At 69.6% G+C, this 55,574-nt stretch carries 51 protein-coding genes and 1 pseudogene (1 of these 52 cut by a window edge); 31 read left to right on the top strand and 21 right to left on the bottom strand.

Annotation, left to right across the window (positions count from 1 at the left end; all coding sequences use genetic code 11):
* On the bottom strand, window positions 1-1,329 hold the 5' portion of the coding sequence (locus AC1RRS_RS02260; RefSeq protein WP_492853760.1) for a membrane-bound PQQ-dependent dehydrogenase, glucose/quinate/shikimate family. Its footprint begins 1,101 nt before the window's first position; only the first 1,329 of its 2,430 coding nucleotides appear in the window; it begins with the start codon at window positions 1,327-1,329; its stop codon lies beyond the left edge, outside the window.
* 227 nt (window positions 1,330-1,556) lie between these two features.
* Between AC1RRS_RS02260 and AC1RRS_RS02255 the strand changes: the two genes are divergently transcribed.
* Together AC1RRS_RS02255 and AC1RRS_RS02250 are read left to right on the top strand one after the other, a co-directional pair.
* Window positions 1,557-3,062, top strand: coding sequence for a hypothetical protein (locus AC1RRS_RS02255; RefSeq protein ID WP_492853759.1), 1,506 nt, complete (start codon window positions 1,557-1,559; stop codon window positions 3,060-3,062).
* Window positions 3,059-3,976, top strand: a complete 918-nt coding sequence (locus tag AC1RRS_RS02250; protein ID WP_492853758.1) for a site-specific tyrosine recombinase XerD — start codon at window positions 3,059-3,061, stop codon at window positions 3,974-3,976. The genes AC1RRS_RS02255 and AC1RRS_RS02250 overlap by 4 nt, the downstream gene beginning before the upstream one ends.
* Window positions 3,977-4,633: 657 nt before the next feature.
* On the opposite strand, the gene AC1RRS_RS02245 is transcribed toward AC1RRS_RS02250, so the two are convergent.
* Both AC1RRS_RS02245 and AC1RRS_RS02240 read right to left on the bottom strand, forming a co-directional pair.
* Window positions 4,634-5,554 carry a hypothetical protein gene (locus tag AC1RRS_RS02245; RefSeq protein ID WP_492853757.1) on the bottom strand — a complete coding sequence of 307 codons (921 nt, stop codon included), beginning with the start codon at window positions 5,552-5,554 and terminating at the stop codon, window positions 4,634-4,636.
* Between the two features lie 136 nt (window positions 5,555-5,690).
* On the bottom strand, window positions 5,691-6,962 hold the full coding sequence (locus tag AC1RRS_RS02240) for a cytochrome P450 (protein WP_487288043.1): 1,272 nt from the start codon (window positions 6,960-6,962) through the stop codon (window positions 5,691-5,693).
* Window positions 6,963-7,122: 160 nt separating this feature from the next.
* Between AC1RRS_RS02240 and AC1RRS_RS02235 the strand changes: the two genes are divergently transcribed.
* Window positions 7,123-9,144, top strand: a complete 2,022-nt coding sequence (locus AC1RRS_RS02235) for a di-heme-cytochrome C peroxidase (protein ID WP_492853756.1) — start codon at window positions 7,123-7,125, stop codon at window positions 9,142-9,144.
* 125 nt (window positions 9,145-9,269) lie between these two features.
* A complete protein-coding gene (locus tag AC1RRS_RS02230) occupies window positions 9,270-9,491 on the top strand; it encodes an alkylphosphonate utilization protein (protein WP_492853755.1) in 222 nt (73 codons plus the stop codon).
* An 8-nt stretch (window positions 9,492-9,499) separates the two neighbouring features.
* Here AC1RRS_RS02230 and AC1RRS_RS02225 read toward each other — a convergent pair whose 3' ends face one another.
* The 5 genes from AC1RRS_RS02225 to AC1RRS_RS02205 form a co-directional block, all read right to left on the bottom strand.
* The gene (locus AC1RRS_RS02225) at window positions 9,500-10,645 is read right to left on the bottom strand and encodes a hypothetical protein (protein WP_492853754.1); all 1,146 of its coding nucleotides are present in this window, start codon (window positions 10,643-10,645) and stop codon (window positions 9,500-9,502) included.
* A gap of 122 nt (window positions 10,646-10,767) precedes the next feature.
* Window positions 10,768-11,253: a VOC family protein gene (locus AC1RRS_RS02220; RefSeq protein ID WP_492853753.1), complete on the bottom strand. Its 486-nt coding sequence runs from the start codon at window positions 11,251-11,253 to the stop codon at window positions 10,768-10,770.
* 101 nt (window positions 11,254-11,354) lie between these two features.
* Entirely contained in the window at window positions 11,355-12,392 is a 1,038-nt protein-coding gene (locus AC1RRS_RS02215; protein WP_492853752.1) for a hypothetical protein, read from the bottom strand.
* Window positions 12,393-12,503: 111 nt separating this feature from the next.
* Window positions 12,504-13,511, bottom strand: a complete 1,008-nt coding sequence (locus AC1RRS_RS02210; protein WP_492853751.1) for a hypothetical protein — start codon at window positions 13,509-13,511, stop codon at window positions 12,504-12,506.
* Window positions 13,512-13,516: 5 nt separating this feature from the next.
* Entirely contained in the window at window positions 13,517-14,404 is an 888-nt protein-coding gene (locus tag AC1RRS_RS02205; RefSeq protein WP_110120680.1) for a LysR family transcriptional regulator, read from the bottom strand.
* A gap of 120 nt (window positions 14,405-14,524) precedes the next feature.
* Between AC1RRS_RS02205 and AC1RRS_RS02200 the strand changes: the two genes are divergently transcribed.
* From AC1RRS_RS02200 to AC1RRS_RS02170, 7 genes are all read left to right on the top strand, one after another.
* On the top strand, window positions 14,525-15,523 hold the full coding sequence (locus AC1RRS_RS02200) for an aldo/keto reductase (RefSeq protein ID WP_492853750.1): 999 nt from the start codon (window positions 14,525-14,527) through the stop codon (window positions 15,521-15,523).
* Between the two features lie 174 nt (window positions 15,524-15,697).
* Window positions 15,698-16,717 (top strand): mechanosensitive ion channel family protein, encoded by a 1,020-nt coding sequence (locus AC1RRS_RS02195; protein ID WP_492853749.1) that lies wholly within the window; start codon window positions 15,698-15,700, stop codon window positions 16,715-16,717.
* Between the two features lie 119 nt (window positions 16,718-16,836).
* Window positions 16,837-17,088 (top strand): hypothetical protein, encoded by a 252-nt coding sequence (locus AC1RRS_RS02190; protein ID WP_492853748.1) that lies wholly within the window; start codon window positions 16,837-16,839, stop codon window positions 17,086-17,088.
* Between the two features lie 95 nt (window positions 17,089-17,183).
* A complete protein-coding gene (locus AC1RRS_RS02185) occupies window positions 17,184-18,233 on the top strand; it encodes an HpcH/HpaI aldolase/citrate lyase family protein (protein WP_492853747.1) in 1,050 nt (349 codons plus the stop codon).
* 398 nt (window positions 18,234-18,631) lie between these two features.
* Window positions 18,632-19,672: a bifunctional nicotinamide-nucleotide adenylyltransferase/Nudix hydroxylase gene (locus AC1RRS_RS02180; protein WP_492853746.1), complete on the top strand. Its 1,041-nt coding sequence runs from the start codon at window positions 18,632-18,634 to the stop codon at window positions 19,670-19,672.
* A 76-nt stretch (window positions 19,673-19,748) separates the two neighbouring features.
* Entirely contained in the window at window positions 19,749-21,140 is a 1,392-nt protein-coding gene (locus tag AC1RRS_RS02175; protein ID WP_492853745.1) for a nicotinate phosphoribosyltransferase, read from the top strand.
* 62 nt (window positions 21,141-21,202) lie between these two features.
* Window positions 21,203-22,213, top strand: a complete 1,011-nt coding sequence (locus AC1RRS_RS02170) for a radical SAM protein (RefSeq protein ID WP_492853744.1) — start codon at window positions 21,203-21,205, stop codon at window positions 22,211-22,213.
* 81 nt (window positions 22,214-22,294) lie between these two features.
* Here AC1RRS_RS02170 and AC1RRS_RS02165 read toward each other — a convergent pair whose 3' ends face one another.
* From AC1RRS_RS02165 to AC1RRS_RS02155, 3 genes are all read right to left on the bottom strand, one after another.
* A complete protein-coding gene (locus AC1RRS_RS02165; RefSeq protein WP_492853743.1) occupies window positions 22,295-22,981 on the bottom strand; it encodes a type 1 glutamine amidotransferase domain-containing protein in 687 nt (228 codons plus the stop codon).
* A gap of 255 nt (window positions 22,982-23,236) precedes the next feature.
* A complete protein-coding gene (gene argJ, locus AC1RRS_RS02160) occupies window positions 23,237-24,727 on the bottom strand; it encodes a bifunctional glutamate N-acetyltransferase/amino-acid acetyltransferase ArgJ (protein ID WP_492853742.1) in 1,491 nt (496 codons plus the stop codon).
* Complete coding sequence (locus tag AC1RRS_RS02155; protein ID WP_492853741.1) at window positions 24,724-25,713, bottom strand: peptidylprolyl isomerase; 990 nt, start codon at window positions 25,711-25,713, stop codon at window positions 24,724-24,726. The genes argJ and AC1RRS_RS02155 overlap by 4 nt, the downstream gene beginning before the upstream one ends.
* Window positions 25,714-26,106: 393 nt before the next feature.
* On the opposite strand from AC1RRS_RS02155, the gene secA reads away from it, so the two are divergent.
* Together secA and AC1RRS_RS02145 are read left to right on the top strand one after the other, a co-directional pair.
* Window positions 26,107-28,872, top strand: a complete 2,766-nt coding sequence (gene secA, locus AC1RRS_RS02150) for a preprotein translocase subunit SecA (RefSeq protein ID WP_492853740.1) — start codon at window positions 26,107-26,109, stop codon at window positions 28,870-28,872.
* Between the two features lie 147 nt (window positions 28,873-29,019).
* Window positions 29,020-29,826, top strand: a complete 807-nt coding sequence (locus tag AC1RRS_RS02145) for a hypothetical protein (protein WP_492853739.1) — start codon at window positions 29,020-29,022, stop codon at window positions 29,824-29,826.
* 16 nt (window positions 29,827-29,842) lie between these two features.
* Here the strand turns inward: AC1RRS_RS02145 and AC1RRS_RS02140 are convergent, their stop codons facing one another.
* Both AC1RRS_RS02140 and AC1RRS_RS02135 read right to left on the bottom strand, forming a co-directional pair.
* Complete coding sequence (locus tag AC1RRS_RS02140; RefSeq protein ID WP_492853738.1) at window positions 29,843-30,064, bottom strand: hypothetical protein; 222 nt, start codon at window positions 30,062-30,064, stop codon at window positions 29,843-29,845.
* A 2-nt stretch (window positions 30,065-30,066) separates the two neighbouring features.
* The gene (locus AC1RRS_RS02135; protein WP_487288064.1) at window positions 30,067-31,029 is read right to left on the bottom strand and encodes an acetyl-CoA carboxylase carboxyltransferase subunit alpha; all 963 of its coding nucleotides are present in this window, start codon (window positions 31,027-31,029) and stop codon (window positions 30,067-30,069) included.
* A 284-nt stretch (window positions 31,030-31,313) separates the two neighbouring features.
* On the opposite strand from AC1RRS_RS02135, the gene AC1RRS_RS02130 reads away from it, so the two are divergent.
* From AC1RRS_RS02130 to AC1RRS_RS02110, 5 genes are all read left to right on the top strand, one after another.
* Window positions 31,314-31,508, top strand: a complete 195-nt coding sequence (locus tag AC1RRS_RS02130; protein ID WP_110121916.1) for a hypothetical protein — start codon at window positions 31,314-31,316, stop codon at window positions 31,506-31,508.
* Window positions 31,509-31,602: 94 nt separating this feature from the next.
* The gene (locus AC1RRS_RS02125; protein WP_492853737.1) at window positions 31,603-32,016 is read left to right on the top strand and encodes an OsmC family protein; all 414 of its coding nucleotides are present in this window, start codon (window positions 31,603-31,605) and stop codon (window positions 32,014-32,016) included.
* Between the two features lie 162 nt (window positions 32,017-32,178).
* Window positions 32,179-32,952 carry an ABC transporter ATP-binding protein gene (locus AC1RRS_RS02120; RefSeq protein WP_492853996.1) on the top strand — a complete coding sequence of 258 codons (774 nt, stop codon included), beginning with the start codon at window positions 32,179-32,181 and terminating at the stop codon, window positions 32,950-32,952.
* Window positions 32,949-34,499 (top strand): putative ABC transporter permease subunit, encoded by a 1,551-nt coding sequence (locus AC1RRS_RS02115; protein WP_492853736.1) that lies wholly within the window; start codon window positions 32,949-32,951, stop codon window positions 34,497-34,499. The genes AC1RRS_RS02120 and AC1RRS_RS02115 overlap by 4 nt, the downstream gene beginning before the upstream one ends.
* A gap of 114 nt (window positions 34,500-34,613) precedes the next feature.
* On the top strand, window positions 34,614-34,820 hold the full coding sequence (locus tag AC1RRS_RS02110; protein WP_492853735.1) for a hypothetical protein: 207 nt from the start codon (window positions 34,614-34,616) through the stop codon (window positions 34,818-34,820).
* On the opposite strand, the gene AC1RRS_RS02105 is transcribed toward AC1RRS_RS02110, so the two are convergent.
* The 3 genes from AC1RRS_RS02105 to AC1RRS_RS02095 form a co-directional block, all read right to left on the bottom strand.
* Window positions 34,798-37,005: a PAS domain-containing sensor histidine kinase gene (locus AC1RRS_RS02105; protein WP_492853734.1), complete on the bottom strand. Its 2,208-nt coding sequence runs from the start codon at window positions 37,003-37,005 to the stop codon at window positions 34,798-34,800. The two genes, AC1RRS_RS02110 and AC1RRS_RS02105, sit on opposite strands and share 23 nt — an antisense overlap.
* A 309-nt stretch (window positions 37,006-37,314) precedes the next feature.
* Window positions 37,315-38,823 carry a DEAD/DEAH box helicase gene (locus tag AC1RRS_RS02100; RefSeq protein ID WP_492853733.1) on the bottom strand — a complete coding sequence of 503 codons (1,509 nt, stop codon included), beginning with the start codon at window positions 38,821-38,823 and terminating at the stop codon, window positions 37,315-37,317.
* A gap of 417 nt (window positions 38,824-39,240) precedes the next feature.
* Complete coding sequence (locus AC1RRS_RS02095; RefSeq protein ID WP_492853732.1) at window positions 39,241-41,433, bottom strand: putative bifunctional diguanylate cyclase/phosphodiesterase; 2,193 nt, start codon at window positions 41,431-41,433, stop codon at window positions 39,241-39,243.
* 419 nt (window positions 41,434-41,852) lie between these two features.
* On the opposite strand from AC1RRS_RS02095, the gene AC1RRS_RS02090 reads away from it, so the two are divergent.
* From AC1RRS_RS02090 to AC1RRS_RS02060, 7 genes are all read left to right on the top strand, one after another.
* Window positions 41,853-42,749 (top strand): EamA family transporter, encoded by an 897-nt coding sequence (locus AC1RRS_RS02090; RefSeq protein ID WP_492853731.1) that lies wholly within the window; start codon window positions 41,853-41,855, stop codon window positions 42,747-42,749.
* Between the two features lie 35 nt (window positions 42,750-42,784).
* Window positions 42,785-43,192 carry an OmpA family protein gene (locus AC1RRS_RS02085; protein WP_492853730.1) on the top strand — a complete coding sequence of 136 codons (408 nt, stop codon included), beginning with the start codon at window positions 42,785-42,787 and terminating at the stop codon, window positions 43,190-43,192.
* A gap of 62 nt (window positions 43,193-43,254) precedes the next feature.
* A complete protein-coding gene (locus AC1RRS_RS02080; protein WP_492853729.1) occupies window positions 43,255-43,671 on the top strand; it encodes a hypothetical protein in 417 nt (138 codons plus the stop codon).
* A 69-nt stretch (window positions 43,672-43,740) separates the two neighbouring features.
* Window positions 43,741-44,781, top strand: a complete 1,041-nt coding sequence (locus AC1RRS_RS02075; RefSeq protein WP_492853728.1) for a beta-eliminating lyase-related protein — start codon at window positions 43,741-43,743, stop codon at window positions 44,779-44,781.
* Between the two features lie 66 nt (window positions 44,782-44,847).
* A complete protein-coding gene (locus tag AC1RRS_RS02070; protein WP_492853727.1) occupies window positions 44,848-45,537 on the top strand; it encodes a hypothetical protein in 690 nt (229 codons plus the stop codon).
* The gene (locus AC1RRS_RS02065; protein WP_492853726.1) at window positions 45,537-46,790 is read left to right on the top strand and encodes a M48 family metalloprotease; all 1,254 of its coding nucleotides are present in this window, start codon (window positions 45,537-45,539) and stop codon (window positions 46,788-46,790) included. Before AC1RRS_RS02070 ends, AC1RRS_RS02065 begins: the two co-directional genes overlap by 1 nt.
* Window positions 46,787-47,377, top strand: coding sequence for a hypothetical protein (locus AC1RRS_RS02060; protein WP_492853725.1), 591 nt, complete (start codon window positions 46,787-46,789; stop codon window positions 47,375-47,377). The genes AC1RRS_RS02065 and AC1RRS_RS02060 overlap by 4 nt, the downstream gene beginning before the upstream one ends.
* A gap of 181 nt (window positions 47,378-47,558) precedes the next feature.
* On the opposite strand, the gene AC1RRS_RS02055 is transcribed toward AC1RRS_RS02060, so the two are convergent.
* Window positions 47,559-47,894: a PRC-barrel domain-containing protein gene (locus AC1RRS_RS02055; RefSeq protein WP_492853724.1), complete on the bottom strand. Its 336-nt coding sequence runs from the start codon at window positions 47,892-47,894 to the stop codon at window positions 47,559-47,561.
* Window positions 47,895-47,980: 86 nt separating this feature from the next.
* Here AC1RRS_RS02055 and mutT point away from each other — a divergent pair, with 86 nt between their 5' ends.
* On the top strand, window positions 47,981-48,409 hold the full coding sequence (gene mutT, locus AC1RRS_RS02050) for an 8-oxo-dGTP diphosphatase MutT (protein ID WP_492853723.1): 429 nt from the start codon (window positions 47,981-47,983) through the stop codon (window positions 48,407-48,409).
* Window positions 48,410-48,455: 46 nt separating this feature from the next.
* Complete coding sequence (locus tag AC1RRS_RS02045; protein WP_492853722.1) at window positions 48,456-49,862, top strand: family 43 glycosylhydrolase; 1,407 nt, start codon at window positions 48,456-48,458, stop codon at window positions 49,860-49,862.
* Window positions 49,863-50,029: 167 nt separating this feature from the next.
* Here AC1RRS_RS02045 and AC1RRS_RS02040 read toward each other — a convergent pair whose 3' ends face one another.
* Entirely contained in the window at window positions 50,030-50,941 is a 912-nt protein-coding gene (locus AC1RRS_RS02040; RefSeq protein WP_110120189.1) for a methyltransferase domain-containing protein, read from the bottom strand.
* Between AC1RRS_RS02040 and AC1RRS_RS02035 the strand changes: the two genes are divergently transcribed.
* Genes AC1RRS_RS02035 through AC1RRS_RS02020 form a run of 4 tightly spaced genes read left to right on the top strand, consistent with a single transcriptional unit; the run spans window position 50,940 to window position 53,271 of the window.
* A complete protein-coding gene (locus AC1RRS_RS02035; protein ID WP_492853721.1) occupies window positions 50,940-51,719 on the top strand; it encodes a ComF family protein in 780 nt (259 codons plus the stop codon). The genes AC1RRS_RS02040 and AC1RRS_RS02035 overlap by 2 nt on opposite strands.
* A gap of 29 nt (window positions 51,720-51,748) precedes the next feature.
* Window positions 51,749-52,003, top strand: coding sequence for a glutaredoxin 3 (grxC, locus tag AC1RRS_RS02030; protein ID WP_110120192.1), 255 nt, complete (start codon window positions 51,749-51,751; stop codon window positions 52,001-52,003).
* On the top strand, window positions 52,000-52,821 hold the full coding sequence (locus tag AC1RRS_RS02025; RefSeq protein ID WP_492853720.1) for a carbon-nitrogen hydrolase family protein: 822 nt from the start codon (window positions 52,000-52,002) through the stop codon (window positions 52,819-52,821). Before grxC ends, AC1RRS_RS02025 begins: the two co-directional genes overlap by 4 nt.
* A 15-nt stretch (window positions 52,822-52,836) precedes the next feature.
* Entirely contained in the window at window positions 52,837-53,271 is a 435-nt protein-coding gene (locus AC1RRS_RS02020) for a DUF1178 family protein (RefSeq protein WP_110120194.1), read from the top strand.
* On the opposite strand, the gene AC1RRS_RS02015 is transcribed toward AC1RRS_RS02020, so the two are convergent.
* From AC1RRS_RS02015 to AC1RRS_RS02005, 3 genes and pseudogenes are all read right to left on the bottom strand, one after another.
* Window positions 53,264-54,538, bottom strand: a complete 1,275-nt coding sequence (locus AC1RRS_RS02015; protein ID WP_492853719.1) for a cation:proton antiporter — start codon at window positions 54,536-54,538, stop codon at window positions 53,264-53,266. The two genes, AC1RRS_RS02020 and AC1RRS_RS02015, sit on opposite strands and share 8 nt — an antisense overlap.
* A gap of 106 nt (window positions 54,539-54,644) precedes the next feature.
* On the bottom strand, window positions 54,645-54,956 hold the full coding sequence (locus tag AC1RRS_RS02010) for a glycine zipper 2TM domain-containing protein (RefSeq protein WP_487288085.1): 312 nt from the start codon (window positions 54,954-54,956) through the stop codon (window positions 54,645-54,647).
* Between the two features lie 105 nt (window positions 54,957-55,061).
* Window positions 55,062-55,439 (bottom strand): annotated as a pseudogene (locus AC1RRS_RS02005) (glycine zipper 2TM domain-containing protein); the annotation flags it as partial.
* Between the last annotated feature and the right edge of the window lie 135 nt (window positions 55,440-55,574).

Raw genomic sequence — 55,574 nt, 5'->3', positions numbered from 1 at the left:
GAGGTCGACCGAGGCGCTGCCCACCGGCATGAACACGGTGTTGGAGGCGGCGTCGTACGACATCGACGACCAGACGTTGGGCGTCGAGCGGGCGTAGGTCTTGCCGGCCGGCGGGTCCTTGGTGACCGACGGATCGCCCGGATCGAAGGCCCAGCGCAGGGCGCCGGTGATGACGTCGAAGCCGCGCACCACGCCGCCGGGCATATCGACCTGGACGTTGTCGGCGATGCGGCCGCCGACCACGATCGTGGTCCCGGCCAGGGTGGGGGCGGCGGTCAGCTGATATTGCGGGTCGGGCGCATCGCCGAGGCCGGCCTTGAGGTCGACGCGGCCGCCGGTTCCGAAGCCTTCGCAGGCCTTGCCGGTGTCGGCGTCGAAGGCCATCAGCACGGCGTTGATGGTGTTCATCAGGATGCGGCGGCGGCAGGGCGCGCCTTCGGGCACGCTCGCGGCCAGGATCGGCGTGGCGCCGGAGACGGTGGGCTGGGCCAGCGGCGCGCCGGCGTCGAAATAGGCCAGGCCCCGGCAGCGCATCCACACCGAGGCGTGGGCGTCGACGATCGTCTTCCACTTCTCGCGGCCGGTGTCGGCGTCCAGCGCGATGACGTTGTTGTGCGGGGTGCAGATGTAGACGGTGTCGCCGACCTGCAGCGGGGTGTCCTGGTCCTCGGCGCCGTTGCCGTCGCTGACCGCCACATCGCCGGTGCGGTAGGTCCAGGCGACCTTCAGGTCCTTGACGTTGTCGCGGGTGATCTCGCCCAGGGCCACGAAGCGGCTGGCGCCGGGGGTGTTGCCGTAGGCCTCCCAGTTCTTCTGGGCCTTGGCCGGATCGACCGGGACGAGGCCGCCCGCCGCGCCGGCGAAGGCCACGGTGGGATGGGCGAAGAACATGCTGGCGAAGCCGGCGGCCGAGCCCACGGCCAGAACCGCGCCGAGCGCCAGGGCCGGAACCAGGGCCGGCGACTTGCCGCTGGCCCGCGCCATCAGCGGATAGGAGAAGGCCACCACGGCCGCGCCGACGCTGAGCGCCAGCAGGCGCGAGATCAGCGGCCAGAACGCAAAGCCCGACTCCCAGACCGCCCAGAGCACGGTCAGAACGAAAACCGCGCCGAACAGCAGGGCGCCGCTCGCCTTGGCCCGACAGATCTGCACGCCCGCCGCGACCAGCGCCAGGCCCGCGACCAGGAAGTAGGGACTGCCGCCCAGGCTCAGCAGCTTGCCGCCGCCGACCACGAAGAACAGTCCGGCGGCCAGGATGACCGCGCCCAGCAGCAGCAGCCACAGCCTGGCCACGGGCGCGAGGCGATTATCGGGGGGAGAAAGGGGCATTCGGCGGGATCTCCTGCGGATGATCGGCGCTGCTCGACCACTCCCGTCCGACCGGACGTTGGAGCCCCCCAAGGCTCAAGCTCACGCAACGTAAGCTGTACATTTCCGCAATTGGACCCAAATTCGGCGGCTCGCAAGCCTTTCTGGACGACCAAGGTTACGTCCGCGCCCCCTTCCAGCCGCCAGACCGTCTTCTGCCTGCCGTGCTTCCTTGCCATAGTGGGCGCATGGCTTTCTCCCCGCGTTCCTCGCTCCTGCTCGCCGCCGCCCTGTCGGTGATCGCCGCAGTTTCCGCCCAAGCCCAGGAGGCGCCGCCGGCTTCTGGGGCCGTGGCCGTGACCACCCTGGCGCCGCCGGACCTGTTCTCGACGCCGGCCGCCGAGACGGGGCTGCCGGGCGACCTGTGGAAGGACGCCTCGCCGGAGCTGATGCGCCAGATCCTGCCGACCCTCGCCGCCAAGCCGCTGTCGCCGGCCTTCGCCGAACTGGCCCGCCGGGTGCTGGCGACCGGGGCCCATGCGCCCAAGGGCGTGGGCGACGATCCGGCGATGGGCGGGGCGCGGGCTCTGGCTTTGGTCGCCCTGGGCGAGGCGGCCGGCGCCAAGCAGGTGCTGGACCGCACGCCGGGCCTCGACCAGAACGCCGCCCTGGCCATGGCCGCGGCCGAAGCCAACCTGATCCGCGGCGACGACGAGCGGGCCTGCGCCATCGCCGACGCTCTCAGCGTCGATCGCGGGGCGGGCTACTGGTTGCGCCTGCGGGCCTTCTGCCAGCAGCGCGCGGGCCAGCTCGACCAGGCCCAGCTGACCTTCAACCTCGCCCAGCAGCAGGGCAAGGATCCCGCCTACGCCCGGCTGATGACCGCCCTGCTGGCCAAGACGCCGGCGACGGGGGCGGGCGACCTGAGCAGCGGGATCAACTTCGCCCTGTCGACCACCCTGGCGCTGGAGATCCGCACGCCGGCGGCGGCCGCCACGGCCTCGCCCGCCCTGCGCCCGGTGATCGCGCCGGCCCCGACCGACGTGGCTGCCGCGCAGGCCTCGGACTGGGCGTTCCTGCGCACGGCCAGGCCGGGGGCCGACTACGCCGCCGCCGCCCGCGCCGCCGCGCCGCTGATCGCCGCTGCGGCTGGGGCCGGAGGACCGATCGACCAGGCGCTGTTCCTGCGCGCGGCCCTGGCGGCCGGCGACGTCAAGACCGCCCAGGCGATCCGCGGCGGCATGACCGCCGACGCCATCCCCAGCGTCGGGCCGCAGGACCTGGCCCTGTTCGACGCCGCCCTGGCCGCGGCCTCGGGCGGTTCGACCGACCAGGCGCTGGATCGGCTGGTGGAACTGGGCGCGGCGGGCGGGCCTAAGTCGCCGGCCCAGCCGGCCGCCGTGGTGCTGCAAGGCCTGGGCGGGGCGCTGAGCCCCGAGGACCGCGCGACCTTCGCCGGCTTCGAGGCCGGCAAATCCACCGCTTCGGCCGCGCGCCTGGCTTTGCTCGACGCCGCCGCCGCCGCCGGCCGCAAGGGCGAGGCCGCGCTGCTGGCCCTGTCGGTGGCGACGGAAGCCGGCGTGGCCGGACCGTCGGCGGGAGACCGCGCCCGCATCGTCTCGGCCCTGAACCGGGCGGGCCTTGCCGCCGACGCCCGGGCGATCGCCGTCGAGGGCCTGCTGCCCGCGCCGCCGGCCCCGCCGAAGGCGGCTGCGCCCAAGCCGGCCGCCAAGCCGGCGGCGAAGAAGAAGTGAGCGGCAAGGCAGAGGGTTGGATCGAGGCCTTCCTGGAGATGATGGCCGTCGAGCGCGCGGCCGCCGCCAACACCCTGCGCGCCTACGAGAAGGACCTGGCCGACGCCCGGGGCTTCCTGGGGCGAACGGACAACGACCTGGACGCCGCCGAGGCTGAGGCCATCGAGGCCTATTTCCAGGACCTCGGCGCGCGCGGACTTTCACCGGCTACCGCCGCCAGGCGGCGTTCGGCCGTGCGGCAGTTCTATCGCTTCGCCCTGGGCGAGGGCTGGCGGGCCGATGATCCCTCCCGCCGGGTGGTCGCGCCCAAGGCCGGCCGGCCGCTGCCCAAGGTGCTGTCGCGGGCCGAGATCGACGCCCTGCTGGCGGCCGCCTCGGCCAAGGACGGGCCCCAGGGCCTGCGCCTGACCTGCATCATCGAGCTGCTCTACGCCTCGGGTCTGCGGATATCGGAGCTGCTGGCCCTGCCGCTGTCGGCCCTGGCGCGGGACCCGGCCTTCCTGATGGTCAAGGGCAAGGGCGGCAAGGAACGGCTGGCCCCGCTGAACGACGCGGCCCGCACGGCGGTGAAGGCCTATTTGGAGGAAAGGCCGCAATTCCTGCCAAAGGGTGAGAAGGCCAGCGCCTGGCTCTTTCCCTCGCGCGGCAAGGGCGGACGGCTGACGGCGCGGCGGGTGTCGCAACTGCTGGAGGACGCCGCCATCGCCGCCGGCATCGACCGCGAGAAGGTCAGCCCGCACGTACTGCGCCACGCCTTCGCCACCCACCTGCTGGAAGGCGGCGCCGACCTGCGCGTCATCCAGACCCTGCTGGGCCACGCCGACATCGGCACCACCCAGATCTACACCCACGTCGCCGGCGAACACCTGGCCGAGGTGGTGCGGACGAAGCACCCGCTGGGGCGGAAGGGTTAGGATGGGCGCTGGGGCAAGGTTTCCATACGGCGGCTTTGGCCTATCCAAGCGTTGCAGATCTGCCTGGCTAGGTCGCCGCGGTTGGCCAGCGGCGGTTGGGATCTTGGGCGGTTGGGGTGCGGCCCTATTGGCAGGCCTCCCGCCACGAGGCTGGATGCGCTTTCCTTTTCACCGCGCAGTACAAGAGTGACGCAAGCATCCAATCCAACGACTTCCGAACTGTGGAAGCGCCCCTTGGGCACGTGATAGCTCGTCGGCGCGGAATGGATGTTTCTTGCAATAGGCCACAGCTCCCAAACGTCGGACCATTTTCCGGCTCTTCGGCCGTCTTCTTCTGACTCCACGCTGACAACTCGCCAAAGGGAGCTGGCCGAGCTCGTTTCCACTTGCCAAATTTGGTCAGCGAGTGATCCGGCTAATACCAGGGACCATAGATCGCTGCTATGTGTATGAGGCACGGGTTGCTTCGGGGCATTACCCTGTGGGGGCCATATATGAAGGCGCACGTAACTGCCGTTCTGGCCTTTTCGCAGGTAGTGATACCAAAAGCCCAGCGGATGTTCAGTAAGAGCGGCGCCCGCGGTTATTAGCTGCGAAACTTCCGCGATCAAGGATCGATCGACGTCGAAATGATGATCTAGAGATCGAAAAAAATCTTCAGACATACGGGGGCTGTTTCAGTAGAGCGCTGGAGATCGCTCCGTCGATTGAGGCCTCGATACGATGAAAGCGATCTCCGAAAATCTGATTTAGCGCAAAATATACCGTATCACTTTTTTCAAGATCAACTGTCGGTATTTGAGCTATGTCTATTTTTCGAGACTGAGACCATATAAGTTCGCATTCTCGCTTGTAGTAATCGTAGAACCTGGATCCCCGTGCGTACGAAAAAGCGGGCTGTTGCGGATCTTCCTGAGTAACGACAATTACGTTGTCAGATTTGTCGTATCTGAAAACGGATATACCTGTAGATATGCCGAGCAATAAATTTACATGTGGATTTTTATCTTTGCTTTCCAAGATGCAAAGAATTGTGGCGATTAGCTCAATTTGAAGCTTTTCTGGGGTCCAGTCTTCTTTTGTAAGTGAGGCGCTACGCGAAGTGCGTCTATAGCTGCAGTAGGCGGCGCCCGACGTGCGGCTCGTGGGATCGATAATGACGACGCGGGCCATTACGGGCGCCCCCAGCGTCCGTCCTCTACGCTGTAGCGCGGGCAATATGCTCGAGCGGAAATACCGCCCGGTATGGCCGATGTATTCCCACGTTTCAGTGGTTTCGGCGGCCATGGAGAGTGCGGATGATATATCCGCCGGCGCCAATTCTCCGCCCGGAGGAATCCGATCGGCCCTTGGACCAAGCCACCACAGAAAGCTGGTGACGACGGCGGAGACGCAAATGGTGGATATAAAGCCGTCGAGCACGTCTCTCATCAATTCGGCCCATGACGAGGCGGCGTTCGTGAAAGACGTAAAATAGAGGCGACTGGCCACCAGCATCAGAACGATCAGAACGATAGTGACGACGGCGGCGCGCCGATGCGCAGCCACCCATTCGGCCTTTGGCCAAAAAGCGTCCATTGATCCCCCGACCGTTCCCGCGAGCATGAAGCTATGCCGCTAAGAGGGTGGTTGGCAACTTGAAGTTGATGCCTCCGGCGGGGGCTTTGGCGGGCCGCGCCTTGCGATGCCTTGGATCGCAAGGCGCGGCATCCTCCTACTTGGTCAACACCAGGCTTTCCGGGAACGGACCGCCCTTGAAGTCGAGATGGCCGGCAGCGCCGGCGGCGCGTTTGCAGAAGCCGGCCTTGATGATCTGCTTGGCCAGTTCGGGGGCCTGCATCAGGCTGACCTGGTCGCCGAGGCAGCGGTGCTCGCCGAAGCCCAGGTGCAGGTAGTGATAGGCCGGGCGGCCGGGCTTGAAGGTTTCCGGATCGGGAACCACCGTGCCGTCGTGCATCGCCGAGGCGACGCTGGCGAACACCACCGTGCCGGCCGCCAGGGTGGTCTGGCGCGGGGTGCCGGCTGCGATCGTGTAGGGCTCGACCAGCAGGCGCACCACGAACGGCGCCATCGGGTTGAAGCGCAGGGCCTCCCAGAAGATGGCGTCGAAGGTGGCGTCGTCGTTTGCCTGGGCCGCGCGCTTGGCGGCGACCATCTGGTCGGGCCGGTCGAGCAGCTGGTCGATCGCCTGGACGATGGCGGCCGAGGTGGTCTCGATGCCGCCGACCAGCAGGCCCATGGTGTTGGACAGGATCCGGCCCTGGTCGAAGCCGATCTGCGGCGGGGTCTGCAGGCGCAGCATGCGGGAGACGACGTCGTCGAGCTTGGGATCGGCCTTCACCTGCTTGGCGCGGCGGGGCAGGAAGTCTTCCAGGTAGGACCGCATCTCGGCCCCGGCGGCGATGTTGGCCGCATGCACCTTGGGGTCGTCGGTCAGGTTGTGGAACATGTCGTTCTGGGTGGCGTAGGACCAGCGCAGCATCGCCGTCAGGTCCGGCCCCGGAAATCCGAAGTACTGGCCGGTCAGGGCGATCGGGCCGGGACGGGTGACCTGCGAGACCAGCTCCAGCCGGCCGTCGGGCGAGGCGCCCTGGGCGATCAGCTTGGCGCCGATCTTGGCCACGGTCTGGCGCACGCTGGGCAGGTCGGCCTGCTGGATCAGGGCGCGCATGATGCTCTTGTCGCGCTGGTTGTAGACCGTGCCGTCGCGGGCCAGCATGAACGGGCCGACGGCCGGGTCCATCTTGGGGGCGTAGGGCTTGACCGTGAACTGCAGGTTCCGGGTCAGGGCCTCCTCGACGTCGGCGAACATCGCCAGGAGGGTCGGCCCGCCGGGCGTGACCAGGATCGGCCGCCGGGTTCGCAATTCCTTGAACAGCGCCAAGGGTTTGGTGGCGATCCACTGATAGAGGAGGCCCAGTTTCTGCTGCGGCTGCTGCGCGGCGTCGTAGGCGTCCAGGAACGATGATGCTGCGACATCGACCATCTTTGACCTCGGCTTGGCGGGTTTGGTTGTTCTGAAAAAAGCGGCCCCGAGACGCGCCCGCCACGAGAGGGGCAGGCGCATCACTTCCAGAAATTGTATCCCATGTTGATGAGTCCTCAAAATTGCATTCTTATGGAGTGCGTCGCGGAGGGGAACGTCGATGTCGGGATTCAAGAAAGCCGCCTTGTGGATCTTGGCGCTGGTCGTCTTCGTGGCGGTGGGGATCGGGATCCAGAAGGTCCTGTCCTTCGTCGAGCCGCCGCTGCCGCCGGCCCAGCCGGTGCGCGAGGCCCGCTGGCTCGACCAGGGCTGGAGCGAGAGCGACCGCTACTGGTTCCACCACGCCACCCAGGGCACCTCGACCCTGCCGATCCCCTACGCCTGGTTCGTGGCCGTGGCCGAGCCGAAGATCTTGCCCGGCAAGGAGAAGCTGTTCATCAACGACGGCTACATGCAGAAGCTGGGCTTCATCCCCAGCCCGCCGTCGGGCGGCGGCCAGGCGGGCCCCGCCGGCTGGCGCGAGAAGGCCTACGGCTACAAGCACAAGATCGGCGGCGTGGCCGCCGACGCCAAGGTCGAGAGCAACCAGGGTCTCAATCCGGCCGGCATGCCGGTGGGCTTCGCCATCACCAAGGCCTATGCCGACCCGACCACCGGCAAGATGCTGCCCGACCAGGTGGGCCTGACCTGCGCGGCCTGCCACACGGGCCACCTGGAATATAACGGCGTCTCCCTGCGCATCGACGGCGGCAACGCCGCCTCGAGCCTGGGCCAGCTGACCAGCACCCTGGGCGCGGCCCTGCTGCTGACCGACGTGCTGCCCTGGCGCTTCAATTCGTTCGCCGACCGGGTGCTCGGCCCCAAGGCCACCAAGGCCCAGCGCAAGCAGCTGCACGCCGACCTGAAGGCGACGATCAAGACCCTGGCCGCGGCGGCCAAGGCGACCTCGCAGATCGACAAGCGCGACGGCGTGCCCGAGGGCTTCAACCGCCTGGACGCCCTCAACCGCATCGGCAACGAGGTGTTCTACGTCAACCTGCTGCCGGTGAAGTCGGCGACCTTCGACCCGCTGGTCAACTACGCGGCCCTGAGCGCGCCGGTGAAGTATCCGCACCTGTGGACCACGCCGTGGTTCACCTGGGCGCAGTACGACGGCTCGATCGGCCAGCCGGCCATCCGCAATGTCGGCGAGGCGATCGGGGTGCTGGCGCGGGTGAACATGACCACCTACGACCAGCCCCACAAGCTGTGGGACTCGTCGGTGCCGGTGGGCAACCTGGCGCGGATGGAGCAGCAGATCGAAGGCCCCAACCCGTTGGACCGCGAGCCCGACGGCCGGGTGCGGGGCTTCAAGGGCCTGTCGGGTCCGAAGTGGCCGCAGGACGTGCTGGGCCGGATCGACATCGCCAAGGCCGAGGCCGGCCGCAAGGTCTACGCCCTGCGCTGCCAGGGCTGCCACCTGCCGCCGGTCGACGACCCCAACCAGGCGCTCTACACCCCCTCGCTGTGGACCACGGCCAACGAGCACGGCGAGAGCTATCTGAAGGTCAACATCATCCCGCTCAGCGTGGTCGGCACCGATCCCGGCCAGGCCGAGATCCTGTCGGCCCGCAAGATCAAGACGCCGCTGGCCCTGGGCCTGCAGCCCGGCGTCACCGATCCGACCACCGGCGTCACCTGCTTCACGACGCCGACCAAGCCGACCACCGACATGACCTTCGGCCAGGCCCTGGCCTCGGCGGTGCAGTTCGTGGTCGACAAGTTCCACGTCGACGAGGGCACGCCGATCAAGAGCATCGAGGCCGAGGCCGACAAGGGCAACCGCCCCAACTGCATCCAGGCCCCGCCGGCCTACAAGGCCCGGCCGTTGAACGGCATCTGGGCGGCGCCGCCCTATCTGCACAACGGCTCGGTGCCGTCGCTCACCGCCCTGCTGGGCGCGCCGGGCGAGCGTCCGTCGAGCTTCTGCCTGGGCAACCGCGCCTACGACCCCAAGGCCGTCGGCCTGGACGTCAAGGCCGCCTGCCCGCGCGGGGCCTTCAAGCTGGACGTCAGCGTCAAGGGCAGCTCCAACAAGGGCCACGAGTTCCGCGACGCCCCGGCCGGGACCAAGGGCGTGGTCGGCCCGGCCCTTACCGCGCAGGAGCGGGCGGCGGTGATCGAGTTCCTCAAGACCCAGTAGGGAGAAGACCCCGCAGGAAAAGACGGCCGGAGGCCTTTACGCCTTCGGCCGCCGCATCCTAGAAAGCCCGCAACTTTTGTAAGGGCTTCGCCTTCGCGCCGCCCAGCCGCTGAAGGGGCCCCTGCATGTCCGACGAAACCCGCGATTCCAACGGCGCGATCCTGGCCGACGGCGACAACGTCACCCTGATCAAGGACCTGAAGGTCAAGGGCTCGGGCGGCGTGACCCTCAAGCGCGGGACCCTGGTCAAGAAGATCCGCCTGACCGGCGACCCCGAGGAGATCGAGGCCAATGTCGACAAGGTGAAGGGCCTGGTGTTGCGGACGGAGTTCGTCAAGAAGGCCTGAGGCGAGGCTCAGGGCGCCGCCTTGGCGGCGGCCTTGGGCAAGGCGTCCAGCAGATCGTCCCGCTTGTAGACGCGCACGTCTTTCAGCTTGGCGACACGCTTCGCCGGCGAAGCGTCCCTCAACAGGATGAACTCGTCGCGCATCTTCGGAAGCGAGCAGTCGGCGGGGTCTTCGGTTCGCCGGATGATGCGCACCGTGTCCGTCGCCAGGATCAGGCAGGCGGTGCGGACGGTCTCCTCGCCGGGCTGCCGGTAGATGGTCACGCCGCCGCCGCCCACGCCGGCGAAGCGAAGCGCATTGAAGGTCAGCAACTGGTCGCCGGGCGCGCGGAAAACGACCAGGCCGACGATGAGCAGCGAGATCATGATCACCACGACGCGTTCGCGGCCGTGGGAGGTCATGAACAGGTGAAAGCCGATCAGCAGAAACACCGCGCCCAGCCTCAGGGTCTCATCGCTCGCCTCGAAGAGGCCGCGCACGTTCAGAGTAACGAAATCCACGGCCAGGGTCAGCCAGATCACGCCGGCCAGGTTGAGCAGAAGGCTGAAGAACAGCGCCAGAACGCCCGCGCCGGCCCTCGACTTCCATCCCGGAGCGGCCGCGTTCATCGACCAGGCGAAGGGCGCGGCGAGGGCGGCGGCGCAGGCGAGCGTCATGCAACCGGCGGTCAGCGTCACGCCCGAGATCATGGTGAGGATCAGGATCAGGGTGAAGACGATCAGCGGCGCATAGGCGACCACGTACGCCTTCAGGTGCGGCCCCCGGGGAGCGGCCTCGTCCTCCGGCCAGAAGAAGCCCTTGGCGAGCGGATGGGCCGTGTCCTGGGTCGACGAGAAGAGAAGCCGCGTGAAGAGAGGCGAGCCGAAGGTCATGGCGATCAGCGCCACGATCCCCAGGATCGTCACCGCCAGCACCGGAACCAGCGAGGGCAGTATGCTGACCACCTGGCCGAAACCCGACAGGCCCGGCTGGCCGTAGACGCTCAGATAGCGGCTTATCATCAGCTGCAGCAGCGTCGCCGCGACGGCCGCGACGAGGGCTATCAGGGCCGCCACGGCCTCCAGCGGCTTCTTGGCGATCTCGCCGAACAGGCGGGAAGGCCAGGACGATTGATGGGCGACGGGTTTCGCCGCGACGTCGATTGCATCGGGCATGCCGGGAAGCTCCAACTCACGTGAGGTGAAGCGCTCCGCCGGAGCGCTCCACCAGGAATTGCAGCTAGCTTGGCTTTACGAAGAAAGTGTAATCCGCGCGGAGGCCCGTGCTGAGCGCCGGCCTATTCGCCCCGCGCGGCTTTCTCCAGGGTCGGCACGTCGATCTTCACCATCTGCATCATGGCGGCGAAGACGCGGCCGGCGACGGCCTTGTCGGGGCCGGTGGTCAGCTCGATCAACTGGCGCGGGGTGATCTGCCAGGAGAGGCCGTAGCGGTCCTTCAGCCAGCCGCAGGCCGAGGGCTGGCCGCCGCCGGCCAGCAGGGCGTCCCAGTAGCGGTCGACCTCGGCCTGGCCGTCGCAGTCGACGGTGAACGACACCGCCTCGTCGAACTTGAAGTGCGGGCCGCCGTTCAGGGCGGTGAAGCCCTGGCCGTCGAGCTCGAAATAGACGGTCGACACCGAACCGCCCGGCCCGGCCGGCGGCGGCACGTCGTCGGGATAGCGGTTGACCGACAGGATCCTCGAATTGGGGAAGATCGAGACGTAGAACTCGGCGGCTTCCTCGGCCTGGGTGTCGAACCACAGGAACGGGGTGATCTTCGGCATGGCGTCGTCCTCCTGGCTGGCGGCCTGGTCGCCGCGTCTTCCCGAGGACGAAGGAACGCCCGCCGCCCCGACATCGTCGAGGCGAATTTTCGCATGCGCCGTCAGATCGAGCGGTCGACCGTCTTTCCGACGTTGCTCAGGGTCGCCAGGGCGACCGCCGCGGTCGAGGCGGCGGCGCTGACCGGAACGGCCAGGGTGACGGCGGTCGCCGAGGTCGTGCTCGCAGGCGCCGTGGTCCCGATCGCGGCCGTCTTCGAGGTTTCGGCCGCGAGGGCGGCGTCCCGGGCCTTGCGGGCGGCGATGACGTCCGACCAGCGGAACCCCCACGCGGAGCTGTCGTCGACCTGGTCGCTGACGTCGCGGCCGTTAGCGATGGCGACAGCCTCGCCTGTCGAGCGCACCGACACCGACCAGCCAGCCTCGCCGGCCGACTGGGTGAAGTCGCCGATCCTCAGCTTGCCCTCGGTCGTGCGGTAGAGCGGCGCGCCCGTGACCTCGAACCGGCTGTTCATCCCGCGGAGCGTGGCGTTCAGGCTGGAGAGGCCCCTGTTGATCCACTTCTCGGAGATGTAGACCATCATGTCGACCTCGCCGCCCATCCCCTGGGCGCGCATTTCGTCGAACTTGGCCGTGTTGTTCAGCATCCAGACGCCGCCGTTGATCAGGCTGATGTCCAGGCCCAGCATCTCGATGTTGTTGCGCGCGGCCTTGGCCATGCCCGTGGCCATCTGGTTGTTCTCGGAAGCCAGCGAGCCCTTGGGGTAGGTCTCGACCGGCGCGGCGAGCGCCGTGGTCGTGGGCGTTGCGTCTGACGCTTCGGCGGGCTTCTGCGCGGCGTCCTTGGCCAGGGCCGCCTTGGCCTCCGGGGACAGGTCCACCTTCACGGCCGGCTCGACATATTCCGGAAGGTTCAGCGCCTGGATGGACGTCTCGGCCTGCGCCAGTATGGCTTCGCGCCGCTCGTACGCGCCCGCCGCCTGGGCGTACATGTCCTTGCGGTTCTGGGCCTGCTTCAGATAGGCGGCCTCGTCGAACGACACGTGAGCAAACTCGTAAAGACGCCGCAGCCCCGGCAGTCTCGCCTGGGCGTGCGCCACGGGGTCGTAGCTGTAGGGGGAGGGGGCGACGGCCGTGACCATGGAAGTCCTCACCGGTGCGCGTGCTGCGCGTGTCGAGTTTTCAAGCTCAACATGAAGGCGAGTCATGAACAGCGCGTAAACCTTGTCGCGCGTTGGGCCGCGCGCCGGGTCTCAGGCGTAGCGGTCGGCCAGGTCGAGCAGGGCCTGGTCGGGCGAGGCGTAGCTGACGATGCGCGCCTCGAGCGCTTGGTCGCGGACCCTGTCGAGGGCGCGGGTCATGGCCGCGTCGATCCATCGGTCGGGATTGCCGAAGGCGCCGCCGCCCAGGCGGGTGAGCCAGACCACTCGGTGGCCGCGCGCGGCGTTGAGCACGGCGGCCAGCAGGGTCGCCTCGTAGGCGGCTTCCAGGATCAGGCTGGCGAAGGGCGACGCCAGGGCCTTGGTCACCGGCGCGTAGGATATCGGCAGGGCCGAGCAGAAGACCTGGGAGACGGTCATGCCCGCGGCCTCGGGCGCGTCGGTGATCTCGGCGTCCCAGACCAGGCCGATGCGCAAGGCCGCGCGCAGGGCGTCGCGTTCGGGTTCGTCGAGATAGTCGAGTACGGCGGCGATCGCCTCCAGCCCGGCGTCGGTGCATAGGGCGTAGCCGTTGCGCATCCGCCAGAGCGCCTCGACGGGGCGGCCGGTCAGGTCGGACAGGCGCGGACCAAGGTCGGCCAGGCCGTCGAACTGCCGCGCCGCCGTCTGGCCGATCCCGTCGCCGACCGGGGCGAGGTAGTTGCGATAGACCGTGGCCGCGCCGGCGGCGATGGCGCAGGCCGGGCCCTGGGTCGGGTCCCAGGCGTAGCGCGCGACGCCGTCCTCGGGGCTGACGCCCGGATCGACCATCTCCAGCAGGTTGAACTGCGAGGCGACCTGGAAGAGGCCGCCGGCGTTGGCGGCCTGGTTGTGCAGGGCGCGGGCGTCGCCGCGCACGACCTCGACCCGGAGCCGGCCGGGAACCGGAACGGCCGCCGCGCGGGTGCGCAATTCCGCCAGAGAGGGCAGCTCCAGCGTGCCGATCCCCCAGGTGCGGTCGGTCGCGTCGGAGGCCAGGCGGCCGTTCTCCACCCGCAGGCGGGCCTTGGTCGCGGCGTAAGGCTCTTCGGGGAAGCCGGTGAGGCGTTCGAACCAGTCCATGGTGATCAGAACCGCATCCAGTCGATGAAGGCGCGCAGGGCCGGGGAGAGCTGGCGGCGGCTGGGGTAGTAGAGGAAGAAGCCGGGGAAGGGCTCGCACCAGTCCTCCAGCAGCGACACCAGGCGGCCGGCGGCGATGTCGTCGGCGACGGCTTCGCGGAACGGGAAGGCCAGGCCCGCGCCGGCCTTGCAGGCCTCCAGCAGCACCGCGCCGTTGTCGGTGAGCAGGCAGGCGGGCGGGGTGACGACGACGAGGCGGCCCTTGCGCTCGAACTCCCACGGATAGGGCGCGCCCGAGGATCGGCGCACCAGCAGGCAGCGGTGGCCGCTCATCAGGTCTTCCGGTTCCTTGGGGGCGCCGTGGCGGGCGATGTAGTCGGGCGTGGCGACCAGGGCCTGGGAGAGCTCGCCGCTCAAGGGGATGGCGATCATGTCGGCCTGCAGCCGCTCGCCCAGGCGCACGCCGCAGTCGAAGCCGCCGGCGACGATGTCGGACAGGGCGTCCTCGCAGACGATCTCGACCCGCACGTCGGGATAGGCGTTCATGAAGCCGCCGATGCGCGGGGCCAGCAGCATGCGGGCCGCCGTGGTGGCGATGTTGATGCGCAGGCGGCCGGCAGGGCGATCGCGGAACTGGGCGATCTCGTCGAGGGCCGCGTCGATGTCGGCCAGGGCGGGGCCGAGCCTGGCGAGAAGCCGCTCCCCGGCCTCGGTGGGGGCGACGCTGCGGGTGGTGCGGTTGAGCAGCCGCACGTCCAGCCGGGTCTCCAGATTGCGGATCGCGTGGCTGAGGGCGGAGGCCGTCACCCCAAGGGCCTGGGCGGCGGCGCGGAAGCTGCGGCGCTCGGCGACCAGGGCGAAGACGGCGAGGTCGGGCAGGGGGCGGGTCGACATTGCTGAGAGATGCTCAGGAGTGCGTTGAGACCGCAAGCGGTTATCGTTTGCCCCGCCAAGGCCCATCTCCCTGCCGTCGCGGCGACGTCCGCGACCCCCATTTCGCACAAGGAGCTGCTCATGAAGACGCGCAAACTCGGCGACGGCCTGGAGGTCTCCGCCCTCGGTCTCGGCTGCATGGGCATGAGCTGGGCCTATGGCCCCGCGCCCGACAAGCAGGCGATGTTCGACCTGATGGCCAAGGCGGTGGACCTGGGCGTCACCTTCTTCGACACCGCCGAGGTCTACGGCCCCTATGTCAACGAGGAACTGGTCGGCGAAGGCCTGAAGCCGTTCCGCGACCAGGTGGTGATCGCCACCAAGTTCGGCTTCGACATCGGGCCCGACGAGTCCGGGACCGTGCGCATGAAGGGCGTCAACTCGCGGCCCGACAACATCCGCGCCGTGGCCGAGGCCTCGCTCAAGCGCCTGGGCGTCGAGACGATCGACCTCTTCTACCAGCACCGCGTCGATCCCGGCGTGCCGATCGAGGACGTGGCCGGAACGGTCAGGGACCTGATCGCCGAGGGCAAGGTCAAGCACTTCGGCCTGTCGGAAGCCGGGGCGGCGACGATCCGCAAGGCCCATGCGGTGCAGTCGGTGGCGGCCCTGCAGAGCGAGTATTCGCTGTGGACGCGGGGGATCGAGGCGCAGGTGCTGCCGACCATCCGCGAGCTGGGCATCGGCCTGGTGCCCTACAGCCCGCTGGGCCGGGGCTTCCTGACCGGCGCGATCAAGGCCGGCGACGGCTTCGGCAAGGACGACTTCCGCTCGACCCTGCCGCGCTTCCAGGGCGAGGCGATCGCCAAGAACCAGTCGCTGGTCGAGGCGCTGGTCGAACTGGCCGGCGAGAAGGGCGTGACGCCCGCGCAACTGGCCCTGGCCTGGCTGCTGGCCCAGGGGCCGGACATCGCGCCGATCCCCGGCACGACCAAGGTCGCGCGGCTGGAGGAGAACATCGGGGCTGTGGACGTGGCGCTGAGCGCCGACGACCTAGCGAAGATCGCCGCTGCGGTGCCGGAGACGGCGGTCGAGGGCGAGCGGTATGCCGAGGCCGGGCTGGCGATGGTGGGGCGGTAGCCGGCTGGCGCCGGCCCCCTCAGTCGCTCCGCGACAGCTCCCCCAGAGGGGGAGCATCTTAGTGGCGCGGCGCGATAGATCCTCCCCCTTTGGGGGAGGTGGCCCGGAGGGCCGGAGGGGGTCTGCGGCGGCGGGGCTTGAAAGCCGCGCCGACGACGGCTCAAACTCCACCCCATGACCGACAACCCGCTGCAACGCCTGGACGCCCTGGAGCTGGTCAAGCTCGGCAAGTCGGCGATCACGGTGGGGGGCTTGGGGGCCGGGATCGTCATCGTCATCGCCGCCCTGCTGGCCGCGCGGCTGGCGGCGGCGGGGCTGCGTCGCCTGCGGGCGCGGGCGGCCGACAACGCCTCGTCGCTGTATGTGGTCGAGAAGCTGACGACCTATGGCCTGGTGGTTGTCGGCCTGCTGGCGGGCCTGTCGACCATGGGCATCGACCTGACCTCGCTGACGGTGTTCGCCGGCGCGGTCGGGGTGGGCGTGGGGCTTGGCCTGCAGGGGGTGATCAAGGACTTCGCCTCGGGCGTCAGCCTGGTGTTCGAGCGCCTGATCGCGGTGGGCGACTTCGTGGAGCTGTCGAACGGTTCGCGCGGGGTGGTGCACGAGATCGGGCCGCGCGCCACGCGGATCCGCACCAACGACGCCACCGACGTGATCGTGCCCAACTCGGTGCTGGTCAACGACCAGGTGATCAACTGGACCCTGCGCAACACCACCCGCCGCATCCGCGTGCCCTTCGTCACCGCCTTCGGGGTCGACAAGGAGACGGTGCGCGAGGCGGTGCTGAAGGCCGCCCGCAGCGTGCCCTTCACCAGCGCCGACGACGCCGTGCGCCGCACCCAGGTGTGGCTGGTGGGCTATGGCGAGCACGCCCTGAAGTTCGAGCTGATCGTCTGGCCGACCGTGGAGGCCGTGCGCCGGCCGGCGGCGATCTTCGCGGCCTATACCTGGGCCATCGACGACGCCCTGCGCGGGGCCGGCATCGAGATCCCCTATCCGCAGCGCGACGTGCGACTGCGGGGGCTGTTCGGCGAAGAGGGCGAGGACGCGCGAGCGGCCCTGCGCCTGGAGCCGCGCGCGGCGCGCAAGGCTCGGGGCAAGGCGGCGACCCACGTCTCGCAGAACGACGCCGCCGACGAGCTGGGGCGCGAGGATCCGGATGAGGCGCCGCCGCCGAGGCCGGCGCAAAGCTGAGCCCCGGGCGGTTGCGCGTCGTGACCCGGCCGACGCATTGTCGAGCTATGCTAGAGTCCTCCATCACATTCGGCGACAACGTACGCATCCGTCCTTCCCCAGAGGTCGAGCGCCTGGGCTTGGCCGGCAAGATCGGCAGCGTTCGCGGCGAAACGACTCCGAGCATCTCGGGCGTGGATGTTGTCGGCGTCATGGAGCGCGATTACGCGCTGAACGTCTTCTTTGAGGATCTGGACGAGGGCTTTTGGTTCGCTGAGCATTTGGTCGAGTTCGTGGATCACGGCGCCGGCGCCCAGATCAGGATCTATGGCGTCAACAAGCGCTGGGTGCGCAACGAGGATGGCGAGTGGATCGAGTTCGACGCGCAGTAGCGAGCGCAGGCCTTCGTCCGCGTCGCCCTTGACCCCCTGGCCGCGTCGCCGCAGTCTTCTCGCAACTGCGAAATAAGAACACAGGGAAGACGCGCATGAAGACCGCCCGAGGCTTCTTCAAACCCCTGGCCATCGGCGCGCCGGCGCCGTGGCGCGAGCTGCCCGCCCGCGTCGAGCGGATGATCCACTTCGTGCCGCCGCATCTGGAGAAGGTGCGGGCCAAGGTCGGCGAGATCGCCCCCACGGTCGACGTGATCCTGGCCAATCTGGAGGACGCCATTCCCGCCGACGCCAAGGGCGCGGCCCTGGCCGGAACGATCGCCCTGTCGCGCGAGGTCGACTTCAAGGCCCTGGGCGTGGGGCTGTGGGTGCGGATCAACTGCCTCAACTCGCCCTGGCACCTGGACGAGGTGGCGACCCTGGTCGAGAAGGCCGGCGATCGGATCGACGTGATTATGGTGCCCAAGGTCGAGGGGCCGTGGGACATCTTCTACATCGACCAGCTGCTGGCCTCGCTGGAGGCCAAGCACGGGGTGACCCGGCCGATCCTGCTGCACGCCATCCTCGAGACGGCCGAGGGGGTGATGAACGTCGAGCAGATCGCCGGCGCCAGCCCGCGCATGCAGGGGATTTCGCTGGGGCCGGCGGATCTGGCGGCCAGCCGGGCGATGAAGACCACCCGGGTCGGCGGCGGCCATCCGGGCTATCGCGTCATCGAAGATCCGCATGCGGACGGATCGCCTCGGGTCAGCGTGCAGCAGGACCTCTGGCACTACACCTTCGCCAAGATGGTCGACGCCTGCGCGGCCCACGGCATCAAGCCGTTCTACGGCCCGTTCGGGGCCATCGACGATCCAGTCGCCTGCGAGCAGCAGTTCCGCAACGCCTTCCTGATGGGCTGCGCCGGCGCCTGGAGCCTGCACCCCAGCCAGATCGCCATCGCCAAGCAGGTCTTCAGCCCCGACCCGGCCGAGGTGGCCTTCGCCAAGCGCATCCTGGAAGCCATGCCCGACGGCTCGGGCGTGGCGATGATCGACGGCAAGATGCAGGATGACGCCACCTGGAAACAGGCCAAGGTGATGGTCGACTGCGCCAAGCAGATCGCGGCCAAGGACGCGGAATACGCGGCGCTCTACGGGTTCTAGGTTGGCGCTTCCCCCTGGTCCCGTCATTCCCGCCCTTGTGGCTGACAGAGGGGGCCTCACCATAGGGGCGGCTTGGATCCGTTGCGGATGGCAGGCACGAAAACCCTCTCTCTTAGAGAGAGGGAGGGGCCCATCGCGGAGCGATGGGAGGGTGAGTGGTTACACCTTTAGCCGGCGTGCCGGCACATCGCGCAACAGCGCCAAGATCGTCTAGGGGTTTCGCCTACCCACTCACCCTCCCACGCCTGCGGCGCGGGCCCCTCCCTCTCTCCATGAGAGAGGGTTTCCCTAAAGAAGGCGAGCCCCACACGCCGGGGTTGACAACCGCTTTTGCTCAAAGTTAGCATAACCCATGTCGCCGGATAGACCGGCGACGGACATCAGCGTGAGGGAGTCTCATGCGCTTCGACTATCTCGTCCTGATCGGACGCTTCCAGCCGTTCCACAACGGCCACGCCAGCGTGCTGAAACATGCGCTGCGGCTGGCGGAGAAGGTGATCGTGCTCACCGGCAGCGCCGGCCAGCCCCGCACCATCCGTAACCCCTTCAACGCCGCCGAACGGGCCGTGATGATCCGCGCCGCCGCCGGCGAGGACGCCGCCCGGCTGATCGTGGCGCCGCTGCGCGACCGCCTCTATGGCGACACCCTGTGGGTCGGCGACGTGCAGCGCATCGTCGCCGAGGCCGTGGCCCGTGACGGCGCGGACGAGGGCGCAACCGTCGGCCTGATCGGCCGCAACAAGGACGACGCCACCGCGACCTATCTGGCGGCTTTTCCGCAGTGGGAGCTGGTCGACGTGCAGCACGCCGACGTACTGTCGGCCACCGAGCTGCGCGACTGGCTGTTCGCCGGCGAGGCCGGCGGCCTGCGGCTGGTCGAGGCCAATGTGCCCGGGCCGGTGTTCGAGATGCTCGGCGCCTTTCGCGACGGCTCGCCCGCCTATGCCCAGCTGGCCCGCGAGCACGCCTTCATCAAGACCTATCGCCAGGCCTGGGCCGCCGCGCCCTATCCGCCGACCTTCGTCACCGCCGACGCGGTGGTCGTGCATTCCGGACACGTGCTGCTGGTGCGCCGCCGGGCCGAGCCGGGCAAGGGGCTGTGGGCTCTGCCGGGCGGCTTCGTGAACCAGGGCGAGACGGTGCAGGCCGCCGCGATCCGCGAACTGCACGAGGAGACGCGGCTTAAGATCCCGCCGGCCGTGCTGCGCGGCTCGATCAAGGCCGCGCGGGTGTTCGACCACCCCGACCGCTCGCTGCGCGGGCGGACCATCACCCACGCCTTCCATTTCGACTTCCCCGCCGGCCCGCTGCCGCGCGTGAAGGGATCCGACGACGCCGAGCAGGCGCGCTGGGTTCCCGTCAGCGAGGCGCTGCTGATGGAGGAGCAGTTCTTCGAGGACCACTTCCACATCCTCGAACACTTCGTCGGCGCCGCCTGACGGCGTTTTCAGATCAAATCCACGAAACCGCCCCGAGAGACGAGACGGTCACACCCCGCGCGAAGGAGCTTCCGCGATGTTCGACAACCTGATCCTCGACACCGACAGCTACAAGGCCAGCCACTGGCTGCAATATCCGCCGGGCGTGACCGGCGCCTTCTCCTATGTGGAGAGCCGGGGCGGGCGCTACGACCGCACGGTCTTCTTTGGCCTGCAGGCGATCCTGAAGACGGCGCTGGCCAGGCAGGTGACCCACGCCATGGTCGACGAGGCCGCCGAGCTGCTGGCGGCGCATGGCGAGCCGTTCAACGAGGCCGGCTGGCGGCGGATCGTCGACGTGCACGGCGGCCGCCTGCCGGTGCGCATCCGCGCCGTGCCGGAGGGCGCGGTGGTCCCCACCCACCAGGCGCTGATGACCATCGAGAACACCGACCCGGAGTGCTTCTGGCTGCCGTCGTACCTGGAGACCCTGCTGCTGCGGGTCTGGTATCCGGTGACCGTCGCCACCACCAGTTGGGGCGTCAAGCAGACCCTTCGCGCGGCGCTGGAGAAGACCAGCGACGATCCGGCCGGCCAGCTGCCGTTCAAGCTGCACGACTTCGGGGCGCGGGGCGTCTCCAGCCGGGAGAGCGCGGCGATCGGCGGCCTGGCCCACCTCGTCAACTTCCTGGGCAGCGACACCCTGGCGGCGGTGCAGGCCGGGCGGGCCTGGTACAACGAGCCGATGGCCGCCTTCTCCATCCCGGCCGCCGAGCACAGCACGATCACCAGCTGGGGCCGCGACCGCGAGGCCGACGCCTATCGCAACATGCTCAAGAGCTTCGGCAAGCCCGGCGCTCTCTTCTCCGTGGTGTCCGACAGCTACGACCTGTTCGACGCCGTCAGCCGCATCTGGGGCCAGGAACTGCGCGACGAGGTGATCGCCAGCGGCGCGACCCTGGTGGTGCGGCCCGACTCCGGCGACCCCGTCAGCATCGTCGCCGAGACCCTGAAGCGTCTCGACGAGGCCTTCGGCAGCACGGTCAACGCCAAGGGCTACAAGGTGCTGAACCACGTGCGGGTGATCCAGGGCGACGGGGTCAATCCGGTCAGCATCGCCGCGATCCTGGAGCGGGTGATCGCCGACGGCTTCAGCGCCGACAACATCGCCTTCGGCATGGGCGGCGGCCTGCTGCAACAGCTCGACCGCGACACCCAGCGCTTCGCCCTGAAGTGCTCGGCCGCCAAGGTCGACGGCGTCTGGATCGACGTCAGCAAGAACCCCGTCACCGACCCGGGCAAGCGCTCCAAGGCCGGGCGGCTGATGCTCCAGCGCAATGGGGCGGGCGATTACCGGACGGTGGCGGTGGGCGAGGACGAGACGGTGGAAGCCGGCTGGGCCGACGCCATGGTCACGGTGTGGGAGGACGGGGCGCTGCTGGTCGATCACACGCTGGCCGACGTGCGGGCGCGGAGCGAGGCGGCTTAGCCGCTCCGCGCTCCGGCCGCTGCGGCCGAGGCTCGCAAGTCTGCTCGATCAGGAGGTTCAACGTGACGTACGCCGCCGAGACCGACCGCCGCCTGATCGTCCTGTGGCGGGTCTTCGACGCCTGCAACCTGTCCTGCCCGTTCTGCGCCTACGACAAGCGGGTGGACGGACCCAGGCACGCCGTCGACCCGGCCCAGGTGGAGCGGACCATCGACCTGCTCGGCGACTGGCGTCGGGCGCGGGGCCGTTCCGTCCTGCTCAGCTGGCTTGGGGGGGAGCCCTTGCTCTGGGAGCCGCTGTCGGCGCTCAGCGCCCGCGCCGTCGACCAGGGGCTGGAACTCAGCCTGACCACCAACGGCACGATGCTCGGCTCGCCCCGGGTGCGTGAGGAACTGGTGCGGCGCTATCGCGAGGTGACGATCAGCATCGACGGCCCTGCCGCCTTTCATGACCGGATGCGGGGCTGGCCGGGGGCGTTCGACAAGCTCTCGCGCTACGTGCCCGCGCTCGTGGCCGACCGCGACGCGGCCGGAGCCGCGCTCAAGGTCCGCGCCAACGTGGTGCTGATGCGCGACAACATCGCCGACTTCGAGGCGCTGTGCCGGACCCTGGCCGGCTGGGGCGTCGACGAGATCAGCTTCAACCAACTGGGCGGTCGCGATCGACCCGAGTTCTTCCCCGACCATCGCCTTCGTCCGGACGACGTGACGTTCCTGGCCGCGCTGCTGCCGGGGCTGCGCGCCGAACTGGCGGGTCTCGGCGCGGGCCTGGTCGGCGGAGCGTCCTATGTCGCGCGGATCGCCGACACCGTGGCGGGCAGGCCGCTGCCGATCGCCGATTGCCGGGTCGCCGAGCGGTTCCTGTTCATCGACGAGGCCGGCCGGATCGCGCCGTGCAGCTTCACGCCGCAGCATTTCGCGCTGTCCGTCGACCAGCTTCGCGAGCCGGCGGACCTGGAGGCGTTGCCGGGGCGGCTGCGCGACCTGCAACGGCGCATGCCCTCGCGCGACTGCGCCGACTGTCCCAGCACCCAGCAGTTCGCCAAGTTCGAGCCGACCGGCGCCGAGGCCTGATGCGGCTTGGCGCTCAGCCCGCTGATCAGCCTTCTCCGTAAAATCCCCGCTTTCGCGGGGGTTTTACGGTTGGAGACAAGCTCAGGCCTTGGCCGCCAGACGCTTGACGAGGGCGTGGGCGACGGCGTCGCTGCTGGCGGGGTTCTGCCCGGTGATCAGGTCGCCGTCCGTGACGACATAGGGGGCCCAGTCGGGGCCCTTCTCATAGAGGCCGCCGTTCGCCTTCAGCATGTCCTCGACCAGGAACGGCACGATGTCGGTCAGCTCGACGGCGTCTTCCTCGCCGTTGGTGAAGCCGGTGACCTTTCGGCCGGCCACGAGCGGGCGGCCGTCGGCGGCCTTGACGTGGCGCAGGGCGCCCGGTGCGTGGCAGACCAGGGCCTGGGGCTTGCCGGCGCGGTCGAAGGCTTCGATCAGGGCGATCGAGGCGGGCGATTCCGCCAGGTCCCACAGCGGCCCGTGGCCGCCGGGATAGAAGACCGCGTCGAAATCGGCGGCGTCGACGGCGTCCAGCGGAACGGTCTTGGCGAGGGCTTCCAGCGCGGCCTCGTCGGCCTGGAAGCGGCGGGTCATGTCGGTCTGGAAGTCCGGCAGGTCGCTCTTGGGATCGAGCGGCGGCTGCCCGCCCTTGGGCGAGGCCAGGACGATCTCGGCGCCGGCGTCCTTGAACACGTAATAGGGCGCGGCGAGCTCTTCCAGCCAGAACCCGGTCTTCTTGCCGGTGTCGCCGAGGGTGTCGTGCGAGGTGAGGACGATCAGGATTTTCATGGCGCGCTTCTCTGCTGCGAAGATCGGTCGGGGGCGTCGATCTTGCCGCATATAGGGTGGGCAGGCGCCGGCCGCCGCCATGATCGCGGCGCGCGGTGAAGAGGGGTAGGCCTTACCCTCTCCGTAAAATCCCCGCGAAAGCGGGGACCCAGGCTTTTTATCGTTGAGGGCGGCGCGTTTCAGAAAACGCCTGGGCCCCCGCTTTCGCGGGGGTTTTACGGTGGAGGGGTGGGGGGCAGGTCGGTAGGGGTGAGCCTACGACCGATAATCCCCGTTGATCGCCACGTACTGCTTGGTCAGGTCGCAGGTCCAGACGGTGGAGCTGCCCTTGCCGACGCCGACCTCGACGGTGACCTCGAGTTCCTGGTGCTTCATGTAGGCGCTCATGGCCGCCTCGTCGTATTCGGCCGAGACCAGGCCGTCGCGGGCGGCGTAGAGGTCGCCGAACTTGACGCTGATCTTCTCGCGGTTGACCGGCTCGTCGGCGCGGCCGACGGCCATGACGATGCGGCCCCAGTTGGCGTCCTCGCCGGCGAAGGCGGTCTTGACCAGCGGGCTTTCGGCGATGGTGCGGGCGATCTTGCGGGCCGACAGCGGGCTCTCGGCGCCGTTGACGGTGATCTTGACGAACTTGGTGGCGCCCTCGCCGTCGCGGACCAGTTGCAGGGCCAGATCCAGCAGCACGCCTTCCAGCTTTTCGCGGAAGTCGGCCAGGCGCTTGTCGCCGGGGCGGCTGATCTTGGGCGCGCCGGACTGGCCGGTGGCGAACAGCAGCAGGGTGTCGTTGGTCGAGCGGTCGCCGTCCACCGTCACGCAGTTGAAGGTGGTGCGGGTGTACAGAGACACCAGCGTCTGCAGGGCGGCCGGGGCGATGGCGGCGTCGGTGGCGACGAAGGCCAGCATGGTCGCCATGTCCGGCGCGATCATGCCCGAGCCCTTGGCGATGCCGGCGATCTTGACCTCGTGGCCGTCGATCACGGCGGTCGCGTAGGCGCCTTTCGGGAAGGTGTCGGTGGTCATGATCGCCGAGGCGGCGGCGGCCCAGCCGTCCGGCGTCAGGCGGGTTTCCACCTCGCGCAGGTTGGAGGTGATCTTGCTGTCGTCGAGGATCACGCCGATGACGCCGGTCGAGGCCATCATCACGTCGCGCTGGCGGCAGTCGAAGCGCTTGCCCACGGCGGTGGCCACGCGGCGCACGGCGTCGGCGCCGGGCTTGCCGGTGAAGCTGTTGGCGCAGCCGGCGTTGACCACGAGGGCGCGCACGTCGGCGCCGCCGCTGGCGGCCAGCTGGCGCTTGCACCAATCGACCGGGGCCGAGCCGACGCCGTGGCGGGTGAAGACGCCGGCGCCCGAGGTGCCCTCGGCGAAGCGCATCAGCAAGAGGTCGGGGCGCTCGTGCTTGTAGAAGCCGGCGCGGCCGGTGGCGATCTCGACGCCGGCGATCGGCGGGATGGCCGGGAACGGCACGACCAGCGGCGAGACGGCCAGGCCCGGCTTGCCCGGCGCGGCGGCGGGCGTCGCGGGAGCGGCGGTCTGGGCGGGGGTCTCGCCGGCCGACTTCTGGGCGCGGCGCAGGCCGGCGCGCTTCAGGGCTGAGGCAAGCGGATCGAGGGCGCGGTCCAGGGCCTGGCCGACGCTGGCGCCGACCTGGCCGACGATCTCGGCCGGAGTCGTGGTCGCGGGCGTCTTTTCGGCGGCCTTCGGAGCGGTGGTCTTGGTCGGGGTCTTTGCAGGCTTGCGGGTCATTTTTTGGCCGGGGTCTGGGCGGGCGCCGAGGCGGGCGGCGCGCTGTCGAGGTCGGAAACGGGGGCGGCGGCGCCGGCCGGAGCGGAGGCCGGCTCCTGCGGCGCGCCGGGGACGTCCTGGCCCTTGCCGACCAGCATCTCCACCTTGGCGCCCGAGCGCAGCTTCTCCAGCAGGTCGCGGACCTGGTCGTAGGTCAGGAAGCGGACGATCTGGGGGCGGGTCTCTTCCAGGCTGAGCGGGGCTTCCAGGCGCTTGTCCTCGACGCGCAGCACCACCCACTGGCCGTCGGAATGGAACGGACCGATCAGGTCGCCGGCCTTGGCGTCCTTCAGGGCGCCGGCATAGGCCTCGGGCATGACGTCGACGGTGAAGTAGCCGAGGTCGCCGCCCTTGAAGCGGGTGGCCTCGTCTTTCGAACGCTCCATGGCCAGGGCGTCGAACGAGGCGCCGGTGGCCAAGAGCTTCTTGACGCTTTCGGCTTCGGCCTGGCTGGGCACCAGGATCTGGCGGGCGCGGATCTCTTCGGACTGCTTGGCCAGCTTCTGCTGCTCGGCGTAGAGGCCGCGGATGTTGTCTTCGGTCACGGCCTTCTCGACCATGCCCTCGACCAGCATGTCGCCGAGGATGCGCTCGCGGGCGGCCGCCAGGCGGCGCTGGGCGACGGGATCCTTGTCGAGCTTGCGCTGCATGGCCTCGGACGCCAGCAGCTTCTGGTCCACCACCTCGTCGAGGACGCGGCGGAAGAGGTCGGACGAGACGTCGAGCGGCTCGCCCTCGCCGATCAGGCCCTGCGCCACCGCCTCGCGCTTGACGTCGGAGGCCCAGACCGCGTGGCCGTCGACCCGGGCGACGGCCGTGTCGCCGGGCTCGGGCGGGCGCTCGTCGACCCCGCCGCGGCCGCAGGCGGCGACCAGCAGCGCCAGGCCGAGGGCGGCGGCGAGCATCAAGGGACGGGCCTGAAATTTACCGGGGCGGACGGGGTGCATCGGACGCGGTTCTCCGCTGAACTCAAGAAAAGCGCTCTAGAGCGCGTCAGGCCAAAGGGGAAGCCGTTTTGGCGGCCTCGGGGTCTAAACTTCGCGCCGAGCCGCTCGGTTCGGGCCAAGCGGATGGAACTCCAGGCGCTTCCAGCGGTTTCGGCGTCGCGCCGGCGCGCGCTGCGGGCATAATTCGTGTGGCGCGGGCAAGCTTGGCTGATCGGCGTTTTTCGACGTCCAGGCGGGCCGGGCCTTCGTTGACACTGGGAGGGGCGGTGCTTAAGTCTCGCGCGCGCGCCGTTTTCAGTGGTTTTCCGAAACCCGGCGCAACGTCATTACCGTAGTGAAGGCCCACAAGCCTTAGCGCCGGCCTCACTAGTTCTCGCTCCGGATCCTTTCTGCATGCTCGGCTTCGCCAAAAAGCTCTTCGGTTCCTCCAACGAACGCAAGGTCAAGACGCTGCAGAGCCGCGTGGCCAAGATCAACGCGTTCGAGCCGGCGATGGCCGCCCTGTCGGACGAGGCCCTGAAGGCCAAGACCCAGGAATTCAAGGACCGCCTGGAAAAGGGCGCGACCCTCGACGACATCCTCGACGAAGCCTTCGCCGCCGTGCGCGAGGCCTCCAAGCGCGTGCTGGGCATGCGCCACTTCGACGTGCAGCTGGTCGGCGGCATGGTGCTGCACTTCGGCGGCATCTCGGAAATGCGCACCGGTGAAGGCAAGACCCTGGTCGCCACCCTGCCGACCTATCTGAACGCGCTGGCCGGCAAGGGCGTGCACGTCATCACGGTCAACGACTACCTGGCCACCCGCGACGCCGAGTGGATGGGCCAACTCTACAACTTCATGGGCCTGTCGTACGGCATCATCGTCAACGGCCTGTCGCAGGGCGACCGCCAGCGCGCCTACAAGTCCGACATCACCTACGGCACCAACAACGAATTCGGCTTCGACTACCTGCGCGACAACCTCGTCTATGACGTGGGCGAGATGGTCCAGCGCGGCCACCACTACGTGATCGTCGACGAAGTCGACTCGATCCTGATCGACGAAGCCCGCACCCCGCTGATCATCTCGGGCCCGACCGAGGACCGCAGCGAACTCTACAAGACCATCGACGTCCTGGTGAAGGAACTCATCAAGGACAAGACCAACTACGACCACGACGAGAAGCAGAAGCAGGTCATCCTCACCGAAGAGGGCCAGGAGCGGATCGAAGAGGTCCTGATCTCGGGCGGCCACCTGGCCGAGGACACCGCCGGCCTCTACGACGCGGCCAACATCTCGATCGTGCACCACGTCAACCAGGCCCTGCGGGCCAACGTGCTCTACACGCGCGACAAGGACTATATCGTCAAGGCCGACGAGATCGTCCTGATCGACGAGTTCACCGGCCGCATGATGACCGGCCGCCGCCTGTCGGAAGGCCTGCACCAGGCCATCGAGGCCAAGGAAGGCGCCGCCATCCAGCCCGAGAACCAGACCCTGGCCTCGGTGACCATCCAGAACTACTTCCGCCTCTACACCAAGCTGTCGGGCATGACCGGCACGGCCTCGACCGAGGCGCAGGAGTTCGACGACATCTACAAGATGGGCGTCAGCGAAATCCCGACCAACCGCGTCATCCAGCGCATCGACGACGACGACGAGGTCTACCGCACCGAGGAAGAGAAGAACCGGGCCATCCTGGTTCAGATCGCCGACTGCCACAGCCGCGGCCAGCCGATCCTGGTCGGCACCGTGTCGATCGAGAAGTCCGAAGAGCTGTCCAAGCTGCTCGACGCCTACGAGTGGGAAAACAAGGGCGCCAAGCAGAAGGGCATCCCCCACCAGGTGCTGAACGCCCGCTTCCACGAGCAGGAAGCCGGCATCGTCGCCGACGCCGGCGTGCCGGGCGCGGTGACCATCGCCACCAACATGGCCGGCCGCGGCACCGACATCCAGCTGGGCGGCAGCATCGACCTGCGCCTGTCGAAGTGGAAGATCGAGCAGCGGGGTCTGGGCATCACCGTCTCGCACGAGGACGAGCTGGCCCATCGCGCCGAACTGGAAGCCGAGATCGCCGACGCCAAGAAGGCGGCCCTGGCCGCCGGCGGCCTGTTCGTTCTGGGCACCGAGCGCCACGAGAGCCGCCGCATCGACAACCAGCTGCGCGGCCGCACCGGCCGTCAGGGCGACCCGGGCCGTTCGAAGTTCTTCCTGTCGTGCGAAGACGACCTGCTGCGCATCTTCGCCGGCGAGCGCCTGGACGCGATCATGCGCACCTTCGGCGTCCAGGACGGCGAGGCGATCACCCACAAGTGGCTGAACGCCGCCATCGCCAAGGCCCAGACCCGCGTCGAGCAGCGCAACTACGAGATCCGCAAGAACCTCCTGAAGTACGACGACGTCGTCAACGACCAGCGCAAGGCCGTGTTCGAGCAGCGCCAGGAGTTCATGGAGAGCAGCGACCTGTCGGAAGTCATCGCCGAGATGCGCACCGACGTGGTCGAGGACCTGGTGGCCCGTCACGTGCCGCCGAAGGCCTACGCCGAGCAGTGGGACATCGAGGGCCTGCACGAGCGCGTCCAGGCCATTCTCGGTCTCGACCTGCCGCTGAAGGAATGGGCCGCCGAGGAAGGCGTCGACGACGAGGTCTTCCGCGAGCGCATCGGCAAGGCCGCCGACGAGTACGCCGCCCAGCGCGAAGTGATCATCACCCCCGAGCAGATGCGTTCGGTGGAAAAGAGCTTCCTGCTGCAGATGATCGATCTGCAGTGGCGCGAGCACCTGATGCACCTGGACCACCTGCGCAACGTCATCGGCCTGCGCGGCTACGGCCAGCGCGACCCGCTGAACGAGTACAAGACCGAAGCCTTCAGCCTGTTCGAAAAGCTGCTGGGCGACCTGCGCAGCAACACCACCCGCTGGCTGATGACGGTCGAGATCGCCTATGCCGAGCCCGAGCCCCTGCACACGCCGGAAAACCTGATCCCGGTGCACCTGGATCCGCTGACCGGCGAGAACGCGGCCCTGGCCGGCGCTCTGCCCGAAGGCCTGTCGCCGCAGCAGCGCGAGGCCCTGCCGGTCTCGGCGCTGCCGGAAGGCTGGGACCGCACCAACCGCAACGGTCCGTGCCCCTGCGGCTCGGGCAAGAAGTTCAAGCAGTGCCACGGTTCGCTGGTCTGACGATCGACGGGTTCGAAAGAGCCTGAAACGACGAAGCCCGCTCCGGGAGACCGGGGCGGGCTTTTTCGTGGGCGGTGGAAGCTTGCCAATGGAAGCTTGCCGGGGGGAAGCTTGACGGTGGCCCGGCGCGCCCGGCAGATTGCCGCCATGAGTAGAGCCCGCAGCAGGCTTCGCGCCTTGATGATCGCGACCCTGGCGCTGGCCGGACCGGCCTGGGCCGGCGGAGAGCCCGCCCCCCTGAGCAAGAGCCAGGCCCGGCAGATCCCGTCGGCGACCTTGAAGGCCCGGGTGCTGCGGCAATTGTCGGACGTGCTGATCGACGGCTACCGCCCCAGCGGCCACAAGCCGAGGGTCGTGCTGTCCACGCTCGACTACTGGACGACGCCGCGGCCCAGCAACGAACCCAATGTCTGTCAGGCCACCTCGGTCGATTTCAAGTTCGCGCCGGTGGTGGGCGATCCGGACGAGGCGGACGACGGCGATTGGAACGCCGACACGCCCGTGGTCGTCACCGACGTCGCCGCGACCACCTTCTACCACCTCCTGGCGGTCGGAGCGGACGACATGCCCGGCGGCGACTGGCGGCGGGGCCGGCGGGCCAAGTGCGCCCGGCTGGTGATCGACAAGACCCCATTCTTCCGCGCCGAAGACGCCCAAAGCGCCGCGCGGGGCGCCTGGCTGCTGGCGCGGCTGAGGGCGGCGGCCGACCAGCCGGCTCCGGGGTTCGCCCTGGAGTGCCCGGAGGCGGGGGCAGGCTGTCTGGCGTGGCTGAAGGATGGACGGTTCTGGTCCGTCGATCGTTGCGAGGGCGCGCTTGTCTGGGTCCAGTGCCTGGCGCTCAACGTCGAGGACTACCGGGCCCAGGTCATCCACGGCTGGAAGAACGGAAGCCTGGTCGTGGACCGCGTGAAGATCGACCAGACGATCACCCTGACCCACGAGCGGCGCGACTGAGACCCGAGGCGCTGCGTCAGCCGATCTTCTTCTTGCCGCCCGCGCGTTCGACGGCCTTCCAGGCGATGAAGCCCAGCAGGCCGACGCCGACCACCAGCGCGCCGACCAGGGCGACCGGGGCGGGCGCGGCGTCCGTCAGGACTTCGAAGCCGGCCGCTATGCCCTCGTCCAGGCCCGAGGAGTCCTTGCGCTTCTTGCCGACGGTTTCTCCGAGGAACGGATCGCCGTCGCCGCTCACGCTTACTGCAGGCCTTCGCGGCCGATGGCGTAGAAGCGGTCGGCGCGCTGGCGCTTGAGTTCGGCGGGGGTGAGGACCGACAGCTTCTTCAGCTCGTCTTCCACCGCGTCGCCGACGGCCTTGATGGCGGCTTCGGGATCCGAATGGGCGCCGCCGGCCGGTTCCTCGACGATGCGGTCGACGATGCGCAGCTTGATCAGGTCTTGCGCCGTGATCTTCATGTTGGTGGCCGCGTCCTTGGCCCGGCCGCCGTCGCGCCACAGGATCGAGGCCGCGCCTTCCGGCGAGATCACCGAATAGATCGAGTGCTCGAGGATCAGCACGCGGTTGGCGCCGGCCAGGGCGATGGCGCCGCCCGAGCCGCCTTCGCCGGTGATGGTGGTGACCATGGGCGTGCCCAGCGTCAGGCAGCGTTCGGTCGAGCGGGCGATGGCCTCGGCCTGGCCGCGCTCTTCGGCGCCGAGGCCCGGATAGGCGCCGGCGGTATCGACGAAGGTCAGGACCGGCAGGTTGAAGCGCTCGGCCATGTCCATCAGGCGCACGGCCTTGCGGTAGCCCTCGGGGCGGGCCATGCCGAAGTTGTGCTTCAGGCGGGTGGTGGTGTCGTGGCCCTTCTCGTGGCCCATGACCACGACCGGCATGCCGCGGAAGCGGCCCAGGCCCCCGACGATGGCCTGGTCGTCGGCGAACTTGCGGTCGCCGCGCAGCTCGACGAACTCGTCGATCAGGCCCGCGACATAATCGCGCAGGTGCGGCCGCTGCGGGTGGCGGGCGACCATCGTCTTCTGCCAGGCGTCGAGACCGGCATAGGCTTCCTTGCGCAGAACCTGCACGCGCTCGCGCAGGGCGACGATCTCGTTGTCGAACGCGCCGGGGCCAGCCGTCTCGGAAAGCTTGGAAAGCTCTTCGATCTTGGCTTCCAGGTCGGCGATGGGTCGCTCGAAGTCGAGATAGTGCGCGGGCATGAGTCTCTTAACGTCGCCGTTTGCGAAAGGTGGCGAACCTAGTGCGTGATGACGTCCAGGGAAAGCGCATTCGCGCCAAATTGGAACCATGGTTCCAGGCGAGGATTCCCCTCGTGACTGGATTCATCCCCAACTGAGTCCTGTTAAGAAACCGAACCCCTATGGTGAATCGCTTTGCGTTCATTATATTGGGTTTTCAAGAGCCGGTTGCGGAAGTCAGCTGGCGCTGCGGCCCCGCCCATCGAACATGGACCCGGTCCCGCCTGATGAGGACGATCGTTCCCATGCAGGTGTTTACCTTCTTCTGCGTCGAGCGCGACGGCTCGGTTCCCCGTTTCGATGTCACGGCCTGCGCCGACGACAACGCCGCGCGCCTGCGCGCCGGCGAGTTGTTCGACATGCACCGCGGCTGCAACGAGGTCGAGGTCTGGCGCGGCGCCACCCACCTGTTCAAGGTCGGGGCCGGCGCGGCCGCTTAAGATTCTTCGAAGGTTCGTCGGGGGACGGATTTCGACAAGCGCGATGCGGAGCGGGATGCCTAGGTTGGGCCTCCCAACCCGCGAGGATTCGCTCATGACCGACGTCGCCCGCCCTTCCGCCATCGCCGAGGACAGCGGCCACGGCGGCGTGCAGATCCTGATCACCGCCGGCCCCTCGCGTATCGCCGGCGACCTCAAGCCGTCCGAAGGCGGGCTCGACACCGGCCCCAATCCCCACGACCTGGTCGCGGCGGGCCTGGCGGCCTGCACCACCCAGACGCTGCGGCTCTACGCCAAGCGCAAGGGCTGGGCCCTGGGCGAGGTGCGGGTCGAGACCACCTGGCGGCGCCTGCCGGGCCAGGTTCCGGCCGACGTCTTCGACCGGGTCATCACCCTGCCGGCCGACCTCGACGACACCCAGCGTCAGCGGCTGATGGAGATCGCCGAAGCCTGCCCCGTGCACAAGATGCTGACGGCGGGCGTGAAGGTCGAGACGCGGGCGGGGTGACGTCCTTTGGATGCTCCCCCTCTGGGGGAGCTGTCGCGGAGCGACTGAGGGGGTAGCGGCCGAGGCCGCGCTGGCCCCCTCCGGCCCTCTGGGCCACCTCTCCCAGAGGGGGAGGATTTGCGTGTGCAGACCACCCAACCTTGCGCCCATCCCCCAATCGCGATCACATGCCCGCCGTATTGCACGGGGGCCAGCGTGACCGAAGCCTTGATCGTCCGGGGGCTGGACAAGACCTTCGCCAAGCCCGCGGTGCGCGAGCTGGACCTGACGGTGCATCCGGGCGAGCTCTACGCCCTGCTCGGGCCCAACGGCGCGGGCAAGACCACCACCCTGCGGATGGTCGCGGGCCTGACCAAGCCCGACAAGGGCAGCATCGAGATCTTCGGCATCGACGCCCGGACCGATCCGGCGTCGGCCAAGGCGATCACCGCCTGGGCGCCCGACGAGGCGATGATCTACGACCGGCTCACCCCGCTGGAATATCTGGAGTTCGTGGCCGGCCTGTGGAACGTCGAGCCCAAGCACGCCAAGGCCCGGGCGCTGGAGCTGCTGGAGACCCTGGGCCTGGCGGGCGAGGCGCGGCGGCGCTGCGAGGGCTTCTCGCGCGGCATGAAGCAGAAGGTGGCCCTGGCCGGGGCGCTGATCCACGATCCCCGGCTGCTGATCCTCGACGAGCCGCTGACCGGCCTCGACGCCGCCGCCGCGCGGCTGGTCAAGGACATGCTGCAGGCCCGCGTCGACGCCGGCGGCACGGTGATCCTGACCACCCACATCCTCGAAGTGGCCGAGCGCATGGCCGACCGCATCGGCATCATCGCCGGCGGACGGCTGCTGGCCGAGGGCACGCTCGATACGCTGCGCGGCCAAGCAGGCAAGGACGGCGGCACGCTCGAAGACGTCTTCCTGCAACTGACGTCCGACGGGGCGGCGGCGTGAGACTGCTGCGCTCCGGCTCGGTCGCCTGGCTGCTGGCCCAGGAGATCCGCCTCTACTGGCGCGGCTTGACCGGCAAGAGGGTCGGCGCCGGCATCGGGGCCTGGATCGGCGGCTCGATCCTGCTGCTGGTGATGCTGAGCGGCGGGGTTTCGCTGGGCTTCGTGCTGCGCAAGCTGGACATGCCGATGGTCCCGATGGCGGCGGCCATCGCCCTGGCCTGCTGCGCCACCGCCTTCACCCTGATGCTGTCGCAGACCCTGGCGGCGGCCAGCGAGGCGCTCTACGAGCGCGGGGACCTGGATCTGCTGTTCTCCTCGCCGATCCCGCCGCGGGCGGTGCTGTTCGTCCGCGCCATGGGCGTGGCGGCCGGGGTCATGACGGTGTTCCTGATCTTCCTGACGCCGCTGGTCGGGCCGGCGATCATCCTGGGCCATCCCGAATGGCTGGGGCTGTTCGGCGTGCTGGCGGCCCTGGCCTTGCTGGCGACGGCGGCGGGCCTGTCGCTGGCCATGACCCTGTTCTCGCTGATCGGCCCGCGCCGCACGCGCACCGTGGCCCAGGTGCTGGCGGCCCTCGTGGGCGCGGCCTTCTTCCTGACCAGCCAGATCCGCACCATCCTGGGCAAGGGCGCCAGCGAGAGCCTGTTCCAGACCCTGGCGCGCGAGACCGCCGAGGGCCGGCTGAAGCTGCCGCCGATCGCCTGGCTGCCGCTGAAGGCCATGCTGGGCGAGCCCCTGCCGCTGCTGGCGCTCCTGGCGATCGGGGCGGGAGCCTTCACCCTGTCGGCGCTGTCGCTGGGCCGGCGGTTCGCCGACGCCGCGGCCGCGACGCAAGGCAGCCAGACCAGCGCCGCCAAGCCCGCGCGCGGCCGCGACCGGGCCTTCGCCAAGGGGGTGTTCGCCGCCACCCTGGCCAAGGAGCTGCGGCTGATCCTGCGCGACGCGGGCCTGCTGTCGCAGGTGCTGCTGCGGGTGCTGTACCTCGTGCCGACCGCCGTGATCCTCAGCCGCAACGCCGCCCACGGCGGAGGCGCGGCCCTGGCCGGCGGGGCGGGGGTGGTGGTGTTCCTGGCCGGGCAGGTGGCCGGGAGTCTGGCCTGGATCACCCTGTCGGCCGAGGAGAGCCCGGACCTGCTGGCCGTGTCGCCGGCCGCCGTGCGCAGCTTGCGCCGCGCCAAGCTGGCGGCGGCCCTGCTGCCGGTGGCCCTGCTGCTGGCCGCGCCGCTGGCGGTGCTGGCCTGGCTGGCGCCCGCCACCGCCTTCTGGACCGCCGTCGGCGCGGGCCTGGCGGCCTGGGCCTGCGGGCTGATCAATGTCTGGCACCAGAAGCCGGGCAAGCGGGCCGACTTCAAGCGTCGGCGCGGCGCTTCATGGTTCGCGACCCTGGCCGAGGTGGCGATCTCGGCCCTGCTGGCAGGCTTCGTCGGCCTGTCGGTGGCCGGCCTGCCGCTGTGGGGCCTGGCGCCGCTGGCGGTGGCCCTGCTGGCGCTGCTGGCCCTGCGCCGCAGCGACGCCCAGATCGCCAAGGTCCTGCGTCTGGCGGCCTGACTTTCCGGATTTTCGTGAATTTGCACAGATATTGTCCGCGCGAGGGTTCAACCTTTTCGCGAACGGCCTATGGTGGGGCAAGCCGGGGGCGGCGACTGGAAAGATCGACCGCCCATGCCCGATCCCTACAGCTTCGAGCGCGCGGATGTTTCCCCGGAAACCAAGCCGTGGATCGTGATCCAGTCGTTGCTGCAGCTGTCGCTGATCGCTCTGGTCTGGCTGCTGGCGATCGCGCCCGTCGGCCTCGTGGTGCTGGGCGTCGCCGGTGCGCGGAGGCTGAAAGCCGGCTGGCGGGCCCTCAGCAGTCGAGCAGGGCGGTGATCGTGCACACCACGCCTTCGGGGCGGAACTCGATGCGCGCCTCGCCCGACAGCTCGGCCGCCAGGCCCCGCTCGATCAGCCGCGAGCCGAAGCCGCGCCGCGTGGGCGCCTCGACCGGCGGGCCGCCGCGCTCGATCCAGCTGAGGGTGAGGCGCGGGACGGCCGCATAGTCGACGCTCCACGACAGCAGGATCTGGCCGCCGGGCCGCGACAGGGCGCCGTACTTGACCGCGTTGGTCGCCAGTTCGTGCAGGGCCATCGACAGCGACAGGGCCGGCCGCGGCGACAGCCGCACCGGCGGGCCGTCGAGCACGAAGCGGTCGCCGCCGCCGTGCAGGGCGGTCAGGCGATCGATGACGTCCATCAGGTCGGCGCCTTCCCAGTTCTCGCGGGTCAGGACGTCGTGGGCCTCGGAAAGGGCGATGATGCGGGCGGTGAAGGCCTCCTGGGCGGCCGGCAGCGAGCGGGCGGCGTGGAAGGTCTGGCCGGCGATGGCCTGGATGGTGGCCAGCGAGTTCTTCACCCGGTGGTTCAGCTCGTTGACCAGCAGCCGCAGGTGCAGCTCGGCGCGCTTGCGGTCGGTGACGTTGACCGTGGTGCCGATCATCCGCGTCGGCTTGCCCTCGGCGTCGAAGAAGGCCTTGCCCTTGGCCGACAGCCAGCGCTCGACCCCGTCCTGGCGGCCGATGACCCGGAACTCGACGTCGTAGTCGGCGCGGATGCGGCCGTCGAGCGTGCGGCGCAGGGCCTCGCGGACCTCGCCGCGGTCGGAGGGATGCAGGTTGGTGTAGAAGTCTTCGCGCACCACCGGCGTGCCCAGCGGCACCCCGAACATGGCGTAGCAGCGGTCGGACCAGGTGAGCACGTCGTTGCGGATGTCGAGGTCCCAAGTGCCGACGTCGGCGGCCTCGATGGCCAGGCGAAGGGTCTCTTCCTGCGACGCCAGGCGGCGATCGGCCGTCTTGCGATCGGTGATGTCCCAGCCGACCCCCACGAAGCGCACGCACTGGCCGCGCTCGAAATAGGCCCGGCCGAAGGTCTCGATCCAGCGCAGGGCCCCATCGGAGGCGCGCACGGTGCGGTACTGGACGTTCAGCAGGCCGTCGCCGGCGGGATCGGTGGCGGCGGTCACGGCGGCCTGGACCTCCTCGACGTGGTCGGGGTGGACCAGGGTCAGGAAGCTTTCGAAGCTGTCCGGGCCGGGCTCGGCCACGCCGAACAGCTCGCACGAGCGCTTGTCCCAGTAGCGCTGGCCGGTGCTGGGATTGTGGTCCCAGCGGCCCATGCCGGCCGCCTCCATGGCGATGTCGCGGTCGAGGCGGGCCTCCAGCAGCTCGGCTTCCATCGCCTTGCGTTCGGTGATGTCGAAGACGACGCCGGCGTTGCGGTCGGCATTGCCGTCGGCGTCGAGATAGCAATGGCCGCTGGCCACGACCCAGCGGATCGAGCCGTCGGCCTGGACGAGGCGGAACTCGTCGGAGAAGTCGCCGCCGGTCTGCATGGCCGCCAGGGCGACGCCGGCCACCCGGTCGCGGTCTTCGTCGTGGACGGCGGGGGTGAAGCGCTGGGCGGGCAGGCCCAGCGACGCGAAGGCCGGATCCACCTGGTGCAGCATGGCGTAGCGGGCGTCGCAGTAGACCCTGTTGGCCTTGATGTCCCACTCCCAGGCGCCGACCCCGCCGGCCGCGCCGAGCGCCATGTTGTAGCGGGCCTGGGTGTCGCGCAGGGCCTTCTCGGTCTCGACCGCGCCGGTGACCTCGACGGCCGAGATCAGCACGCCGCCGACGCCGGTGGGGGCGGTGTCGTCGGGCACCGGGCTGTAGCTGACGGCGAAGTGGGCCAGGCGCGCCTCGCCGCCCTCGCGCTGCACCTGCAGGGGCATGCGTTCCAGGGCGTAGCCGCCGCTTTCGCCACGCAGGATGTCCTGGTGGATGCCCAGCAGGGTGGCCCGGAACTCGTCGGAATGCTGGGTGAAGGCGCGGCCGAGGGCGTCGGGGTGACGCTCGCGCAGGGCCGGCGCGTAGGCGTCGTTATAGACCAGGATGAACTCGGGGCCCCAGCGCAGGGCCATGGGGAAGTTGGTCGCCAGCAGCATGTCGACGGCCAGCTTCAGGCTGGGAGACCAGGTCTCGCGCGCGCCCAGCGGGGTGCGCGACCAGTCGAACGCGCGGACGCGTTCGGCCATTTCGCCCCCGGCTAGACGCGTGAACGCAGGCAAGCTTCGCCCGTCGCCTTGCGGCATGGCGTCTGGTCCCTCCCACCGGCTCCCCTAAAGCCGGGTCCGGGCGAACAATGATCCGACGGCCCAACCGGTTGCAAGGGTCGAGGGACCACCCTGCGCGCAAGCGTCGCAGTACGGGGCGGCCCAGGGTTGTGGTTTTCGTCGCGGGGGCGACCCGGCTCGACCTGAGAGGAGACCGGGAGCCTAGCAGGCAAAGAAAAGGCCGCCTTCCCGGAGGAAGGCGGCCGATATCTTCAGGTCAGTTCAGGCCGATCAGTCGATCGGGCTCCAGCGGGTCTCGACCGTCTGGACGCCGCCGCGCTTGGGGCCGCGGAAATCGCCGCCCTGCTTGGCGCCGCCGGCGGCCTGCTGGCCGCCCCGGCCTTGACCGCCGCCGCCCTGGGCGCCGCGACCGCCGTTACGGCCGCCGCCGTTGCGGCCTTCGTTACGACCTTGGGCCTGACGGCCTTCGCCGCCGCCCTGGCCTTCCCGTTGACCGCCGCCTTGGCCGCCCTTGCCTTGAGCGCCGTTACGGTTGCGCTTGCGGCGCAGTTCCGAGGGGACGTTGTTGCGCGGGTCGGCCTTGCGCGGATCGACGTACTTCTCGGCCGGAGCCAGCTTGTCGGCGACGGCCGCGGCGGCCGCCAGGGCCTTGTCGTTGCGGCGGTCGAAGGACGGGATCTTCTGGCGGGTGGCCTTCTCGATGTCCTTCAGCAGGCTGCGCTCGTCGTCCGAGCAGAAGCTGATGGCGACGCCGTCCTTGCCCTTGCGGGCGGTGCGGCCGATCCGGTGGACATAGGCCTCCGGCACGTTGGGCAGCTCGTAGTTGAAGACGTGGCTGATGTCGTTGACGTCGATGCCGCGGGCGGCGATGTCGGTCGCGACCAGGGCCTTGACCTCGCCGGCCTTGAACGCGGCGAGAGCCCGCTCGCGCTGGCCCTGGGTCTTGTCGCCGTGGATCGAGGCGGCCTCGATGCCGGCGGCGGTCAGGTACTTGGCCACGCGGTCGGCGCCGCGCTTGGTGCGGGTGAAGACGATCGAACGCTCGACGCTGCGGTCCGACAGCAGTTCGGCCAGCAGCGGGCGCTTGCGCTGGGCTTCGATGTAGATCAGCGACTGGTCGATGCGCTCGACCGTGGTGGCCTGCGGGGTGATCGACACCGAGGCCGGATCCTTCAGCAGCTCGCCGGCCAGCTTGCCGATCTCGCTGGGCATGGTGGCCGAGAAGAACAGGTTCTGGCGGTCCTTGGGCAGCTGGCTGGCGATCTTGCGGATCGGCACCACGAAGCCCAGGTCGAGCATCTGGTCGGCTTCGTCGAGCACGAAGATCTCGACGCCGCCGAGGGTGGCGCTCTTTTCGCCCAGGTGGTCCATCAGGCGGCCCGGGGTGGCGACGACGACGTCGACGCCGGCGGCCAGGGCGCGCATCTGCGGGCCGTACTTCACGCCGCCGAAGATGGTGGCGACCGAGAGACCCAGGTGCGCGGCGTAGGCCTTGAAGTTGTCGGCGATCTGGGTGGCCAGTTCGCGGGTCGGGGAGAGGACCAGGCAGCGGAAGCCGCGGCGCGGGGCCGGACGGCGGTCTTCGGCCAGGCGGTGCAGGATCGGCAGGGCGAAGGCGGCGGTCTTGCCGGTGCCGGTCTGGGCGATGCCCAGCAGGTCGCGGCCCTTCATGACGACAGGGATGGCTTGCGCCTGGATCGGGGTGGGCTGGGTGTAGCCCTTGTCGGCCAGGGCCTTGAGGATCGGCTTGGCCAGGCCAAGGTCAGTGAATTGAGTCACTACGGACGTATCTTTCATACGGTCGCGAGACGGCGCGCGCGGTCCTCGCACGGCTCGCCTGGCGGCGGGTCGGTGGGGAGCGCCCCGCGTGATACGGGCGGTCTATGAGAAGCTTTCAGGGCGCTCGACAGGCTGAACCCGCTGGGGTCCGTCACGCGGCTGGAGCGCCAATAGCGCCGGCTGGCGCGAGGCTCATATCGGATATTGCAGGTGCGAAGTCAAGGGCGGGCCAGGAACCGCAAGGGGTTGCGGTGGTTTGGCGCGGGGCAAGCGCGAGGAACCTCCCCCTCTGGGGGAGGCGGCCGAAGGCCGGTGGGGGGACGTTTTCAGCTTCCGAGGCATTGGCGCGGTCAGCAACCACTCCCCCCACCGATCGCTTCGCGATCACCTCCCCCACAGGGGGAGGTTCCTTGAGGGTCACCCCGTCGCCCTTTGCGCCTCGCTGGTCGGTTCGACGGGCTTCGTCGCCGAGAACGCCACCACCTCAGACAGCCCGCGCGGCGTGGCCGCCTCGACGCCCAGCAGCGCCGCGATCTCCAGCGCCGGCTTGGGGCGGCTGATGAAGTAGCCCTGGATCTCGCCGCAGCCCTGGCGGCGCAGTTCGTGCAGCTGTTCCTCGGACTCCACGCCCTCGGCGGTGGTGGTGATGCCCAGGCTGGCGCCGAGGTCGAGCACGGCCTTGATGATGGCCAGGGCGTCGGCGTCGTCGAGGATGTCGCGCACGAAGGTCTGGTCGATCTTGATCTTGTCGAACGGGAAGCTGCGCAGATAGCTCAGCGAGCTGTAGCCCGTGCCGAAGTCGTCCATCGAGATCCGCACGCCCAGGGCCTTGAGGTCATGCAGTATGGCGGTGTTCTGGGCGCTGTCCTGCAGGAGGACGCTCTCGGTGATCTCCAGTTCCAGTCGCTCGGCGGCGAGGCCCGAGGCGGCCAGGGCCTGGACGACGGTGGCGGCCAGGCGCCGGTCGCGGAACTGGGCTGGCGACAGGTTCACCGCCAGGCGCACGTGCTGGGGCCAGCGGGCGGCCTCGTCGCAGGCGGCGCGCAGCACCCAGTCGCCCAGGGCGCCGATCAGGCCGATCTCCTCGGCCAGAGGAATGAACTCGCCGGGCGAGACCATGCCGCGCTCGGGATGGCGCCAGCGCAGCAGCGCCTCGCAGCCGGTGACGCGGTCGGCCTCGAGGTCGAACAGCGGCTGGTAGAAGAGCTCGAATTGGCCCTCGGCCAGGGCGCGGCGCAGGTCCAGCTCCAGGGCCCGGCGGGCCTGAAGCTGCTCGTCCATGGCCCGCTCGAAGAAGTGGAAGGTGCCCTTGCCGTCGGCCTTGGCGCGGTAGAGGGCCATGTCGGCCTTCTTGAGCAGCTCGTCGCTGTCGAGGCCGTCGTCGGGCGAAACCGCCACGCCGACGCTGCCGCCGATCACCACCTGGTGGCCGCGCAGGTCGAACGGGGCTTCCAGGGCCTCGACGATGCGGGCGGCCAGGCGCGTGGCGCCGGTCAGGTCGTTGAGGCCGGTCTGGACCACGGCGAACTCGTCGCCGCCCAGGCGGGCCACGGTGTCGCCTTCGCGCACGCAGCCGCGCAGGCGCTCGGCGGCGGCCTTCAGCAGGGCGTCGCCGACCGGATGGCCCAGGGTGTCGTTGACCACCTTGAAGCGGTCGAGATCGACGCAGTGCACGGCCACCAGGTCCTCGCGCCGCGCGGCGCGGGCCAGGGCGTCCGACAGGTCCTTCTGGAACAGCAGGCGGTTGGGCAGTTCGGTCAGCGGGTCGTAGTGGGCCAGGCGCGCGATCTGGGCCTCGGCCCGCTTGCGTTCGGCGATGTCTTCCGAGATGCCCAGCAGGTATTCGGGGCGGCCGTCGGCGTCGAGAATGGCGATCTTCTTGGTGCGCAGTATGGCGGTCGCGCCGTCCTTGCGCGGGATCAGGTCTTCCTCGATCACCTTGATGTCGCCCGAGCGGATCACCTCGGCGTCGCGGGCGTGATAGATGGCCGCCTGGATCGGATCGTAGAAGTCGTCGTCGGTGCGGCCGATCATCTCTTCGCGGCTATAGCCCAGGATCTTCTCGCCGGCCCGGTTGAGCAGGACGTAGCTCTGGTCGTCGGCGCGCTTGACGAACACCATTGAGGGAATGGACTCGACGACCGCGCTCATGAAGGTGCGGGCGCGCTCCTCGTCGGCCTTGGCCTCGGCGAGAGCGTGCAGGTTCTGGCGGTTGGTCTCGCTGGTGGCCTGCAGCAGGCCGATGACCGTGCCGACGCCCAGATAGCGCCCGCCGTCGGTGACGATGAAGCCGCGCAGCAGGTCGGACGCCCGATAGGACAGGCTGTCGCTGGTGAAGGCGGCCAGCTCGACGTCGGCCTCGACGACCAGCGGCTCGGAGTCCATCAGCACCTCGATCGGCCGGTTGGCGTAGAGGGCCCGGCCGTACTCGGCCGCCATCCGCAGGAAGAAGGCGTTGCGCTCGACCAGGCCCACGGGCCGGTCGTCGGCGTCCAGCACCGGGACGATCAGGGTGTCCGGTTCCTCGCGGAACCGTTCGTACAAGGTCTTGCCCAGGTCTTCCGCCCGCGCCGGGGCCAAGGAAGAAACCGTGTCGCGCAAGGTGAACATCGGAATACGCCCTCCACTCGCGAGGGGGAATGACCGTTTCACACCTAACGAGGTGCTAAACTTGACCGTGTGGGCACCAGGTTTCGCGAAAACTTCATGGCGGTGTCACAGTGATTGCGGGCGCGTTTACTGTGAGGATGCGGACTGAATATTCAGTGGTCGGACGATGTGGCGCGCGCCTTGTGGAGACCGCGTACACCTCATCCGTCAAATCCCCGCGAAGGCGGGGACCCAAGCTGACTTTCCGCTGCGAACCGGCTGTCCGGATGGAGCGCCGAATTCAGGCACGGTCGCCAGTTCGGCTTGGATCCCCGCCTTCGCGGGGACGCACGGAGAAAAAGGGGACGCTTCTGGCCCCGCCGTCGGTTCCCTCCAGCATTTCCAAGGCCTAGTTAGGGGCCGTCCGAGGAGTGCCCCCCATGCCCAGTTCCCTGCCGCTTCGCCATTTCCTTCTGGCCCTGGCGGTGGTGGCGGTGTGGGGCACGAACTTCGTGGTCATCCGCCAGGCGCTGAACCACCTGCCGCCGCTGACCTTCGCCACCCTGCGCTTCACCCTGGTGCTGCTGCCGCTGGTGTTCTTCGTCAAGAAGCCGGCGGTGTCGTGGCTCAATCTCGCCGGCTACGGCCTGCTGATCGGGGCGGGGCAGTTTGGCCTGCTGTTCGTGGCCATGAAGGGCCACATCTCGCCGGGCCTGGCCTCGCTGATCCTCCAGACCCAGGTGTTCTTCACCATCGCCCTGGCCATGCAGATCAATCGCGAGCGGGTGCGGAGCTTCCAGATCGTCGCCCTGCTGCTGGCCGTCGCCGGGATCACGATCATCGCCGTCCATGGCGGCGGCTCGGCCACGCCGCTGGGCGTGGCGCTGGGCCTGCTGGCGGCGCTCAGCTGGGGTTGCGGCAACATCGTCGCGCGCCAGGCCGGGCCGGTGAACATGCTGGGCTACGTGGTCTGGGCCAGCCTGTTCTCGATCCCGCCGCTGCTGGTCATGGCCCTGTGGCTGGAAGGCCTGCCGGCCATGGTCAAGGGCGTGACCGAAGCCGGCTTCGGCACCTGGCTGGCCGTCGCCTGGCAGGCGGTGGGCAACACCATGTTCGGCTACGGCGCCTGGGGCTGGCTGCTGGCCCGCCACCCGGCCGCGACCATCACGCCGATGGCCCTGCTGGTGCCGGTGTTCGGCATGAGCGCCTCGGCCCTGCTGCTGGGCGAGGGCCTGCCGGGCTGGAAACTGCTGGCGGCGGGGCTTGTCCTGGCCGGCCTGGCGGTCAACATGCTGTGGCCGAAGATCCGGGCGCTGCGGGCGGCTCAGGTCGTCTGAACGGGGCGGCCTGAGGGCGGCTTCGAGGGGGAGCGATGAAGCGGAGAGACGTTCTGGCCCTGGCGGCGGGTCTGTCCGGCCTTGCCGTGACCAGGGCCGCAGCCACCTCCTGGCCCATCCCCTTCACCATCGTCTATTTCAAGCCCGGCGGATATGAGATCGATCAGAGGAGTGTCGAGGACATTCCCGAGCTGGCCGCCAGGATGCTCGATCCGGCCGAGGGGAGTTTCGGCGGGCGGATCTCCGTCAAGGGCCATGCCGACGGCGTCGAGCTGAAGGCCGGGCTGAAGCGGCTGGCCCTCAACCGCGCCCAGGTGGTGGTCGAGACGCTGGTGGCCGCGGGCGTGCCGCGCCGACGGTTCTTCATCGAGGTGGCGGCCGAGCCGATGTATCCGAACGACAAGGCCGACCAGCGCAACTGCATGGCGATGGTCGCCTGGTAGCACGACGCCGACTTGACGTCAGGTTGTGCGCGCCCGACCTTCACCGTGAAGGGGAGGGGCGCATGCAGCGACGGATATTCATCATCGGGGCGACTGGCCTTGTCGCGGCGCCGGCGATCGCGGCGGCCGAAACGGGCTGGAGCAAGCCGTTCCCTGTCCATTTCAAGCCGGGGCGGGGCGATTCCGAGGGCATGGACTGGAAGGATATCCAGGCCGCCGTCCATGCATTCCAGAGCCGCCCGAACCCCCGCAACGGCGATTCCGTCCGCGTCTCCGGCCACATCGACGAGGCTGAGCGGTTGCAGGGCTTCAGGGATCTGGCGCTGCAGCGGGCGCAGTTCGTCGCCCTGGAGTTCGGTGAGCTCGACAAATCGCCGGGGCGGGCGAGGCCGCGGCGGGGGCTGGGCCTGGTGGTCGATGTCGCCGGTCCCTCGGCCGACAATCGCGTCGCCCTGGTCTCCTGGCGCGTCAAGGCTTGAGAAGACCGGCCTTGAAAAGGCGACGCCGCCCCGGCATCGAGGCGGCGTTCCTTTCCTGAGTGATCGCCCATGACCGCCGCCCGCTACGACTTCGCTTCCGACAACGTCGCCGGGGCCATGCCCGAGGTGATGGAGGCGCTGGTCGCCGCCAACGCCGGGACGGCGTCGGGCTATGGGACGGACCATGTCAGCCAGGCGGCCGGCGACCGCATCCGCGCGGCGCTCGACGCCGACGCCGAGGTGAAGTTCATGCCGTCGGGAACGGCGGCCAACGCCTTCGCCCTGACCTTGCTGGCCTCGCCGCACGAGGCGGTGCTGGCCCACGAGCACGCCCACATCTGCACCGACGAGACCGGCGCGCCGGGCTTCTTCGGCCAGGGCGTGGGGCTGATCGGCCTGCCGGGCGCGTCGGGCAAGATCGATCCGGCGGCGCTGGAGGCGGCCCTGGCCCAGCCCGACGTCTCCTATCGCCAGCCGGCCGCGGCCCTGTCGCTGACCACGGCCACCGAGTACGGCACGGTCTATTCGGAAGCGGCGCTGAAGGCCTTGATCGATCCGGTCAAGGCCAAGGGCTACGGCGTGCACCTGGACGGCGCGCGGCTGGCCAACGCCGTGGCGGCCGGCTTCGACCTGAAGGCGGTGGGGCGCCTGGGCGTCGACATTCTCGTCATGGGCGGCACCAAGGCCGGCTCGACCCCGACCGAGGCGGTGGTGTTTCTGAACCCGGCCCATCGCCGTCGCCTGGACTCGCGGATCAAGCACGCCGGCCAGCTGGTCTCCAAGGGCCGGTTCCTGGCCGCGCCGTGGCTCGGTTTGCTGGACGAGACCGGCGGGACCGGCCCCTGGGCGGCCCGCGCGGCGCACGCCAACGCCATGGCCCAGAAGCTGGCGGCGCTGATGCCCTATCCGATCCTGCATCCGGTGGAGGCCAACGGCCTGTTCGTCGACATGAGCGACGCGGCGCTGGACCGGCTGCGCGGCGAGGGCTGGTTCGTCTACCGTTTCCTAGACGGTTCGGCCCGCTTCATGTGCTCGTGGGCGACCACCTCGGAGATGGTGGAGCAACTGGGCGCCGCTCTCGCCAAGATTGCTCTCGACGAGCCCGCATAGCAGCGCTATGCGTGCGAGGGACTGTTTCGGGGTTGAAACAGTCGGGGGCATATCTGGGGGCTCACCGTGTCCGTTTTCCGTAGCGTCGCCGTCACGGCGTGCCTGTTTCTGGCCGCCTGCACCACGACCAACACCCGTCTCGCCGACAAGTCGCCGACCAAGCCGGCGGCCGGCGCCAAGATCCTGATCGTCCAGCCGGACATCGAGCTTGGCCTGCTGACCGTCACCGGCATCCAGGAGGCGCGCGCCGACTGGTCGACCCAGGCGCGCGGCAACATCAAGCGCGAACTGGAAGAGGCCGCGACGGCCAAGTCGCACGTCTTCCGCTCGCTGGATCCGACCTCCGTCGAGGACCCGCGCGCCCTGCAGCTGCTGCGCCTGCACGAGGCCGTCGGCAACTCGATCCGCGGCTTCAACTACGGCCTCTATTCGCTGCCGACCAAGAAGAGCTTCGACTGGACGCTGGGGAACGGAACCCAGACCCTGGCCCAGGCCTATGACGCCGACTACGCCCTGTTCACCTACGGGCGGGGCGCCTATTCGAGCGGCGGCCGCAAGGCGGCCATGGTCGGCGCGGCCCTGCTGGGCGTCAGCATGCCGATGGCCCAGCAATACGCCTTCACCTCGCTGGTCGACCTGAAGACCGGCAAGGTGGTGTGGTTCAACGTCGCCGTGGCCGGCACGGACTCCGACATGCGCTCGCCCGAGGGCGCGGAGACCTTCGCCAAGGCCCTGCTGAAGGACGCGCCGCTCTGATGCCCCGCGTCCTTCGCCCGAGGGCGAAGGGCCTGGCCCTGCTGGCCGCCGCCGTCCTGGCGGTCGCGCCGGCGGGCGCCCAACCCCGCGCCCCGCACCTGCGCCCGACCGACACCTCCGACGAGGGCGGCATCTGGGCGCTGTCCGAAAAGGCCGAGCTGGCGGCCCGCCAGTCGGTCGAGCGCAACCGCGACCCGGCGCTGAACGCCTACGTCACCGGCGTCGTCGCCAAGCTGGCGCCCGAGTACCAGGGCGACATCCGCGTCTATGTGATGGACCGGCCGTTCTTCAACGCCCAGATGGCCCCCAACGGCTATGGCGAGGTGTGGTCGGGCCTGCTGCTGCGGGTGCAGAGCGAGGACGAGCTTGCCTTCGTGCTGGGCCACGAGGTCGGCCACTTCGCCGAGAACCATTCGATCGAGGCCTACCGGACGCTGAAGGCCCGGCTGGGCGCGACCATGGCCGTGCAGTTCGCCGTGGCGGCGGTGGCCATGGGGGCGGCGGTCAACGCCGGCTCGGCCCAGGGCGCCAACGACATCATGCGCGCGGCCGGGGCGCTGAACGACCTGCTCTATCTGGGCCAGCTGGCCGCCTATTTCGGCTATTCGCGCGAGAACGAGGTCGAGGCCGACGGCCTGGGCTTCAAGCGGGCCGTGGCCGCCGGCTACGACCCGGCCGCCGGGGCGACCCTGTGGCGCTCGCTGATCGCCGAGACCGGATCGTCGAGCTTCAAGCGGGTGCGCGACCAGGAAGCCCGGTCCAACATCTTCAGCACCCACCCCGTCAGCAGCGAGCGGGTCAAGGCGCTGGACGACCTGGCCGCCCGGACGCCGACCAAGGCCTCCACCGCCGACCGCAAGGCCTATCGCGCCGTCATCCGCCCGCACCTGGCGGCCTGGCTGAAGGATGATTTGCGCCGCCGCGATTACGGCCAGAGCCTGGCCCTCATCGACCGCCTGGCGGCGCAGGGCGAGGACCAGGGCCTGCTGACCTTCTATCGCGCCGAGGCCTATCGCCAGCGGCGCGGCGAGGGCGACCTGGAGCTGGCCCGCAAGGCCTACGCCCAGGCCGGGACCTATCCCGACGCCCCGGTCGCCGCCTGGCGCACCCTGGGCGACCTGGCCCTGCAGGCCGGCGACCGCCCGGGCGCCAAGACCGCCTACGAAACCTATCTCGCCCGCGCCCCCCAGGCGCAGGACCGCTGGCTGGTCGAGGCCAGCCTCAAGAAACTCTCCGAAGGAAGCGCGACATGATCCGCACCAACGTCGTTCGCCTGCTGGCGCCTTGCGCCCTGCTCATGAGCCTGTCGGCCTGCGTCAGCGTCACCTCGGCCCCGGCCGGTCCCTACAAGATCGGCACGGCCACCGTGACCCTCGGCCACGAGTGGTCGGACATCAGCGCCATCATGTTCGCCCGTCCGGCCAAGGTACGGCTGCTGTCGATGGACGGCCCGCTGCTGAACCGGCTCTACGTGACCGACGGCCTTGCGCCCGGCGAGTTCATGGTCAAGCCGGCCGCCAAGGAGCGCCCGACCCCGACCTACCGCGCAGGCATGGCCCCGACCGAGCTGGTGGAGTTCGTCACCGACAGCGTCGCGGCCCTCGACTACCAGCGCGTCGAGACCGACAACCTGCGTCCGGCCAAGGTGGGCTCGGCCGACGGCCTGCGCTTCGACCTCAAGGCCAAGACCAAGGAGGGCCTCGACATCTCCGGCGCCGCCCAGGTGGCCGAGGTGAACGGCAAGCTCTACGTCGTACTGTTCCTGGCCCCCAGCGAGCACTACTTCGCCGCCGAACTGCCGGAAGTGGAGACGGTGCTGGGCTCGGTGAAGGTGGGGTGATCACCCACGCCCCTCTCCCCTTGCGGGAGAGGGTGGCCTCGCGGAGCGAGGTCGGGTGAGGGGTCTCTCGGAAATCAGACGCCGCGATAGCTGTTCAGCCGTCGCGGCGTTTTGCGTTTGTGCGACCCCTCATCCGTCGACTTCGTCGACACCTTCTCCCGCAAGGGGAGAAGGAGCGCTGCTACCCCTCGAAATACCGTTCCACCTGCTCGGCCCAGCCGTGGGAGGGCTTGGCCAGCTGGTCGCGGTCGTAGGCGGGGCTGTCCTTGAAGCGGTCCTTGGTGATCTCGACGGCGTAGGCCTCGGCCTTGTCGTCGAAGGTCAGCACGCGCCAGGGCAGGGGATGGTACTTGCCGCCAGTGAACAGGCCGGCCGGCTCGACGGCGACATAGCGGCCGATGCCGGCGTCGCGGTCGACGAACACCTCGCGGATGACGCCCAGCTTGTGGCCCTTGGGATCGGTGACCGGCGTGCCGATCAGGTCGCCGCTCTTCACCAGACGATCGTCGACGGCCATGGGGTTCCTCCTTTGAAGCTTCCTTTGGCAACGCCCGTCGCGTGGGGGGAGTTGCCAACCCCGGCGAAGCCCGCGATGGATCGGGCATGAGCACGCCTGTCGCCCCGCCTACCGACCGCCCGATCGTCCTGGTCGCCGCCGCCGCCCTGATCGACGTCGACGGGCGGGTGCTGATCTGCCAGCGCCCCGAGGGAAAGTCGCTGGCCGGCCTGTGGGAGTTTCCTGGCGGCAAGGTCGAGAAGGGCGAGACGCCCGAGCAGTGCCTGATCCGCGAGCTGCACGAAGAGCTGGGCATCACGGTCGCCCAGGCGTGCCTGGCGCCCTTCGTCTTCGCCTCGCACACATACGAGACCTTCCACCTGCTGATGCCGCTCTATCTGCTGCGGCGCTGGGAGGGGCAGGTGACGGCCAGGGAGCACAAGGCGATGGCCTGGGTGAAGCCGGCCCAGCTGTCGGACTACGACATGCCGCCGGCCGATCTTCCGCTGGTCGCCTGGCTGCGGGATGTGCTTTAACTCAGACAAATAGCGCGAAGGCGCGAAACGTCCGAGGAAACGAGCGGTGACTTTCGACTTTCAGCCTTCGCGGCGCGTGATGCTGGCGGGGGCCGGGGCCCTGACCGTTTCTGGAGCCGCCGTCGCCGCGCCCGCTTCGGCCGGACCGCTGCTCAATCCCGTCGTCCGCCAGCGGGCCGACGCCCAGGTCTTCAAGCACACCGACGGCTTCTACTACCTGACCGGCTCGGTGCCGGAATACGACCGGCTGATCATCCGCCGGTCGCGCACCCTGGCGGGGCTGGCCACGGCGCAAGAGGCGGTGATCTGGCGCAGGCCCAAGGAAGGCAAGCTGGGTGGCTATATCTGGGCGCCCGAACTGCACTGGCTCGACGGCGCCTGGCACATGTATTTCGCCGCCGGCGACGCGGGCGAGCCGTTCCACATCCGCACCTATGTGCTGCGCTGCCAGGACCGCGACGCCCTGTCGGGCCGCTGGAGCCTGCTGGGCCAGCTGCAGACGCCTTGGGACACCTTCACGCTCGACTCCACGGTCTTCAGCCACAAGGGCGTGCGCTACATCTGCTGGGCGCAGACCGAGCCGGGCATCAAGACCAACAGCAACCTCTACCTGGCCCCGCTGGCCACGCCCACGACCCTGGCCCGGCCGCCTGTTCGCCTGACCGTGCCGACGCTGGACTGGGAGACCCGGGGCTACAAGGTGGCCGAGGCGCCCGCCGCCCTGATCCGCAATGGCAAGGTGTTCATCGCCTATTCGGCCAGCGCCACCGACGACCGCTACTGCCTGGGCCTGCTGACCGCCGACGCGGACGCCGACCTGATGGCCGAGGCGTCGTGGAGCAAGTCGCCGGTCCCCGTGTTCGTCTCGTCGGACGAGACCAGGGTCTGGGGGCCTGGCCACAACTCGTTCACGGTGGACGAGCAGGGCCGCGACGTCCTGGTGTTCCACGGCCGCGACTACAAGGCGATCAAGGGCAATCCCCTGTTCGACCCCAACCGCCACACGCGGGTGCAGAAGCTGTACTACAAGCCGGACGGGACGCCTGATTTCGGCGTGCCTGCCGGGGCGGGGGAAATTCCGGACCGCTTCTCGCCGCTCGATCGGCCGGGGGCGTTCCTGCGCTATGAGGGCGATGTGGTGAGCGTGGGCGACGGGGCGCTGGCCACGACCCAGTTGCGTCAGAAGCTTGGGCCGCACGGCCAGGTGACGCTGGAGCCGATCCTGCGACCGGGTCATGACCTGCGGATCGAGGGCGACAAGGTCGTGGCCGCCCAGCCCGACCCTCTCGCCGATCGCGCGGCGGACTTCGTTCGGGTGAAGGGCCTGGCCGGCAAGGGCGTATCATTCCGGGCGCGCAAGGGCGGCTATCTGATGCACCGCGACGGGGCGGTGGTGGTGGCGCCGGCCACGGACGCCAGGGCCCGCGCGGCGGCGACCTGGCTGGTGAGCTGAGGGCGCAGGTCCGGTTCTGGAGGAACCTCCCCCCGTGGGGGAGGTGATCGCGAAGCGATCGGTGGGGGGAGTGGGTGCTGAACTTCCAATGCCTCGGAAGCTGAAAACGGCCCCCCACCGGCCTTCGGCCGCCTCCCCCAGAGGGGGAGGTTCCTTTCGGCCAGACCTCAGCCCGCCTTGTCGCCCGCCGGCTGTTCCTTCACCCCCAGCGCATCGGCCAGCCGCATCTTGGCCGAGCCCGGCCGCAGGGGCTTCTGCTGGCTCGCATGCGGCGCCCAGCCCGTCGCCGTGACGATCTCGAAGGTCGCCGGCACGCGGCCGTCGGCCTCGGCGAAGCGCTGCTGGTAGATCTCCAGCGCTCGGAACAGCACCTTGCGGCTCAGGGGTTTGCGCGAGCGGTCGAGCAGCACGCTGGTCTCGCCCATGCGGCGCAGGTCCTGCAGCAGGGCGATCGGGTGGCCGTAGCGGACCTTGACCCGGTCGACATCGGCCACCGGCAGGGTGAAGCCGGCGCGTTGCAGCAGGCCCGCCGCGTCGACCGTGTCGGCGAAGGGCGAGACGCGCATCGAAACGCCGCCGGCGATCTCGTCCTCGGCGGCCATCAGCGACTGGCGAAGCTCGGTCAGGGTGGCCCCGCCGAACAGGGCGCCGATGAACAGGCCGTCGGGCCGCAGGGCGCGGCGGATCTGGATCAGGGCGCCGACCAGGTCGTTGGTCCAGTGCAGGGCCAGGGTCGAGACCACCAGATCCAGCGTCTCGTCGCCGAACGGCAGGCGCTCCTCGTCGGCGACCACGGTCGGGCCGCCGCGTCCGGCCAGCATGCGGGCCGAAAGATCGGTGTCGATCAGCAGGCCGATCTTGGCCGCCGCGTCGCTTTCCGACAGCGCCTGGCGGAAAGCGCCGTCTCGGCTTCCGAGATCGACGGCGACCGGAAACTCCCGCAGGATCGCCTCCAGCCGCATGACCGCGTCACCGGCGGCGCGCGCCTTCAGGAATCCGGCCTGGCCGAAGTGGGGCGCGGCGCGGTCGAGGCGGGCTCGGAGAAGGTCGCGGTCGAAGAGGAGGGGCGAACTGGTCATGCGGGCGGAACATGGCGATTTCCTTGCGCAATGGAAACCCGGCCCGCGCCTGACGGGGATCGGAAGGGGCCTGCTCGACCTGATCCTGCCGCCGCGCGCCTTCGACGGCGAGCCGGCCCTGACCTCCGGACTGTCGGCCGGGGCCTGGAGCCGCATCGTCTTTCTCGACGGACCGGTCTGCGACGGCTGCGGCGCGCCGTTCCCGTTCGACCAGGGCGAGCCGCTGTGCGCCCTCTGCCTGGCCAGGCCCCGAACCTTCGCGCGGGCCAGGGCCGCCTGTCTTTACGACGAACACTCGCGGGATTTGATCCTGAAGCTGAAGCACGCCGACCGCACGGACCTGTCGGGCCTGTTCGCCCGCTGGATCTCGCGCGCCGCGCCCGACCTGCTGGACGAGGCCGATGCGGTGGTTCCCGTGCCGATGCACCGCGCGAGGCTTCTGCGCCGCCGCTACAATCAGGCCGCCGAGATCGCCCGGCCGCTGGCCCGCACGGCGGGGCGGCTCTATCTGGCAGACGCCCTGGTGCGCAGGCGAGACACCGTCAGCCAGGGCGGCAAGTCGGCCGACGGCCGCCGCCGGAATGTCGCCGCCGCCTTCGCCGTGCCCGACCGCAAACGCCCGCTGGTCGAGGGAAAGCGGGTGCTGCTGGTCGACGACGTGCTGACCACCGGGGCCACGGCCGAGGGCTGCGCGAGGGCGCTGCTGGCGGCCGGCGCCTCGGCTGTCGACCTGACTGTCGTCGCGCGCGTTACAGAAATGCGAACCCGTCCTATATGAGGGCTGGAATCCGAGCTTTTGGAACCGACATGGCCAAGGTCACCATCTACACCCGTCCCTTCTGCGGCTACTGCGCCCGCGCCCTGAAACTGCTCAACGACAAGGGCGCCGACTTCTCCGAGATCGAGGCGGGCATGGACCCCAAGCTGCGCCAGGAGATGATCGACCGCTCGGGCCGCGCCACCTTCCCGCAGATCTTCGTCGGCGAGCAGCACATCGGCGGCTGCGACGACATGATGGCGCTGGAGCGCGAGGGCAAGCTCGACCCGCTGCTGGCCGCATGACCGTCCGGGTCGGCCTCGTCCAGACGCGTACGCCGGCCACCCAGGCCGCCGCGCTCGAGCATGTCGCGCCGCTGGTGCGGCAGGCGGCCGAGGCGGGCGCTGCGTTCATCCTGACGCCCGAGGGCGTCAACGTGCTGCAGAAGGACAAGGAGAAGCTGCTGCCGACCCTCGTCCCGCTGGAGGACGACGTGGTGGTGCGCGGCCTGCAGGCCCTGGCGCGGGAATACGGCGTCTGGATCGACGTCGGCTCGGCCCTGGTGCTGCGCGAGGACGGCAAGGCGGCCAACAGGCAGGCCGTGATCGACCCGAGCGGCGCGATCGTCGCCACCTACGACAAGCTGCACATGTTCGACGTGCAGCTGCCGACTGGAGAAACGGCGCGGGAATCGGCCGTCTACACCCCCGGCGAGCGGGCGGTGGTGGTCGACACGCCCCTGGGCCCGACCGGCCTGACCATCTGCTACGACATGCGCTTTCCGGCCCTGCACCGGGCCCTGGCGCTGGCAGGGGCCAAGGTGATCACCGCGCCCGCCGCCTTCACCCGTCCGACCGGCGAGGCCCATTGGGACATCCTGCTGCGCGCCCGGGCCATCGAGACCGGCTCGTTCGTCATCGCGGCGGCGCAGGGCGGTTTCCACGAGGATGGACGCGGCACCTGGGGCCGCTCGATCGCCATCGGCCCGTGGGGCGAGGTGATCGGCAAGCTTGACCATGACGAGCCGGGCGTGCTGATCGCCGATCTCGACCTGGCGGCCGCCGACAAGGCGCGCGCGGCCATCCCGGTCCTGACCAACGCCCGCGACTTCGTCGGGCCGTGAGCCCATACTGACGTCATGATCAAGTACGCCCTCGCCTGCGATCACGAACATGAGTTCGAAGGCTGGTTCGGCTCGTCGGGCGACTATGACGACCAGGCCGCCCGCGGCCTCGTCGAGTGCCCGGTCTGTGGCTCGACCGGCGTGCGCAAGCAGATCATGGCCCCCGCCATCGCCGGCACGAAGGCTCAGCGATCCTCGCCCGAGCCGGATGCGAAGATGCGCGAGATGATGATGACCGCCATGAGCGAGGTGCGCCGCGAGGTCGAGGAGAACTTCGACTATGTCGGCGACCGCTTCGCCAAGGAGGCCCGCGACATCCACGAGGGCAAGTCCGAGGAACGCGGCATCTATGGCGAGGCCTCGCCCAAGGAGGTGAAGGCCCTGCTGGAGGACGGCGTGAAAGTCGCCGCCCTGCCGCCGGCGCCGCCGAAGAAGACGCAGGTCAACTAGGCTCGCCGCGTTCCTTGGGTCCCATGAGGCCGGCGCCGCGCCGCCAGTCGTCGATCCGGCGCATCAGCGGCGTGGCGGTCGCGCCGTGGATCAGGATCGAGCCCAGGACCACGAAGCCGGTGATCGCCCAGAGCCGCGACCAGTTGTCGAACGGTCCGTGGTTGAGGGCCCAGGCCAGGTAGTAGAACGAGCCGATCCCGCGGATCCCGAAGAACGAGACGATCGCCCGTTCGCGGCGCGAGTGCGGCGCCCACAGCAGGCCGATCCAGCCGGCCAGCGGCCGCACGACAAGCAGCAGCGCCAGGCCCAGGCCCGCGTCCTTCCAGGTCAGGGGCGCCAGCAGCCCGCCGCCGATCGCGCCGCCCAGCATGACCAGGACCAGCATCATCAGCAGGCGCTCCACCTGCTCGGCGAAGTCGTGCATGGCCTCGTGGAATTCGTGGTCGCGCTCGGTGGCCCGCAGCGCCAGGGCGGCGATGAACACGGCGAGGAAGCCGTAGCCGTGCGCCGCCTCGGCCACGGCGTAGGCGAACAGGGTCGCCCCCAGCGCCACCAGGCCGTCGCCCGTGCCGGAGAGACGCGCCCGCGGGGCCTTGAAGGTGATCCAGCCCAGGGCCTTGCCGACCGCCCAGCCCACGGCGATCCCGGCCGCGATCCGCCAGGCGACGTCGACGGCCAGCCAGTGGCCCAGGCGCTCGGCGGACAGAAGGCCGCCGCCGGCCGCCGCGACCACGGCCAGGTGCACGAACGGAAAGGCGAAGCCGTCGTTGAGCCCCGCCTCGGAGGTCAGGGCGAAGCGCGCCTCGCCGTCCTCGCCCGAACGCGGCGGCCCGACCTGGACGTCGGAGGCCAGCACCGGGTCGGTCGGGGCCAGGGCCGCGCCGAGCAGCAGAGCCGAGGCCAGGCCCAATCCAAGTCCGTAGACGCCGATCAGCGTCACCCCGGCGATGGTCAGGGGCATGGTGATGGCGATCAGCCGCCAGGACGAGCTCCAGGCCTTCCAGCCGAGGCGGCGGTCGATCTTCAGCCCAGCGCCCATCAGCGAGACCAGCACGACCAGTTCGGTCAGCCGCTCGGTCAGGGTGGAAAAGCGCAGGGGATCGGGCCGGAACGGCAGGCCGCCGGCGTGGAACACCACGACGCCGATGACGACGCAGAGGATGGCCAGCGACAGGGGCAGGTTGCGCAGCGCCATCGGCAGCCAGGCGACCAGCAGCACGATCACGCCGACGCCGAGGAGAAACAGGATGTAGGGGTCTAGCGCCATCGTGCTCCAACGCGCCGGGAGGCGAAGGGAAACGAAAAAGGGCCCGTCCTTACGAACGGGCCCCTCGACCTTTCGAAGCGGCTTTCCGCCGCCCGTCGCTTCCGGCTTAGCGGTAGCGGTATTCGTAGTGGCAGTTCTTCTTGGAATTGTGCTTGGCGATCTGGTTGCCGGCGACCGCGCCGACCACGCCGCCGAGGATCGCGCCCTCGGTCTTGGCGCCGTTGCCGGCCACGGCCGCGCCGAGCGCGCCGCCGCTGAGGCCGCCGATCACGGTGCCCTTGTTGCGCGACTTCTTGGTGCTCTTGCAGACCAGCACGCGCTCGCGGCGTTGCTGGGCCTCGGCGACGGTGACGGCGACGGTGGAGGCGGTGAAGGCCAGGCTCACCGCGACGATCAGGGTTTTCATTTGGGCGCGCATGGCGACCTCCGTTGAGAGTGTTGTTCTATGTCCCTTGCGGGGGATAACGCCGAAGCTCCGCGTCGGTTCTATGTCGAGAGCCCGACGCGGGAACTCAGGTGTGGATCAGCCGTCGACGCGGTAGCGGCCGTCGCTGTCGGGACAGACGCGGACGTAGCGGCTTTCGGTGCGGCCCTGGTACTCGGTCGGGGCCTGCACGAGGCGGCACTTGCGCTCGTTGTAGCGGTTCCATTCCGAATAGCCGCCGGCCCGGTCGCGATAGTCGGCGCTTTCGCGATAGGGGACGGTGTCGTCGTAGGACCAGTACTGGCCGCGGCTGTCGCAGCGGGCCTTGGCGGCCGAGTTGCCGATGACCGCGCCAGCGCCGGCGCCGACCACGGCCCCCAGCACCGCGCCTTCGGTCTTGGCGTTGCGGGCCGCGACGTTGGAGCCGATCACCGCCCCGGCCAGGGCGCCGATCACCCCGCCGGCGGTGGCGTTGCGCTTGGCGTCGTCACGGCACGGGTCGCTGTAGCTTCCGCCCGAGGGCCTGGTGTTGTCGCCATAGACGGGCGGCGGGGCGGAGCCGGCGTAGGGGTCGGTCTCGTAGCGGTCGCCGGCGTCCGGATAGCGGCGGTC

This window comes from Caulobacter sp. GW821-FHT12A07 (genome assembly GCF_058807655.1).
The sequence above is the reverse complement of the archived record's forward strand: the minus strand, read 5'-3'. Positions and strand labels throughout refer to the sequence as shown.

What these genes read in the sequence shown, in the direction of transcription:
- AC1RRS_RS02255 (WP_492853759.1), top strand. Translation starts at nt 1,557, where the DNA reads ATGGCTTTCTCCCCGCGTTCCTCGCTCCTGCTCGCCGCCGCCCTGTCG.
- AC1RRS_RS02245 (WP_492853757.1), bottom strand. Translation starts at nt 5,554, where the DNA reads ATGGACGCTTTTTGGCCAAAGGCCGAATGGGTGGCTGCGCATCGGCGC.
- AC1RRS_RS02240 (WP_487288043.1), bottom strand. Translation starts at nt 6,962, where the DNA reads ATGGTCGATGTCGCAGCATCATCGTTCCTGGACGCCTACGACGCCGCG.
- AC1RRS_RS02235 (WP_492853756.1), top strand. Translation starts at nt 7,123, where the DNA reads ATGTCGGGATTCAAGAAAGCCGCCTTGTGGATCTTGGCGCTGGTCGTC.
- AC1RRS_RS02230 (WP_492853755.1), top strand. Translation starts at nt 9,270, where the DNA reads ATGTCCGACGAAACCCGCGATTCCAACGGCGCGATCCTGGCCGACGGC.
- AC1RRS_RS02225 (WP_492853754.1), bottom strand. Translation starts at nt 10,645, where the DNA reads ATGCCCGATGCAATCGACGTCGCGGCGAAACCCGTCGCCCATCAATCG.
- AC1RRS_RS02220 (WP_492853753.1), bottom strand. Translation starts at nt 11,253, where the DNA reads ATGCCGAAGATCACCCCGTTCCTGTGGTTCGACACCCAGGCCGAGGAA.
- AC1RRS_RS02215 (WP_492853752.1), bottom strand. Translation starts at nt 12,392, where the DNA reads ATGGTCACGGCCGTCGCCCCCTCCCCCTACAGCTACGACCCCGTGGCG.
- AC1RRS_RS02210 (WP_492853751.1), bottom strand. Translation starts at nt 13,511, where the DNA reads ATGGACTGGTTCGAACGCCTCACCGGCTTCCCCGAAGAGCCTTACGCC.
- AC1RRS_RS02205 (WP_110120680.1), bottom strand. Translation starts at nt 14,404, where the DNA reads ATGTCGACCCGCCCCCTGCCCGACCTCGCCGTCTTCGCCCTGGTCGCC.
- AC1RRS_RS02200 (WP_492853750.1), top strand. Translation starts at nt 14,525, where the DNA reads ATGAAGACGCGCAAACTCGGCGACGGCCTGGAGGTCTCCGCCCTCGGT.
- AC1RRS_RS02195 (WP_492853749.1), top strand. Translation starts at nt 15,698, where the DNA reads ATGACCGACAACCCGCTGCAACGCCTGGACGCCCTGGAGCTGGTCAAG.
- AC1RRS_RS02185 (WP_492853747.1), top strand. Translation starts at nt 17,184, where the DNA reads ATGAAGACCGCCCGAGGCTTCTTCAAACCCCTGGCCATCGGCGCGCCG.
- AC1RRS_RS02180 (WP_492853746.1), top strand. Translation starts at nt 18,632, where the DNA reads ATGCGCTTCGACTATCTCGTCCTGATCGGACGCTTCCAGCCGTTCCAC.
- AC1RRS_RS02175 (WP_492853745.1), top strand. Translation starts at nt 19,749, where the DNA reads ATGTTCGACAACCTGATCCTCGACACCGACAGCTACAAGGCCAGCCAC.
- AC1RRS_RS02165 (WP_492853743.1), bottom strand. Translation starts at nt 22,981, where the DNA reads ATGAAAATCCTGATCGTCCTCACCTCGCACGACACCCTCGGCGACACC.
- argJ (WP_492853742.1), bottom strand. Translation starts at nt 24,727, where the DNA reads ATGACCCGCAAGCCTGCAAAGACCCCGACCAAGACCACCGCTCCGAAG.
- AC1RRS_RS02155 (WP_492853741.1), bottom strand. Translation starts at nt 25,713, where the DNA reads ATGCACCCCGTCCGCCCCGGTAAATTTCAGGCCCGTCCCTTGATGCTC.
- secA (WP_492853740.1), top strand. Translation starts at nt 26,107, where the DNA reads ATGCTCGGCTTCGCCAAAAAGCTCTTCGGTTCCTCCAACGAACGCAAG.
- AC1RRS_RS02145 (WP_492853739.1), top strand. Translation starts at nt 29,020, where the DNA reads ATGAGTAGAGCCCGCAGCAGGCTTCGCGCCTTGATGATCGCGACCCTG.
- AC1RRS_RS02135 (WP_487288064.1), bottom strand. Translation starts at nt 31,029, where the DNA reads ATGCCCGCGCACTATCTCGACTTCGAGCGACCCATCGCCGACCTGGAA.
- AC1RRS_RS02130 (WP_110121916.1), top strand. Translation starts at nt 31,314, where the DNA reads ATGCAGGTGTTTACCTTCTTCTGCGTCGAGCGCGACGGCTCGGTTCCC.
- AC1RRS_RS02125 (WP_492853737.1), top strand. Translation starts at nt 31,603, where the DNA reads ATGACCGACGTCGCCCGCCCTTCCGCCATCGCCGAGGACAGCGGCCAC.
- AC1RRS_RS02110 (WP_492853735.1), top strand. Translation starts at nt 34,614, where the DNA reads ATGCCCGATCCCTACAGCTTCGAGCGCGCGGATGTTTCCCCGGAAACC.
- AC1RRS_RS02105 (WP_492853734.1), bottom strand. Translation starts at nt 37,005, where the DNA reads ATGGCCGAACGCGTCCGCGCGTTCGACTGGTCGCGCACCCCGCTGGGC.
- AC1RRS_RS02095 (WP_492853732.1), bottom strand. Translation starts at nt 41,433, where the DNA reads ATGTTCACCTTGCGCGACACGGTTTCTTCCTTGGCCCCGGCGCGGGCG.
- AC1RRS_RS02090 (WP_492853731.1), top strand. Translation starts at nt 41,853, where the DNA reads ATGCCCAGTTCCCTGCCGCTTCGCCATTTCCTTCTGGCCCTGGCGGTG.
- AC1RRS_RS02085 (WP_492853730.1), top strand. Translation starts at nt 42,785, where the DNA reads ATGAAGCGGAGAGACGTTCTGGCCCTGGCGGCGGGTCTGTCCGGCCTT.
- AC1RRS_RS02080 (WP_492853729.1), top strand. Translation starts at nt 43,255, where the DNA reads ATGCAGCGACGGATATTCATCATCGGGGCGACTGGCCTTGTCGCGGCG.
- AC1RRS_RS02075 (WP_492853728.1), top strand. Translation starts at nt 43,741, where the DNA reads ATGACCGCCGCCCGCTACGACTTCGCTTCCGACAACGTCGCCGGGGCC.
- AC1RRS_RS02065 (WP_492853726.1), top strand. Translation starts at nt 45,537, where the DNA reads ATGCCCCGCGTCCTTCGCCCGAGGGCGAAGGGCCTGGCCCTGCTGGCC.
- AC1RRS_RS02060 (WP_492853725.1), top strand. Translation starts at nt 46,787, where the DNA reads ATGATCCGCACCAACGTCGTTCGCCTGCTGGCGCCTTGCGCCCTGCTC.
- AC1RRS_RS02055 (WP_492853724.1), bottom strand. Translation starts at nt 47,894, where the DNA reads ATGGCCGTCGACGATCGTCTGGTGAAGAGCGGCGACCTGATCGGCACG.
- mutT (WP_492853723.1), top strand. Translation starts at nt 47,981, where the DNA reads ATGAGCACGCCTGTCGCCCCGCCTACCGACCGCCCGATCGTCCTGGTC.
- AC1RRS_RS02035 (WP_492853721.1), top strand. Translation starts at nt 50,940, where the DNA reads ATGCGGGCGGAACATGGCGATTTCCTTGCGCAATGGAAACCCGGCCCG.
- AC1RRS_RS02040 (WP_110120189.1), bottom strand. Translation starts at nt 50,941, where the DNA reads ATGACCAGTTCGCCCCTCCTCTTCGACCGCGACCTTCTCCGAGCCCGC.
- grxC (WP_110120192.1), top strand. Translation starts at nt 51,749, where the DNA reads ATGGCCAAGGTCACCATCTACACCCGTCCCTTCTGCGGCTACTGCGCC.
- AC1RRS_RS02025 (WP_492853720.1), top strand. Translation starts at nt 52,000, where the DNA reads ATGACCGTCCGGGTCGGCCTCGTCCAGACGCGTACGCCGGCCACCCAG.
- AC1RRS_RS02020 (WP_110120194.1), top strand. Translation starts at nt 52,837, where the DNA reads ATGATCAAGTACGCCCTCGCCTGCGATCACGAACATGAGTTCGAAGGC.
- AC1RRS_RS02015 (WP_492853719.1), bottom strand. Translation starts at nt 54,538, where the DNA reads ATGGCGCTAGACCCCTACATCCTGTTTCTCCTCGGCGTCGGCGTGATC.
- AC1RRS_RS02010 (WP_487288085.1), bottom strand. Translation starts at nt 54,956, where the DNA reads ATGCGCGCCCAAATGAAAACCCTGATCGTCGCGGTGAGCCTGGCCTTC.